The following is a 57,671-nucleotide window of genomic DNA, read 5'->3' as shown; positions in this document are numbered from 1 at the left end:
CACACCTAGCTGTTTAAAGAAGGCGTCGTAGACATTGTCTTCACCCGCAAGTGCGCCAGTATGGGAACTCGCCGCACGAGCTCCGGCTTCGGAACGGCCAATTTTAAAAGCAACAATAGGTTTACCAGCACGACTCGCCTTTAATGCTGCTTCGCGGAAACGGTCTGGATTACGAATGGTTTCAAGGTATAAAGCGATGACTTTAGTATGTTCATCGTCTACCAAGTATTCCACAAAGTCAGACACTTCTAGGTCCACTTCGTTACTGGTTGATACCAAAGAAGATAGGCCAATGCCCTTGCCTGCGGCACGAGACAATAAAGCCCCCAATACACCACCACTTTGAGAAACAACGGCTATGTTACCCACTGGCAAATCAGCCACTTCTAGTGCGCCACTGGCAGACAGAGGGATTTTGTTCGTTAGGTTAATAAGACCAATCGTGTTTGGCCCAAGAATGCGCATATCACCAGCAGCATCAAGCAACTCTTGTTGCATATTCAGGCCATCGTCACCTGCTTCGGCAAAACCACTCGCCAAAACAACCGCGGCTTTACAACCTAGTTTGCTTAAAGAGCGAACGGCATCAATGCTTCTTTTCGCACCCAACAATACCAAAGCAACATCCGGTGCCGCTGGAATATCATCTATGGATTGATAGCATTTCAGACCTTGAATTTCAGTGGCTTTTGGATTCACTGGGTAAATATCACCTGTAAAGCCATGTTTTAGTAAATAAGAAACTGGGCGACCAGAGGTTTTGCTTGGATCAGCAGAAGCACCAATTACCGCGACACTTTTTGGGTTTAACAAGGCGTCCATATGCATTATTTATCTCCTGCTGCGCGATCAAGAAAAGCTTGAACAGACTGACGGTGCTCAAAAGAGGTATAACAAATACCTTGAGCTTTACTACCTTCAGCGAACACTTGGTGTTCAGACATCTCGTAGCTTTTATTCAGAATGGATTTAGTTAACGCAATAGCCGTTCTTGAACCATTGCTCATTTCTTCGGCCATTTCGATTGCCTTATCAAGCAGCTCATCAGATTCACAAATTCGATCTGCAATACCTAATTCCAAAGCTTCTGCCTGCGCCACTTTACGGCCACTAAAAATCAAATCTTTGGCTTTACTTAAACCAACACGGCGCGGTAGGAAATACAAACCACCACCATCAGGCACCAAACCACGGGCGATATAAGCCCATGTGAAACTGGCGTAAGGTGCAGCAACAATAAAGTCACAAGACAAAGCAAAGTCAGCACCCAGACCTGCAGCTGCACCGTTTACCGCGGCAACAGTAGGAATAGGTAAATTAAGCAGTAAGCTGGCAGCATAATGAACGCCTTGCTGACGATCCCAACCATTAAAACCTACCGTCGATAAATCTGCTTCCATTCTGACTTTCATGCCAGCAATGTCACCGCCAGCACAAAAACCTTTACCTTCACCTGTTACCACTAAGGCTTTGATATTTTTATCTGACCGGATATTAAGAAGATGCTGCACAAGCTCCGCGCGCATCGCATCGCTCATGGCGTTGCGTTTTTCTGGACGGTTGAGTGTAAGTATTGCAATGTTATTCTTGGTTTCAAACTTAACCAGAGGTGACTGACTCATAATAGCCTCGTTTATTTTAAACTTATTTATTTTTGAGGAAGGCCAAAACATAGTCTGGCCAAGGAACCATTCAATTGTTGAATGAAACCCTTATAAGTCGCAATTGAGCATCCATTAACACAAACCTAACTAAATGTTAGTCAAAAAAAGTATTCGAAATGACTCTTTAAAATAAAAACAAATCCTCCTAAGATCCCTCCCAACAAAAGCTGTGCCCTAACCTAATAAATAGTTAGTTTTGTCCTTTAACCTCTTGAGTCATAGTAATTGAGTACTTATGGCAAGAACTAGAACAATGGAATGACCCTACTTCCATAGCCATTTGAAAAACAATAATAATTCGATTGTCTGTTACCCAAGTCGCCTTTTCAGATTACATTCTGAATAGACAAAGATGGGTTAGGAGATAAAGAGGACTAAAATGAAAAAAACAAATGACACACACACCTCAGACCATCAATTTAGGCTGCCTTTCAGTATATTAGAGGTCATTATCAGTGTATCTGTACTGATTATTGGCATCTTTTATTTAATTGAAACATTACCTTTAGCATCTATGGCATCTGGCTCTCAAGTAGGACCTGGAGGCTTCCCTTTAGGAATTGCTATCATCACGGTAACACTTACATCTCTACTGTTTATAAGCAGTGTGATTAAGCTTGTAAAACAAACAGATTCACATCATGTGACTTTCCACCGTTTTATCTATGTGCTGATTAGTACTGGCATCATTGTATTAATCGGAGGCAATTTAGAATCCCTCGGGGCATTTTTCGGCACATGGATAATGGCCACAGGCATCATGTTTTGCTGCGGAGAAAGAGGTCTACGACTGTTTATTCTCCCACCTTGCATTGGCGCGGCCATTTACGTCATTTTTGTCATCGCCCTTGGCGTTTACTTTCCATAGGATGTAATTATGTTTGATAATTTATTAATGGGTTTTCATGCGTTTGCTGATCCCTATGTTTTTCTAGGACTTTTAGTCGGTGCATTTTTAGGTTATCTAATTGGTGCTATTCCAGGCTTAGGACCAACTTTAGGTGTCTCACTTCTTATTCCGTTCACCTACAGCGTAGACCCTCTTGTCGCGGTGGTAACACTCGTATCACTTTACGCAGCAGCAGAATACGGCGGCGCAATCTCCGCCATACTAATTAACTCTCCTGGTACAGCGGCGGCGGTTGCTACCTCTTGGGATGGCTACCCTCTTACTCAAAAAGGGAAAGCTGGGGTTGCTCTTAACATTTCCATTATCTCGTCTGGTATTGGTATTTTAGTAAGCACCATTTTGCTTTTCTTCACTGCGGTACCATTGTCCGAGTTTGCCTTAAACTTTGGTCCCGAGGCTTACTTCTCTCTTGCATTAATGGGGCTTAGTTTAGTCTCTATTTTTGCTTCAGGTTCGCTTTTAAAAGGCGGCATTGCGATGATGATAGGTTTAGGCTTAGCAACCATTGGCCTTGATGCACAAACCGGTGTGCCGCGCTTTGCTTTTAATCCTGAATTCTTTGAAGGCTTACCTCTAGTACCTGCTTTGCTAGGTCTATTCGCCTTGTCTGAAGTATTGTTTATGATTGAACAATCTCGTCAGCAACCGCACAAAAGCAGTACCATGAGCGGTATTTTTGTTGTGCCATTCAGCGTCTACTACAAATTGAAATACACATTATTACGTAGCTCACTTATTGGTTATATTATTGGCATCATTCCTGGAGCGGGTGCTTCTATTGCTTCATTCTTGTCTTATGGTGTTGCAAAGCGCGTATCAAAAACACCTGACGAATTTGGCAAAGGTAGTCTGGAAGGTATTTCAGCGTCTGAGTCAGCAAATAATGCTGCCGTTTCTGGTGCGCTTGCCCCTCTACTCGCTTTAGGTATCCCAGGCTCACCAACCACAGCAATTATTATTGGTGCTTTGATGATTCATGGTATTCAACCAGGGCCGTTATTGTTCACAATGAACCCAGAAGTACCATTCACCATCTTTGCTTCACTGTGGATTAGTGTGCCAATCATGGTGCTAATTGGTCTTCTCGGGGCAAAATATTGGGCAAAAGTCGCAGATGTACCACGTTCCATTCTAGCGGCAATCGTGACTTGTATTTGTTTGATGGGCGCTTACTCTTCCGAAAACTCCATGTTCCCTGTCTACATTACGATTGCATTTGGCTTGCTTGGTTATATTTTCCGCAAAGCGGATATTCCACTAGCACCTATCGTATTGGCATTGGTATTGGGTGAAATGCTTGAAACAAACTTCCGTCGTGCTGTGGTTATCTCTGGTGGAGACTATTGGGTCTTCTTCCAAAAACCACTGTCACTAATCTTACTTTCTGTGGCTATTATTTCTTTCCTAATACCTTTTGTTAAATGGATTAGAAGCAAAATTTAACCCTTTAATTCAGGTCATCTTTTACCAAAGATGACCTGAATTTTTCCTTCTTGTGCCCTTTCCGTCTCATCCAATCTATTATTTTTCTTTCCCTAAATCTCACACTGATTTAAATCCACAACAAAAATCTACCAAACCTTTTTTAAAAAGATTCGGTTGATCATTGCGAAATACTTGAAATGATAGGAAATTAACAGATTGGAGTTAATCCATGAGCGCGTAAAATAGACGAACTTAATACAGAACAAATTTCATCTGCGAGCGAATTTAAAGAGATTGAAGTTTGAGAATGCGGAACAGCAACCAGTGTGAGCCATGTGTCATTGCGTGCTAAATCGGTCAGCTTGTCAATAATCTTGATTCCCTGCACATCTAACAATTCGGCTTTTTGCTGAAAACCAATATCAACAAGCCCTTCAGCCACAGCAGCTCCAACCGAACGATCCGAGAACTCCACCACCTTGTCTACTGAACCACCTTTCCGTAGAAGCTTAGGCAGCAATTCATCACGAAAAAAACGTCCACTACCAGCCGCGGAAATACCAATGGAAGAAGCCTTTAACAAGGCCTGCCATAAATTCTCATCCGATGATAAATCTGGCGATTGAGATGCTTCAGAAACGCAAAAAGCAACTGTAGAGGCAAAAATTGGAACAGCCACCCCCTTCAAGTGACCTGCTACAATTGCCTTGTGCGCCAAAGCCATAGGGAGAATAACAAAGTCAGCAGAATCACCTTGCTCGATTCGACTGGTGATACTGGTAGATGATACGCCCGTAGCCGGCCCATACTCGAACACGTACTGTCCTTCCATTCTCTTGGCAAATTCATCTAACGCAGAAGAGAATGCCGCAGGCGCTAAAATACGCGCAGGGCTATTCATCACAACATTCGCTCAAGTAAGGCAACAACAGCATCTGGATCATCAATCATAGGATCATGGCCGCAATTTTCCATTACCAGCGTTTCCCAAGTTGGATCTTTTTGGCAACGCTCAAGTGCCGCATCAAAACGTGGCTGCGGAAACAAGGGTGCACGAACATAAAGTTTTTTCGCGACTCTTTCACGCGCACCAGTCAGCTCAAGTGCTTGAAAAGACACACCTATCGGTTGTTGTGTAATTTTAGAATCAACCCATTCGGCATCTTCTGGCGACTGAATTTTAAGCGCGGCAGAGGTTGGACCAGGACGGGAAACGTCACCACGTTTCTGAGCTTCTTCAAATGCTGCCGTTTGTTGCTCGTTCAAAAAGTCCATACCACGCTGACCATTATCAGGAAGGAATGCATCCAAATAAACAATAGCTGACACACGCTCCTCAAGTTTTTCAATAGCACCACTCACCACCCAGCCAGAGTAAGAATGACCAACAAGAACTACGTCCGTTAAATCTTCCCACTTCACCACGTTGACTACATCGTCTATGTGAGTTTGTAGGCTGATATCAGCACTCATTAAATGTGAACGCTCGCCTAATCCTGTTAGCGTCGGTGTAAAAACTCGGTGGCCCTTAGCATGAAGCTGATCTCTCACTTTCTTCCACATCCATCCGCCATGACCCGCACCATGAACCAAAACAAAATCACGACCATTATTTGCAGTTACCATTTCGACTCCTTGTTGTTTTTATATTGGTGCCAACCCTAATTAATAAAGACCGACACAAGGCACGACGGTATTCAAGTAAGCAATTAAACACCGTCAAGGTTGATAAATCAGTTTAAAATGATGATTTGCAGGTAACAACAAATGATAGAGTGGCTAACCCATCAATTTGTTTGCCTGAACCTAACAATTGATCAGGTCATAAAGCAAAGAAAGATTGTTACCCTTGAAGAAGTATTTTTAAGACAGTCAACAATTAGGATAATCATATGACGACACTTATTACCGTACCCGGCATCATGTCAGACTCACGCACATGGGCTCCTGTAGCTGACGCTCTTAAAGGTTATGTAGAGAAAGTTCATACGGCAGATACCAGTAAAGACGACACCCTTGAAGCCATGGCTGCCCGAGCACTAAGTGACACTCAAGGTGACTTAATCGTTATCGCTCATTCCATGGGCGGTCGTGTTGCAATGGAAATGGGCAAACAAGTACCAGAACGAATTAAAGCCATGGTGTTGTCTAGCACAGGCGCTGAAGGTCCTGGCACAAATGAAAAAGCCCACCGTGAAACTCGTATTGCCGAAGCCAATGCAGACATGAAAGCTTACGCACGTAACTGGGCACCAAAAGTTTTGTCTAGCGACAACGCAAAAAATGAAGAACTGATTGCCAGTGTACGAGCCATGGTGGAAGACTGTTCGGCTGAGGTTCACGAACGCCAAAACCTTGCACTACTTCATCGTCCAGATGCGACCCAATACATCGGCAAATTTTCGTTTCCTGTGCTTTTAATCACCGGCGCAGAAGATCACCTTTCTACTGAAGCCGTTCACAGTGCTATTGCCGCACAAATCCCAGGTGCTAAATCCTTGGTATTGGCGAACTCTGGTCACCTACTTCCATTCGAGCAACCTGTTGTTGTTTCTCAAACAATCCAAGAATGGCTAAAAGAAAAAGCCGTTATATAAAATACTTGGCGACCTTTACGCTAACAAAAAAATACCGCATCTATCGCGGTATTTTTTTGTTATAAAAAAGCCAGCACCACAAACATGGCGCAGGCTTTATTGTGTTACGCGATCACTTACACTCGCAACTCTTCAACTTTATCGAACAACGAAGCTCGGGCCGGATCAAAACCAATACGGATTACGTCATTACTAACAACGGGAACCTGTCCCTCAACACGGAAGCGAATCGGAGTGCCATCCAATGAAGACCAAACCAGTGTTTCAGACCCCATTGGCTCAACCAATTCGGCACGAACTTCAAAACTAACAAGAGACGCATCAGCCGCTTCACCAATAACGATATGTTCTGGTCGAATCCCAAACCAAACCTCACCGCTAAAGTCAGAGCGCGCAAACTCATATTCCGCCAGTGAAATGGACTTCCCTGCGATAGTAACCGAAGGGCTAGCAGTATTCTCCAACTTAGTATCAAAAAAGTTCATCGAAGGCGAGCCGATAAAGTCCGCGACATATTTGTTAGCTGGCTTATTGTATATCACGCTTGGTGTATCCAATTGCATCACCACGCCACCTTTCATAATGGCAATCCTATCAGCAAGAGTCATTGCTTCAACCTGATCATGCGTCACATAAATCATTGTGTTCTGCAGTGTCTGATGAAGACGCTTAATCTCAACACGCAAATCAGCACGTAATTTTGCATCAAGATTTGAAAGCGGCTCATCGAATAGAAACACATCAACATCACGAACCAAAGCACGCCCAATCGCTACACGTTGGCGCTGACCACCAGAAAGCGCAGCAGGTTTACGTTTTAACAAAGGCTCTAACTGCAGAACTTCCGCCGCTCTTGCCACACGCTTTTTGATTTCGTCCTTTGGCATTTTGGCATTTTTCAGGCCAAAGGTAAGATTCCCTTCAACGGTCATTTGTGGATAAAGGGCATACGACTGAAACACCATGCCAATACCACGATCAGAAGGTTCAGCCCATGTCACATTGTGACCATTAATATGAATGCTGCCTTCTGTTGGCTCTAAAAGACCAGCAATACAATTTAGTAAAGTCGACTTACCACAACCCGACGACCCGAGAAGTACAAGAAATTCGCCTTGGCCGATGTCTAAATTAAGTTCACGTAACACAGACACATTGCCGAAATCTAACTTAAGATTCTGAATAGATACACTTGGTTGCATAATATTATCCTTTCACCGCGCCAGCAGCGATGCCGCGCACAAAGAGCTTACCAGAGAGAAAATAAATGGTGAGTGGAACAATGCCTGACAAAAGTGTTGCTGCCATGTTTACATTGTACTCTTTCACACCTGTCACGGAGTTAACGATGTTATTGAGTTGGACTGTCATTGGGTAATTATCCGGTCTAGTAAAAATCACCCCAAAGAGGAAGTCATTCCAGATTGCCGTTGTTTGAAGGATCACTGCCACAACAAAAATAGGCATGGACATTGGCACCATGATTTTAAAGAAAATCGTCCAAAATTTTGCGCCATCAACACGAGCCGCTTTAAACAGTTCTTCTGGAACAGAAGAAAAATAGTTGCGAAATAACAGTGTTAAAATAGGCATACCAAAAATAGTATGAACAAGAATCAAGCCACCAAGCTCACCGTAAAGACCCACTTCACGCAATAAAACTACGATTGGATAAATCATCACTTGATAAGGAATAAACGCACCAATCACCAAAATAGTGAAGAATACGTTTGCACCTTTAAAACGCCACATAGAAAGGGCATAACCATTAACAGACGCCACAGCAATCGAAAGCAGAACAGACGGCACAGTGATCATCACCGAGTTCCAAAAGCCACGAGACATCCCTTCACAGTTCAAGCCCGTACACACCGTTGACCAAGCTTTCACCCAAGGCTCGAACGTAATGTCCATCGGCGGTGCAAAAATGCTGCCCATTTGAATTTCTGGCAAGCCTTTTAATGACGTCATCAACATCACGTAAACCGGCAACAAATAATAAATAGCAAGCACAACTAATACGCTATAAATCATAATGTTACGATTAGAAAATATCGGGCGAGGTTTCGCGCCTGAAGCATGTGCTGGACTTGGGCGTTGCATATTTTTCGTTGCATCAAGCATTTTTCTTTCCTCCAAATTCAAGGTAGGCCCAAGGGATAATGACAAAAACGACCGCGACGAGCATCATGGTTGATGCGGCGAAACCTTGAGCAAGGTTTTGCGATACAAACATAGCGTCAAAGACAAATTTTGCGGGCACTTCAGAAGCCAAGCCTGGACCACCACCCGTTTGGGCAATAACCAAGTCATACAATTTAATAATGGCAGAGGTCACAAGAACCAATGTCGTGACAAAAACTGGGCGCATCATCGGAATAACAACCACAAGATAGGTTTTCCAAGCTGGAATACCATCAACCTTTGTCGCTTTCCAAATATCTTCGTCAATGCCACGAAGTCCGGCTAACATGAGACACATTACCAACCCGCTGGTATGCCACAGACCAGCAATCAGAACGCCATACAACACCGTATTCGGGTTATACAAAGGGTCAAAAGTGAAATTTTCAAAGCCTAAGCCGCGCACCGCATTCTGTATCCCATACTCAGGGTTCAGAATCCATTGCCAAACCAAACCGGTCACAATAAAACTCAGTGCGTAGGGGTAAAGAAAAATGGTACGAAAACCATCTTCGAATCGAATCTTTTGGTCAATCAAGGCGGCAAGCAAAAAGCCTATAACTAACGCAAGAATCAACATAAGAATCCCGTAAACCGCTAGGTTTTCGATGGATATTATCCAGCGACGAGATTCCCAAAGCCGTTCATATTGCGCAAGGCCAACCCACTTACTAGAAGGCAAAAGACGCGAATTAGTAAAAGAATATACAACTGTCCAGACAGAGCATCCTAAAAAAATCACCAGTGCAGTGAGTACCATCGGAATGGCTGCTATTTTTGCACTAAGATTCTTAAATAACCCTGACGGTTTTCCGCTTTGCAGCATTGGAAACCCTCCAAATTAAATAATGGGAATAAGCGCGATGCCATACAAAGCCTTCGCGCTGTCAGGACCTAGTCAGCCGAGCTAATAATGCTGGCAAACTCTTTTTGAGCTTGTTCTGGGGTAAAGCTAGGATCCGCAAAAAATTCAACCATCAGATCGGTGACTCGACCCACAGTGTCTGGAGAAACCATGGTATTAATGGATTCGACAATATGGCCTTGTTTGAGGATTTCTATGCCTTTTTTCATGCAAGGAGTAGCGTCAGATAAATCGACATCTCGGCGTATAGGGAGTGCGCCTTTAGCCTTAGTAAATGCGGCTTGTGTTTCTGGATTAACAATGACGCTCGCGAGAGCATTTTGTGCCTTAATCGTTTCAGCATCATCGACTTTAGGGAAGTAGAATGCATCGCCAGCAGCGGTAATATACTCATTCACACCAAGACCCGCGACACAGGTAAAATCATCGCCTGCTTTTAAGCCGGCTTGAGTAAATTCACCTTGCACCCAATCGCCCATAATTTGACCACCAGCTCGACCATCAATAACAAGACGTGTGGCTTCGTTCCAAGCTTGCACATTGGAACCTTTCATCAAATCACGTGCTTCGTCAGCCGCTTTAAACACTTTAGCGACGTCTTTACCAGCAGCATAGTCGGCATCAAGCTTGCCATACACACGCTCAAACAACTCAGGCCCACCAATAGAAACCATCAGCACATTGAACATAAGTTGCTTCTGCCAAGACTGCTGGCCTTGAGCCAAAGGAATGATGCCTTTCTCACGCAGCTTAGGTGCAGAGGCGACAAACTCACTCCAGTTTTGTGGAATAGCAAGACCGTTATTGGTATAAACCGAATTATTCAGCCAAAGCCATTGTTGAGAATGAATATTGGAGGGCACACAATACAACTTACCTTCGAAAGTACAGCTTTCTAACAAAGACTGAGGATAGATTTTCGTTTTCCATCCTTCTGCATCTGCGACCTCAGTAATGTCGCGCATTAAGCCCGCTTCAATAAGTTCTCGCATCGCCTGACTATGTGTAAATTGCGTAGCACCCATTGGGTCACCACCAATGATACGACTGGTAATAAGCGGACGAGCAATGCCTCCAGCTCCGGCGATGGCACCGTCTGTCCATGTATTACCTGTTTTTTTATAGGCATCTGCAATGACGCGAATGGCTGCTGCTTCTGATCCAGATGTCCACCAATGAGTGACCTCTAAATTTGCAGCAGAAGAGAATTGGGAAAACGCGGCCGTCAACACCCCTAGTGAAATTGCTTTTGAAACGTTCATTATAATCCTTAATTATTATTTTTCGGTAAATGTGGCTCTCTATATCTAAGCTATATCTAAGCTATATCTAAGCTATATCTAAGCTATATCTAAGCTATATCTAAGCTATATCTAAGCTATATCTAAGCTATATCTAAGCTAATCAGCGTCAATATTCATTCTTGAGAACCTCACTAACTTTTCGTTTTCAATGAAGATCACCGATTATACTAACGAGGTGCAAAAACTTTACTAGCAACCAAAAATCAGGCCAGACCAAACAATTTGTAACCTTAAACATCTCTTTCTTCACATTACGTACACAAAAGCTTAAAAACTTAACCATTAGCCGCAACAAAACAGCTGTCATCTTTATATATCAAAACGATATGTACTTATGCGCAATTAAAAGAATGAACCAATCAAAAGGTTGTCCTTATAAAATGTTTGGTCAGATCTAACTTATCAGTTGCCCGCAAGCGGATTTGTTACGTTATCCTCACAATAAATAAGAATTCTGACGAGCCCTAACAATATGAATAAAAACAGCCTTCCGTTAACAGATACGCAACTTAGCTCTGCTCCCTTTTATCTTGATACTGCTGCAATAAAATGGGTAAAAGAGAATTTCAACCAGCTTGAAATAGATGAAAAGATCGCTCAAATCATTCTTCCTATGTGTCGTGATTTATCCGAGGAAGGCCTTAGTGCCATGATTGCTTTAGGGACTGGCGGCGTGCACCGCTTTCCTAGCTATAGCGAAGAAGACTTACGTCGTTCAGCGCAGCAACTTATAGAACACAGTCCTATTCCACCACTGTTAACTGCCGATATAGAAATGTCTGAAAAAGCCAGTATCAAAGTCGGCACTTCTTTCCCAAATCAGATGACAGTTGCGGCAACAGGAGACCCACAAAATGCTTATAGAATGGGTGCCATAGCGGCTCGTGAAGCTCGATATATGGGCTTTGGAATCAGCTGGACGCCAGTGGCTGATCTTGCACTAAACTTTCGCTCTAACGCAGTTAACACTAGAAGTTTTTCTGACAAGATTGAAATGACCAACGCCTTTGTGTCTGCTTATATAGACGGCATGCACGACAATAACCTTGTAGCTTGCGTTAAACATTTTCCCGGCGATGGCTTAGATGAGCGTGATCAACACTACGTCACTACTCACAACACCATGTCTATGAAAGATTGGCGCGCTAGCTTTGGAAAAATCTACAGCACCGCCATTTTTAAAGATGTCCGCATTATTATGGCGGGCCACGTCACTCTTCCTGATTATTACTCTGAATTAGGTGAAGCCACCCTTAGTAAAGCTCATATTCCAGCGTCATTAAATGGCGATCTTCTTCATAACTTGCTCCGCAAAGAACTTGGCTACAACGGGGTTGTCGTTTCAGATGCGACGGGAATGGCTGGCTTTACTTCTTGCGGTGATAGAAAAGACATTGTGCCGCTTTGCATCGAAAATGGCTGTGACATCTTATTATTTCCTCGTGATATCAAAGAAGACATGGGATTTCTAAAAGCGGGACTTGCCAACGGCACTTTATCTGAAGAGCGCTTAAATACTGCCGTACTCAGAATATTGACATTAAAAGCGTCCATGGGACTGCATTTAAATGCACCTGCCGTACCTGATATTAGCCGTCGCAATGAACTTTTAGGTACAGAAGAACATAAAGAATGGGCAACTGAGATCGCACAAAGTGCTGTTACCTTGGTTAAAGACACCCAAAACCTGCTGCCTATTTCGCCAAAAACACATAAACGGATTCTACTGGCCGAAAGCCGTGACAGACGCAGCCCTTCTGCGGCCATGCCAGATTTAGAAATTCCCGCCATGCTGGAAGCGCTTGGATTTGAAATTACACGAGTGACTCTAGGAGAACCTTTCGACACGACAAATCAAGACATTGGTCTTTATCTCATGGCGGAAGAAGGCTTATCCGGCAAAGAGGTTCTTGGTCCACAATGGGAACGAATGCACGGGGCATTCCCTTTGACCATGCAAAGAATGTGGCAACACATTCCGACACTTTATGTCTCCCTTGGTTCGCCTTTTCTCACTTTCCATATGCCAGATTGCCCCACTTACATAAACGCTTACAGCGCCGTACTGCCCATGCAAAAGGCCGTGGTTGATGCGTTAACAGGTGTCATTCCTTTTCGGGGTGTCAGTCCAGTGGACGTGAGCTGCCAACTGCCTTTCTTCAAAATCTGTTAGAAAAAAATGAATTAGTCACCAATTAAAACGGCCGATTTATTATTAGGTAAAACTGCCGCTGCCTAATAATAAATCGGAAGAAAGTTGAGGCGAAATGAAAATGATGGCGTTCCAAAGCTCTTTTAGGACTTTTATCAAGCTAAAAATTAGGTCCCCTAACCTTTGGTAACCCAAGCCATTACTTATGGTCAGTAGCTCCATCTCTTACCTTCTGCGACTCTTTCTATGGGGAACACACCCTTCTCTTCCAACAAAAATAAACAATAAGGGAGATCATCGAATGATGGTTCATAATATATTTAAAAATACCGGTAAATTACTAAGTATTGCGACTATTGCGCTCTCCGCTACCGTTGCGACAAGCTCAGCTTACGCAGAAAGTGATTGGCCCACGGGCCCTGTAAAAATGATTATGCACACCAAAGCAGGCGGTTCGGCTGATGTGTTTATTCGCACTCTAGCGAAAAGCCTAGAACCACAAATTGGGCAAGAAATTATTGTCATCAACTCCCCGGGCGGCGGTGGTGCCAGCCAAATGGGACGAATTCGTCCAGCAGATCCAGATGGCCTGACTCTGGGCATCAACACTCTTACTCACTTCACTGGCATGTTAACCAATCTAAAAGGCACATTTGCTTTAGATGATTTTTCATGGATCGCTTCCACTCAGGAAGACGCTATCATTTTCTTTGTTAAAGAAAATTCTGACATCAAGAACATTGATGATTTGATTGCTAAAGCACGCAGCAATAATGGCAGCATCAGCATAGGTGGTTTTGGCCCAATTGGGTCCATGCAAAATATTGGCATGTCTATGTTGGCAAAATCAGCTGGTGTCGATCTTAAATGGGTCGGTTTCAATGCCACACCAGATATTATCTCTGCATTGTTGGGGGGACATGTAGATGTCGGTATTTCCAACTTGGGCGCCCTAAAATCATTTTTTGATGCCGACCGAATCAAAGGCTTAGGCGTGCTTGGCGAAAAACGTTTATCCAGCTTACCTGACGTAGCGACCATTACCGAACAAGGATATGACGTTGATAATAGTTGGTTGCAGGTTCGAGGCGTCTTTGGTCCCGCTAACATTCCGATGGAAACACAGCAAAAAATCTCCGATGCCTTCCATAAAGCCATGCAATCAGATTACTACCAACAATACGCTCGCGCGGCTGGCGTAGAAGATTCATTAATGGGACCCGAAGCTTACACCGCCTTTGTAAAAAATATCTCAAAGGTTGCGAAAGTTCAGCTAGAAGAAGCTGGTGTCTTAAAATAAATGCTACAGGTTAGCTGGATCGCTCACCATCCTAAACACCGAAAACACAGACAAGGATGTCTTTGGACAATAACAACATCAGGCTTATCTGAGACCTGATTACTAAGAGGTCAACATCCCCATGCCAAAAGCATTTGATAAAATCCGCGTAATAGACACAACCCATGTTCTTGCTGGTCCGTTTGCCAGCTATCAGCTTGCTGTTCTTGGCGCTGAAGTCATTAAAGTAGAATCGCCTGATGATCCAGACCAAGCTCGCCTACAAGGCTCAGACAGAGCATTAAACGATATCGGCATGGGGACGGCATTTATGTCACAAGCGTCCAATAAAAAAACGCTTGCTCTGGACCTAAAAACCGAAGCCGGAAAAGAAGCCATGAAGCGCCTTATTAGTACCGCCGATGTCTTTGTTGAAAACTATCGTCCAGGTGCTTTTGAAGCCCTTGGTTTAGGCTATGAAGAAATGTCTAAACTAAATCCAAAACTCATTTACTGCTCTATCTCAGCGTTTGGATCCACAGGGCCACGCCGTGAGCTAACCGCTTATGACAATATCATTCAAGGTTTTTCTGGCATGATGGCAATGACAGGCCATGGCGACGGCAGACCACTAAAAAGCGGCGCGCCTGTGGTAGATTATGCCACTGGCACCACCGCTGCGTTTGCTATTTCAACTGCTCTTTTTCAAAGAGAAAGAGAGGGTGGCAAAGGCCAATTTATCGACGTATCTATGCTGGATGTCGCCATGGTTCTCTACAGTTCTCACATAACCAGCTATATGTGGAATGGCAAACACCCTGAGGCAAAGGGCAACGTCTATCCTTTCGCTACTATTGGTTGTTATGAAGCATCGGACGTTCCTATGATGATTGCAGCATCGAACTTGGCTCAACAAAAAGCCTTATGGACCGCGCTCGAACGTGAAGACATGATCAAAACCAACAATAACCAGCGCTTAGACGGCCATGCCGAAGAAGCCGCCGTGTTAGCCAGTATTATCAAAACGCAAACGGCCGATTACTGGGAAGCATTTCTAAATGAAAGACGTATTCCTGCTGCTCGTATTCGCCGTATGGAAGAAGTCATGGCCGATCCGCAAATCGCCGCTCGTAATGCAATACAAACACTGAATGATCCAGACAGCCAAGTAAATGGCTTAAAGGTGCCAGTGTCTGCGTTTAATTTATCCAGCAGCCCAGCACAAGTGAACAAAGCCCCTCAGCCAGTCGGAGCGCAAAGCGCAGAACTGCTCAACGAGCTTGGCTACTCAGAACAAGACATCGCCAGGATGCGAGAACAAGGCGCCACAAACTAGGTATCTAGCGAAATACCATCGTATTTTTCCAAAGGGCGAACTCATTCCTGATGATTCGCCCTTTTTACCGTATAAAATACATTCAAGATAAGCATAAATTTTATCGTGACGAGGAACTTAACTCAGCGCTAGAATTCCATTTGACAGTACTTTTTCTTTTCTATCAAAGGCCATAACAATGATCTACACAGTGGAATGCTCATTCAATGATCCAGCTAAAGAAGCAGAATGGAATAAGTTTTATAGTAACGACAAACTGCCCGCACTTATTTCTGTCAACGGTTTCTTCACCTCTCAACGCTTCATTGCATTAACCAAAGACTGCCCGCGTTATCTCGCCATACACAGCATAGACGAAGCAGACGTACTAACCAGTCAACATTACAAACAAGCTGGCGGCGGTAACTTTGCTAAATGGCAAGAACACATCACAGATTGGCACCGCAATATTTACGATATGCCCAAACGAGCGCAGGCAGTGAATGACGATGAATACTTACTTTGTAGTGAGGAATCACCACAAGCTCTAATAGACCTTGGACTAGAACCCATTAGGTTAAACGCCATCGCATTAGATAAACATCCTACGCAGCGTTGGCTGGCGGTTTCAAACCAGCTCCCAATAGATGAAATCCAAGCTGGCTCGGCAAACATCCATATCTACCAAGCCATGGGAAAACAACTTAAAAGTCTTTAATAGCACAGTGATACCAAATTGATGAAGCCCTTATCATGAATTCACAAACGAAAATAAAGACGCCTATTTCTAGTGTCTTTTCGTATATCAGCTAACAAGACAATCGTTAATTCGCTGTTTTCCTATTACCTAATTCTTCTAAAATAGTAGGAAAAATTTTATCTGATTTATAGAAGAACAACACAATGAAGGTCAGTAACGTCACCACAAGCGGATACCAAATAGATACAGCTAAAATAGCAGTGATCGCGCTATCACCTTGAACAGCATCAGCGCCAACATAACCACCAGCACCTAAACCCCATCCAACCATAGCTGTTCCTAAACCAATACCGACTTTGCTTCCAAAGCTACCAGCTGAATAAACTACCCCTTCTGTACGTAACCCTGTCTTCCATTCTCCGTATTCCACAGTATCTGCCAAAATAGCAAAGAAATAGCCAATTAAAGGTGCTAAGCCAATACCTTTAATAATGGTAGAAGCGAACACCAAATCCGAGCGATAAGGGTCGATTTGAATCAATAGATAACTGACCCCCAAACATATCAAACCAAATTGGCAGGTCAAACGCTTTCCCCAACGTTTTACAATCTTAGGCATTAAGAACAAAGTCGGGAACTGTGGAACAATAAGACACAGTATTAAGGTTCCGATCGTGCTTGGATCGTTCAAAATATATTTTCCATAGTACACTGGCGTATTAAATGTTAATCCAATCACGACAAAAAATAAGGTGCCAAATAACAGTGCTAACCACCAATATTTATTGTGTACTAATGCCCCTAAGGCCGGTTTTAAGTCATGCTGCTTATGGTTCTGAGCGGTTACGTTTTCCTGTGAAGATAGAAAAGTAATCAGAAATAGTACGGCACTTATAATACTCAAAACAATAAATGCATATTGCCAACCTTGTTTGCCACCACCGAAAAACGCCACCAATGGCATCACCAATTGGCCAACTACAATCACACCAGCGTTAGCCATAAAAGCGCGAGCAATATTCAATAAAGACCGTTGGAGTGATCAAAGAATTAAGCACGCCATAAGGAATGTTGATCGCGGTATAAAACAGGCTCACCAAGTTGTAGGTTATAAAAATATACGCAACTTGTAGTGTTAAACTATCCGACTCGGGGACGAAAAAAACCAAAGCGGCCGAAATACCAAAAGGAATAGCCATCCAAAGCAGCCAAGGTCGGGCTTTACCAAATCGGCTTTTAGTGCGATCAACGATGACTCCCATGACAATATCACTCACCCCATCAAAAAGGCGTGATACCAACATAACGGTACCGACAATCGATGCGGGAATGTTGACAATATCCGTATAGAAATACACCAAGAAAAACGCAAAACCAGTAAAGATAAGATTGCTAGCAAAATCCCCAAAACCATAGCCAATACGGTTTTTAAAAGAAATATTATTCACATCCAGTGATGGGGTTCCCATTCATATACCCTTCTCCTAATGATCGTTACTGGCCTCTTCATGTAAGAGGCAAGTAACTCATTCCAATATTAAGCGTTTGCTACCTGGTTTATCGTACCGAACTTAGGAGAGGTTTCCTTAAGCATATACGAGCCAATAAACGCCAAGCCAGCCAGTCCAGCAGCAAAATAAAATGGCGCATTCAATCCATATATATCAGCCAATACCCCACTAATAGAAGGCCCCATAAAACCTCCAACCAGCTCAGTTACCCCCATCACAAAGCCAAGGGTTCCTACCACATATTTACGTGGAACACTTTCTGAAGGCACCGTGGCCATCACAATTGGAATAGCACCAAGGCCAAAGTAAAAAAGGAAGAGACTGATCATCATGTACGCTTGACTTCCAGCCATGAACAAAACACTCAACGGACAAAAAATCGCAATCAAAGTGAAAAGACGAAACACACGAGCACGACCGAACATATCAGATAACATTGGAACTAATAGACCAGAGATCACGGCAGATACACCCAAGATACTCATGACACTGCCCATTTGATAACCGCTGTAACCTTGGATTTTGGTCAAATACACGGGAATGAAAGTTAACTGAGAAAACATCCAAGCCACCATGAGGCAAGATAAACCAATACTCACCATCACGTTCTTATTGCGAACTAACATGCCCAAACCATAAGATTTCGCTTCTGAAGTAACCGATTTATCGACTTGAGTATGTGGTGCTAATTTGATGTATTTATAAATCAAAAACGCAACAATCAAACCTGGTACACCAGCAACGATAAAGGCATGTCGCCAACCATAATTTTCAGCCACATAAATAAGTATAATGGGCGCTAACACAGACCCTAATAGATTACTTGCTGCATTTTGCACAAAGCCCATGTTGAAGCCACGACGCTTTTCAGATGACTCTTCTATTAGTATTGACTGAGCAATTGGCAATACAGGACCTTCGGCAATCCCCATTAATACTCGAATAATCAGAAGCGCCATAAAACTTGCGGCTATAGACGAGAGCAATGTAAAAAGTGAAAACAAAATAACGGAAATCACTAATACTCCGACCCGATGGCCGTAACGCGTACAATAGTTACTTAGGAAGTAACCGGAAATTGCCCAAGACATGGCTAATGCAGAGGCCAACAGCCCTATCTGCGCATTCGTAATATCCAATTCTTGAGTAATAAACGGCATTAGAAAGTTGATCGAAAGGCGATCAACAAATACAAAGCCGAACGTTAGCCCCATAATGGCTAATATGGAATTTTCTCTGTTTAATAGTTTCATTTTTGTTCCTCATATACAGGCCCATTTAATAGGTCACTGTTTTTATTATTTTTTACATATGTCTTATTCGACTTTACTGTCCTCAGCAGCGCCCTCTTCCGCGTTCTTTTTAACGACTTCATTTGTCTCGGCTTTGTTAGGACTCGAAACAATTCGTTTACGACGATCATCAAACAAAACTTCATAGACATCTGGTCGAGAATAATGGCCTGCGCAATCTAAAAAGTGCTTACACACATCAACCGCATCCAGCTCAACATCAGCATACAAAATGCCTTCTTCATTCGGATCCAGCTTTTCACACAGAGGCTCACCACCCGGTCCAAAGATCACCGAATGCCCGCCACCAACTGAAATCAATTCATGTTTTTCTGGTTTGTCGCACAATTCATCGATCATGGCTTGCGATACCAGAGCTGACGGAGCAACAACGAAACATGCTCCCTCCACAGCATAAGAACGGGTAACCGTATTATTGATTTCCCACGTCATGCCGCTGGCAAACTCATAGGTTGTAAAGCTTGGCCAGGAAGCCACATGGATTTGTTCGTTCTGGGAAAACATAATGAACTTATTGAGCGGCAAAACGTGTTCCCAACAGTTCAGTGCTCCCATACGCCCTAATTCGGTGTCATGCACTAACATGTCACTGCCATCACCTTCACCAAATATGGTTCGCTCTACATGGGTGGGTTTTAATTTACGGCGTTTTGCAATGGTCTCGCCCTTGCTATCAATTAACCATTGGGCAATATATAAGGAGCCGTTTTCACGTTCGGAGAACCCCAATACAACGTTGATGTTATATTGACGAGCAGCATTACTGATTAGCTCAGCTCTAGGATCGTCATAGGATAGGGAGTATTTGTAGTAACGAGATACAAAGCCTGACGCTACAGCAGCGGCCGGTGTATCAAGCCAAATCCACCATGGATAGCCGGTTAACCATAGTTCTGGAAAAGCGACGAGTTTGGCCCCCGATTCAGCAGCTTCTTTGATAAATCGAATGGTTTTTTCAATACCAGCGTCTAGGTTTAAGAATTCTGGGGCAGCTTGCACTGCCGCCACTTTATATTGAGTTAGCATGATCAACCTCTCTTATTTCAATCAAGTTAGAGGTTAATCTTTTTTAATTTTAAAGCGTGGTAAAATCAGGAATAAAAGATTGGACTTTTTTACACTTTGAAACCTATTAGTGACAATCAATCCAGACTAATGGGCTACATAGATTTAATAAGCATCATCATAGCAATTTAATAACATTAATCTCTAGAACTACAATATTTTTTTAAAAACGCCCCCCCTTGATAGCCTAACTATGTCTGCATTATTTCTTTGATAAATAACTCATCCAACAAACTTATTAGTGTGTTTTGAGGTACGAGTATAAATAAAAATATGTCTACCTTAGATGTTCGCAAGCAACCTGAATGATTGGCTCAGACCTTCACTCAACCTAAAAATAAATACAATCTATTTTTATTAGAGATACTATTGATTTGTTTAATTTAAATGCAGGGAATATCGTTATCTAGAGCTGAATTTACTCATAAATTTCGATTTTAGAGCATTCAAATTAACTAATAAAAATAATAGTAAGTATGAGGCATAAGAATGAAAAACATAGTTAAACAATGTCTAATAGCCACATCTATTTCTCTCACATCTGCTTCTGTTTTAGCAGAAACAACCATTCGTTTTGCACACATATGGCCCGCAACCTCCGATGTTCAAACCAAACTGTTTGATGAATGGGCAAAAACGGTCATGGAAGAGTCCAATGGCGAGCTTAAAGTAGAGATGTATCCTTCTCAAACACTGGTGAAAGCAAATAAAGCATACGATGGCGCTGTAAATGGATTAGCAGATATCAGTGCTGTCGTTCAAGGTTATAGCGCTGGGCGATTCCCATTATCCGAAATCGTTCAATTACCTGGCATCTCCTCGTCAGCACTTCAAGGCGCGTGTATTTTTCAAACCCTTTACGATGAAGGGGACATTCGCCAAGAATACGATGATAGCCATATCCTTTTCTTATTTACCACTGGGCCAGCCTATCTTCACACGAGAGATAAAGATATTCAGAAACCAAGTGATTTTGAAGGCTTGAAAATTCGTCGCCCTAATGCAGTAGGTGGAGAGATGTTAGTTCAAATGGGGGCATCACCAGTGGGTATGTCCGCGCCAGACATTTACCCATCGCTTGAGAGAGGCGTCATTGACGGCTTAAGCTTCCCATTTGAAGCTATGAAAGTCTTTCGTGTGAATGAATTAGTTAATTACCATTTGCAGATTCCCTATGCCAGTGGACTTTTTGCAGTCACTATGAATAAGCGCGCCTACGCTCGTTTATCACCAGAAATGAAAAAAGTCATTGACCAAAATAGCGGCATGAAATGGTCCATGAAAGCCGCAAATATATTTCATCAGTTAGATAAAGAAGGTCTGCAAGAAGCAAAAGATCAAGGTGATGTAATTCATACCATTCAGAAACCATTTAAAGATCCAGAATGGAGACCTGTGCTGCAAAAAGGAACTGAATCTTATCTCAATCGTATTGAGGGACAAGGACACTCAACGGCACGTGATATTTATAAAAAAGCAATGGCGCTTACTAGTACATGTAAAGCATAGCTTTTTACCTTAGGTTCAAGTGAAAGATAAAGACCAGCAATATAGATCGAAGATTTATATTGCTGGTCAATTTACCTCTGTGTAGATCCATTTAATTTCCTAGCAGTCGTAGGAGGTATGTAATGAAATTAATTGTCCGAATAATAGAGCGAATCACTCACGTTATGCACACATTAGGCGGTGTATTCCTAATAGCAATGATGATGGTCACTCTGGCAGATGTCATCACTAGAGGAGTATTTACATTGACTGGTGGCACTGTAGATTTAACCTTCATTGGTGGTATTGAAATGGTTCAATACAGTTTGCTTTTTACAGTACTTTTCATTTTACCTCATTCAGTTAGCCGCTCTCAGGTCATTGTTGACTTGTTCACTGAGCGACTAGACCCAAGAACCAAACAAGCATTAGAAGGAATGTATCTCTTTTGTTTTGGTTTAATAGGCATGGGGATGAGTTATAGCTTTTACCATCACTTTGGAGAAGCCGCAGCGACTTACGAAACCACTTTGGATTTGATGATTCCATTAACCTACTTTTATGCCGTTGCTTGCTTCGCAACGATTATTCTAGCTATTTCCGCAGCTATGCACTCCTTTCAACTAATAATTTGCGGGAAAGCTAAGTCATGAGCACTTCAATAATTGGTCTTATTTGTATCGTCGTTATGTTGCTGCTAATAGTGCTACGTGCACCGATTGCATTAACCATGGCGTTAATTGGGTTCGTTGGCTTTGGGTGGATCGTCGCGTTTGATCCCGCTATTTCTATACTTGCAAGCGGCCCGTTCGAAACTTTGTCTAACTACAGTTTTAGCCCCATTCCGATGTTTATTTTAATGGGCGTATTTGCATCAAAAGCAGGTATGTCTCAAGAATTATTCCAAGGCGCAAGGAGCATGTTTGGTAGCTGGCGCGGAGGCATGGCCTTAGCTGCAGTCACCTCTTGCGGCATTTTTTCCGCCATATCAGGGTCTTCTTTGGCAACTGCGGCCAGTATGTCACGGGTAGCCTTGCCAGAAATGGAGAAAAACGGCTATGCCCCAACTTTAGCTACTGGCGTGCTTGCTGCGGGCGGCACTCTAGGGATAATGATTCCGCCTTCCATCGCCTTGTTGTTGTATGCGCTAATTACTGAACAATCTGTTGGTGATATGTTTATTGCGGGTGTTGTACCGGGTTTGCTTGGGTTAGTGATGTACGGATTAACGGTGGTAGTGCTGGTAACGGTATTTCCACACATTGCTCAGCCGGGTAAGACAACAACTCTAAAAGAGAAATTACTTGGTTTAAAAGGATTAGTGCCTTTTACCGGTGTCTTCTTACTTATTATTAGTGGTATTTATACAGGCTGGTTCACACCAACTGAGGCGTCTGCCGTAGGGGCTGGAGCAACCTTACTCATTGCTTTATCAAGAGGCATGACCGCACTTCAGTTTAAAGAAGCGGTAGGTGAAACATTGGTAATGTCAGCAATGATTTTCTTTATGGTCATCGGTGCTGAAATATTTGGTTATTTCTTGTCCGTCTCACGCATTTCTTTTTCCATAGTAGATTTCGTAGAAAGCTTACAGCTAAGTCCTTACATGGTGCTATTGTGCGTGCTTATCTTGTTTATGTTACTAGGGTGTGTCATGGACAGTATTGCAATGCTATTGTTGGTAGTGCCAGTAGTCTACCCTTTAATCAACTCTGCGGGGTTCGATCCGATATGGTTTGGTATTGTTGCTGTAATCACCGTAGAACTGGGATTGATTACGCCACCTGTTGGGATGAACGTATTTGTAATAAAATCAGTAGCGCCCCATATATCAATTGGCGATATGTATAAAGGGGTAATGCCGTTTGTTATTTCGGACTTATTGCGTCTCGCCCTGATAGTTGCCTTTCCTGTTTTGGCTACCGGATTATTGTAGCAATATGAATTCGGGGTACAGTGCGTTTTGTACCCCAAAATCGTAAATTCCAATCACTTACTTAAAAAATATAAGCTTAGATAAAGTTTTAGGCCCAAAAATCGAGTCAAAGACATTGCTAAGCATTAAAGTCGCTTACCATAGAGTATATTACTGGAGTGAATTGAGCTTTGGCTGATTAAAACCGCTAAATGCGTACGATTTTTACAGCCTATTTTCTTGCATTATATTATTAATGTGAGTACGAACCATTGTAGAGCTGATAGATGTGTCAAGAGCAATTTTTTTATCAGAAAATCCTAATAGCAGAAAACCTGACAAAGTAAGGTTTAAGTTGATTTGAAATATCAATATCTCTTTCTGTAAATGGCAATTTATCTTTAGACCTCCATATTCTATAGCCTCCTAGCATACCATTACCTAATAAAAAAAAGACATTAACTCCATGATGCATACCATTTGGTTTTAAAAACTCATTGTAAAGATCACTTCTTTCTAGAATCTTTCGCTCTAATACTTCATCAATAATATCTGGCATTTAGCATTTCTGGCTATAACCCAAACTATCAATCAGCGCTTTTAAACGGAGTTTTTAATAAATCTATATTCTTTTGGCGATAATCCTGTGTACGCCTTAAATTGTCTAGAAAAATAAGCGTTATCATAAAAACAATAGTCACTGGCAATAAAGCATATCGTTTTTTTCGACTTCTCAGGTGATACAAGATCCGCCATTATATGGTCCATGCGCATTTGAAAAATGAGCTTAAGTAGCGATAATCCTTTAGTACTCAGTATTTTATTTAAGTACCTTGATGAATAACCCATTTTTTTGGCTACAAATTCAGGAGAAAGGTATTCTTGTTTCAAATGACTTTCCACAAGTACAATCATTTCCTTCAGGAGATAAGAAACATGATCACTACTTTGTACAATATCACTGTCATCGTTCGCACTTAACACTCCAGATATGAGACTTAAAAAACTGCTTTCAACATAATTTGATAGTGAATTATCTGGGGGAGAAACAAGCTCTAAATATGGATTAATCAGAGCAAAAAAGGCAGGATCAATATAAGGTTTTAATTGAGAATCTTTCTTGGATAAAAAAATACTCTCGGAAACAGATAACTTGCTCTGCGGAATATACAGAGTTTTTAAATCCACTCTGTCGGATGTTTCTATTGAGTAAAATTCACTGGCTCGACAAAAAAACGCCGATCCCTCATGAAAATCAAATTGGTCGTACTCGCGTTCTAAATAACATTCTCCCGATTTTACTGAGGTAACGACAATACCTTCTTGCGCAGAATTCATAGGTCGCCTCACCACGCGGTGACGTGGTGCATTGATCTCACAAATCGTCAACTGGCCTAAGCGTTTCTCAGCAAATCCGCCTTCAAAATAGTGGTCATTTTCAGCAATACACTCAAGGTTCAAAATTGAGCTGGATACGCGCTTCTCAAACTCGCTTAACTTCATAGAATGCCTCCTAAAACACTTTTAAAATAAGCAAATCTTGCGCCAAGAGCTCCCTGCATAAAAAATCATAAAACATTGAAAAGACCTACGAATTATTGAATATTTTTATTCATAATCATCGTATGCAATATATCGTACTACTCAGTCTGACAAGCACAAAACCACCTTATTAAATTTCCAATAAGGTGGTAAAAAATCGATATCAGCCACTGATTTACTAAGATTTTTTGTTCTTAGCTACTTGCTCAGAGAGTCGAACCAATTGCGCCAAAGTTTGATTTACTGGGGCTTGCAAGCCGGCTAAACTAGCGGCTTCAACTATGGCACCATTAATTGCGTCAACTTCTGTCGCCCGCGCAGCTTCAATATCTTGCAACATGGAAGGCTTATGGTTGGGGTGCTCACGCATGGCCATTTCTACATTATTCCAAATATAGCTCTCATCCAAAATCACCCCATTAGCTTGCCCCACTAGCACAGTTTCATGAACAACCTGCTTGGCAAGCTCCTTGAACGCGGGCGATGGCGTTAGTCCTCCAGGCGACGAACCAGTAATGGAGCAAATAGCATTAAGTGCAGCATTAAAAGCAACTTTGGACCAAATCACCGTCATAATTTCTGGGTCAACGCTGGTCGTAAGTTCTGCTTGATTAAACATTGCAGACAAATTTGCTAACCACTCAGGATTTTTTAAGGTCGAGTCCATAATGTGTGAACTAGACGGTCCGTGCGATGCTACATGACCAGGCCCTTTCAAATCTGCAGGCACCAAGGTTGTCCCCACCACAATTCGATCAGGGTTCACAAATTGACCTATACGTTCAGCATTACCTAAACCATTTTGCAACGATAAAACTACCGTTTCATTCGTCAATATGTGACGAATAGATTCCATCGCCCCCTCTGTGTGCATAGTCTTGGTGAACAAAATTACCAAATCAGCAGGCTGAATAACGTCTTTTGCTAACGCCGCATTCGCAGGCATTTCAAATGCACCATCATCGGTTTCTAAAACCATACCGCGTTGATTAATGGTCGCAATTTGCTCAGGATTTACATCCACAAATGACACTGTATGACCTGCTTTTATGAGCATGCCACCAAAATAGCACCCCATGGCACCGGCTCCAACAACGACAATATGTGGTTGTGCACCGAGCGCGCCATGGTTACTGACTGACTGAGACAACATTCTGTATTACTCCTAAATCAATTTCATCGCCATTAAAAAGCAACCAAACCGGACAAGGCGTTCACCCCTAACCTTGTACCAAATATTTTTCGAACTCTGCTGACAAACTAACATTTTCGTCGGCAGCCCAAGAACACTTTTTACGGCTCAATCGTAGTCGTAGGCACTTCAATCAACATTGGTTTATTAGACTTCAATGCAACTTGCAAGGCGGTCCTGAACTCTTCACGGGTATGGGTTTCAATTGCATCCACTCCGTAACCTTTGGCAATCGCACAAAAATCTAAGCCAGGTACATCCAGACCAGGAGACGTTTCCGCATCCAATAAACGAGAGAACCAACGCAATGCGCCATAAGTACCATTCTTTAAAATGATAAATACGACAGGAACATTATATTGTGCAGCGGTCCACAAAGCGGTAATACCATAGTTGGCGGAACCGTCGCCAATGACGCCTATCACTTGACGGTCACTAGCTAATTGCGCTCCAACGGCCGCAGGCAAGCCAAAACCTAAGCCACCCGATGCAGGAAAAAAATAGCTTCCAGGGTGACGCATTTCGACCCGCTGCCAAAAAGCCGTAACGGTCGATGTGGACTCTTTGACATAAATAGCATCTTTTGGCGCTAACTCATTCAGGTCATCAAACACTTCCTCTGGCGCCAACGCTCCTTCAGTGGTGACAGGATACGGAGCAGGTACAGGAAGACCTTGCGGCATTGGACGTGATGTTTGCTTAGTGTGCTCCAAAATCCCCTTTAACATAGCCGTGATATCTGCAACATACGCATTACCCATTGGTGCTCGTGCTGCTTCTTGCAAATCACAAGTGATATGCACTAATTCAGCGCCTTCTGGTAAATATCGACCTGGCGCGTGTTGATGGTAACGAAATACTGGCGCGCCAATCACAATAATCAAATCGTGCCCTGCCAGTTTTTCGGAGATACCAGCAATCGCTGCCGGTAACGCCCCTCTAAAACTAGGGTGGCGAGTTGGAAACGGGCAACGAGGAGCAGAAGGGGCAACCCAAACTGGCGCGGCAATTCTTTCAGCCAATTCAACGGCAAGCTCATTCGCTAAGTAGGCATCCACATCTGGACCTAATACAAGAACAGGGTTATTCGCTTGATTAATACGTTGGGTTAACAAAGATAACTGCTCCGAAGAAGGTGAACCCGCCGTGGTGACATCGCGCTCGGCTAACAACATAGCGTCATCTTCAATTTCTTGATCCCAATCGTCATGAGGGATGGAGACGTACACAGGCCCTTTTGCTGGCTGGTTTGCCATATGGATGGCTTGACTAATGGCTCTTGGCACGTCACCAGACCAAGATGGTTCATAACTCCATTTAACTAAAGGTTTGGGCAGTTGAGCCGCATCCACATTAGACAACATAGCTTCAACTCCAATGAGGGAGCGAGCTTGCTGGCCCGCAGTAATAACCAGCGGAGAATGGGAGTACCAAGCGTTTGTTAGTGCCCCCATGGCGTTGCCAGAGCCTGATGCCGCATGCAGATTTACCAAAGAAGGTTGGCGGCTCACTAAAGAGTAACCATCTGCAATTCCAACAACCACCCCTTCATGGAGCGCAAGTATGTATTCAAAGTCTTCAGGAAAGTTTTTTAGAAAAGGCAGTTCGTTTGAACCTGGATTACCGAAGACTTTAAACATGCCATTTTTGCGCAACAAAGCATAAGTTGTTGAGTGTACTGTGCTCATAACCCTTCTCTCTAATCAAATTCACGATTGAATAACCTTATCTCTCCTGCTTTAATTGAACAAATCGATATTTTTTCTAACAAAAATAGATAGTATTTATTATGTCAAATATAGACCTTAATCTTATTCGTACTTTTGTGATCTTGTATGAAACTCGGAGTGTTACTAAGACAGCTGATCTATTGTTTGTCACACAACCTTCCGTTAGCTATGCCCTGTCACGATTGCGTGATCTATTCAAAGACAAGCTCTTCATTCGCAATAAAAATGGCATGGAACCTACGGCTATTTCTCAACAGCTTTATGAAGAATTCAGCCACTCTTTGAGCATGATAGAAAACACGGTGGCGAATGTGCAGACATTTGATCCAGCGGTATCTCACAAACGCTTTAGAGTAGCCATGACGGATCTAGGTGAAATGGCACTATTGCCAGCAATCGTCGCTCGTCTACAAATAGAGGCACCTAATATTGAAATGAAAGTCATTCCACTGGAAATAGACAAAGTCGATGAGTGGATGTCATCAGGAAAAATTGACGCGGTTATTTGCAGTCGCCCCATAGAAGGACAACATATACAACGTCATGTCATGATCGAAGAACACTATGTCTGCGTACGGCACAAACAATTTGCCTCAGATAAGCCATTAACCATGGAAGCCTTTATTGCACACAAACACGCCCTTGTTACAAATAATTTAGGTCACGGTGCGACAGAGGATGTATTGGCTCAAATGGGCGTTAAACGTAAGATTAGTCTAGAAGTATCTCACTTTTTGATTCTGCCTTCTGTATTAGCAAAAGCCGATTTATTGGCGATACTCCCCTATCGCATCGCCCTCTTTTTTGCTCAGAATAATCAATTGACCCTTTACGATTTACCCTTCGACGTCCCCGCATTTAGTGTTGCCCTCCATTGGCAATCGCGCCACAACGAATCAGCTTCCCATCGTTGGTTTCGTGAACTCATCATCAGCGCGCTCTCAACCCACTAAGATAGACGTCATCACTCTTTTTTTAGCGCATTACAATTAATGCGCGTATTACCCTTATGGCCAATCTGAAAAATCAGGCGTATTTTCATCACGGTCTTTCAAGCCCTTTTCGGTGTGGATACGCTTAAATTGACTAGGTGACATGCCGGTTTCTTTTTTAAAAAAATGACTAAATTGGCTGCCATCGCAGTAGCCCAGATCATTTGCTATCACTTGGATTGATCCTGCTGATTTTTTTAATCTGGTTGTTGCTTCAATGAGCACTCTGTTATTAATCAGCTGTAAAGGTGTTTTTTTCAGATTACGCTGGCAAATAGCATGCAATCTGTCATAGGTCATATTCAGCTCCTGACAATAATAAGAAACCGCTCTTCTATTACGATACTCAACCTCTACAAGTTGGCGAAACTGCTGCAGCACTAGCTCATCCGGAGAGTGTGTTAATCGTATAGACTCGATGTCACTAAGACGATAAATACAGATAAGTAATATACGTATGATGGAGCATATAACTGTGCGAGAACGCTTATTGTTTATAGAAATCTCGGCTCTTAAGAGCCCGAGAAGCGGTAAAAACTCTTCATCTATACCGTTTTTTGTACTAGATGTAATAGTGAATTGTCGCATTAAGGTTTCTAACTTAGCACTATCTAAGTCAGTTCCAGTCACTAACGAAATCAGTTCATTTCGATAACCTAACAACCAAACTTGGCTTCCTGCTGGAACCAATACCTTAGCCTGCTTCTTGTGAGGTATACAGAAAACAGATGACTCGGTGACCTGATGCATTTCTTCCATCAATACGGTCACATCACCACGTTGAACAATGCCAATTAAATTGAAATCAGAAAAGTTGTCCTTCCCTGTACTGAATACTCTAGATTGCAAACCTGGTTGGATAGACTCAAACCTAACCATGGAGCCTATGATATTTGTTAACATCCACTTCCCTCCAGAAACGCCAAATAAACCAGAATTTAACAAGAATAAGCCATTAATTGATATTTTTACACAGAGTATAGCTGCTATTCTTCTTAATGCACTCATCGACCGACAAACAAATCTAATAACGGCAAGGTGACATTTTGAGCTTAATGCACAACAAAACAGACGTATCCATACCCACTGAAGTGAACATGTTCATTGGTGGAAGACTTACTCCAGCGATGTCTGGCGGGTATTTTGAAAGACTAGATCCAAGCACTGACTTAGTGGCTACTCGTGCTGCATCCGGTCGCGCAGAAGATGCTGAACATATGGCTGCAATCGCCGCAGCAAGTTTTTCAAAATGGTCAAATACAGATGTTTCAGAACGAGCTAAAATCCTTCGCCGAGCTAAACAGCTCATGCCCAAATACAAGAATCGCTTTGCCCAATTAATGTTAAAAGAAATTGGAGCGGTAACCGACTGGGTTGATTTCAATATCAAAGTAGCTGAAGAAGCCATCGAGGCAGCGGTTGTACTCGCACTTAAGCACCCTTGTTCGAATATCAATAACGAAATTTCAGATTCCTATACCATACGCCAACCCGTAGGCGTATGTCTTGCCATTGCACCTTGGAACGCTCCCATTGCATTAGCTATGCGCGCTGTTGTTTTCCCTTTGGCATTCGGAAACAGTGTTATCCTAAAAGCCTCAGAACTTTCACCGGCAACACATTCCCTAATAGCGGAAGTACTTGATGAGGCTGGCGTACCTAAAGGCGTTATTTCAGTAATGACCAATGCGACTGAGCACTCGGAAGAAGTCATCACCAGCCTTATTGCTAATCCCTCAATTCGACGAATCAATTTTACTGGTTCCACACGCATCGGAAAAATCATTGCGAGCATTGCAGCACAGCATCTCAAACGATGTCTTTTAGAATTGGGCGGCAAATCTCCATTGATCGTTTTAAAAGACGCTGATTTGCAATTAGCCGCCAAAGAAGCCGTTTACGGCGCCTTTTTAAATCAAGGTCAGATATGCATAGCAACGGATCGAATCATTTTAGAACAAACGATTGCCGATGAGTTTATCCATATTATAAAAACAATGCTGACTGACTTAGTCGCTGGAGACCCTCGCCAAGAAGGGACCAAATTAGGCCCAGTGGCAAGCCCTACTATTGCATCTCGCTTATCTGCACTGATTGAAGACGCTCTTGATAAAGGGGCATCGCTTATATCAGGCGGGCATCGCAGGGGACAGTTTATTGATGCCACCTTGCTAGACCATATCACCCCTATGATGCGGATTTATTCCGAAGAATGCTTCGGCCCTATTGCAGGAATTTATCGTGTTGACTCACCTGAAGAAGCAATTACTGTCGCAAATAATTGCGAATATGGTCTTGCTTCAGCGATTTTTACTCGCGACTTAACGCTCGCAAGGAGTTTGGCCAATAAGTTGGAATCGGGTATGTGCCATATCAACTCAACAACAGCAAAGGATGATCCAGCCATGCCTTTTGGTGGACTAAAGTCCAGTGGCTATGGCCGCTTTGGCAGCGATGCTTGCGTGGACGAATTTACTGAAATTCGCTGGATCACAGTCGCCCCATAAAACAATAATTAAAACCATTTAAAACAACAAAAATGAAAGAGATTCCCATGAAAGTACGCCTACCAGCACCAATCAAGCCAAAATTGACTAATCGAGACAATGAAGAAGCTGCGGGCTCTATTGGGATAGATGCTGAAAGTGTTGTTAATTATTTTTACTAAAAGATATTTGGCGAGCTATTGAAACTCGTTTCGGTATTACCTTGATCCCTGTTGGCTATCAAGTCACTGGAACGATATCTGATAAAAATTCTAAAAATAATCAAGGAGAATAATATGCTATTCGGTAAAACGATTGTTGTAACGGGTGTTTCTAGTGGTATCGGCCAACGTACGGCTGAACTAGCAGCACACATGGGTGCCGATATGATAGGAATTGATGTTGTTCAACCTAAACACAACATTGGTACTTTTTTAGAAGGCGACCTATCTACTCAAGCAGGAGTAGATGCCATTATTCAATCCCTTCCTAATGACATAGATGGTCTATGTAACGTGGCAGGAGTATCTGGAACCGGTGGTGCAGCCATAACGTTAGCGATTAACTTTTTTGGGCTTAAAGCCCTATCAGAAGGATTAGCAAATAAAATTCGAACTGGCGGAAGCATCGTGAATGTGGCCTCAATGGCAGGTTATGAATGGCGTGAAAATACTCAGCGCGCTTCTGCGATTGCCAAAATAAATGGCTTTCCTGACCTAGAAAAAGTCATGAAAGAACATAGCATCCCCAATGAACTTGGCTACCCAATTTCTAAAGAAATATTACTCGTTTGGACAATGCTAGCCGCTCATCAAGATACATTTAAATCACGTCACATTCGTGTAAATGCGGTATCGCCAGGTCCAGTTGAAACACCAATTCTAAAGCAATTCCGTAACGTCTTGGGTGACGAACGGGTGAATTCTGATGTCGATCGTGTTGGCCGAGCCGGAAACCCATCGGACATAGCTCCGGTTATTTTGTTTTTATGCTCCGATGCCGCACGCTGGGTAAATGGAAACAACATCGCAACGGATGGCGGCCTAGAAGCCTCTGTCACTATTGATAAATTAGACTTATAAAAAAGGAAAATACAATGACAGTTTTACTTAGTATCGCAGGTAAAGACCAATCCGCTAGCAATAAAAAAACATTTTCTCGTTTAGACCCAGTCACTCGTGAGGTAGCGTCAGAATGTGCGGCTGCAACACTTGATGACATAGCTAGCGTCACTAAAGCCGCTCACGCTGCGTTTCCTAACTGGGCTAAAGTTGGCCCCTCTGAGCGCCGTGCGTTGCTTAATAAAGCAGCAGATATCATGGACTCAAAAAGCGAAGAGTTCATCAACGCTATGATTACTGAGACGGGGGCAACAGGGCCATGGGCTGGCTTTAATGTTATGTTAGCTGCCGGTCACATACGTGAAGCTGCAGCACTAACTTCACAAGTTGGTGGGGAAGTTATCCCTGCCAATAAGCCTGGTACCTTAGCTATGGGTATCCATAAACCTAAAGGTGTTTGTCTAGCCATTGCACCATGGAATGCTCCAGTTATATTAGGCGCTCGTGCGATTGCTACTCCCCTAGCCTGTGGTAATACCGTAATACTTAAAAGCTCCGAGTTTTGCCCTCTGACTCATCGCCTTATTATTGACTGCTTTATTGAAGCTGGCATACCTGAAGGAGTTGTTAACTTCATCACAAATGCGCCTGAAGATGCTCCAGAGATCGTCAAAGCTCTGATCGAGGCACCACAGGTTCGCCATGTTAATTTCACCGGCTCTAGTCCTGTAGGACGTATCATTGGTCGTCTTGCTGGAGAAAATTTAAAACCTGCTCTATTGGAACTGGGCGGTAAAGCACCACTTTTGGTACTTTCTGATGCCGATATTGACGGTGCAGTGAATGCGGCCATTTTTGGTGCTTTTATGAATCAGGGACAAATTTGTATGTCTACTGAACGCTTAATTGTTGATAACGCTATTGCCGATGAATTCGTAGAAAAACTCGTTGCTCGTGCTTCTAAGCTTCCTTGGGGTAATCCACGAGAGCATGTAGTACTTGGTTCATTAGTGAATCCTGAAGTGTCTGATAAGATGCATGTTCTAATCGAAGACGCAGTGAGCAAAGGTGCTAGTTTGGTGTGCGGTGGAGAAAATGACGGAGCGATCTTCTCTGCTACATTACTCGACAATGTCACTTCTAGTATGCGTATTTTTAATGAAGAAAGTTTCGGTCCAGTTAAATCCATCATTCGTGTAAATGGTGATGAGGAAGCTATTGCCGTAGCAAACGATACAGAATACGGCTTGTCTGCTGCAGTATTCTCGCAAGATATAAATCGTGCCCTAGCCTGCGCCAACGCCATCGAAAGTGGTATTTGCCATATTAATGGCCCCACTGTTGCAGATGAACCACAAATGCCATTTGGTGGAGTCGGTGATTCTGGCTACGGTCGTTTCGGTGGTAAAGCGGGTATTGCTGAATTTACCGATTTACGCTGGATAACAATTGAAGATCCAAATCAACACTACCCATTCTAATGGTCTTCAAAAGATAAAATAGAGTTAAATAACACAAAAACCAGCCTATTTAATTAGGCTGGTTTTGTACCTATTAATACCATTTAATTCACTCATTAAAATCCACTTAGAATCATTACTTCTCTATTATAATTCTCGGGATTCATTATTAGATAACAGAGAAAAAATAACGAAAGACAAATAAAATTTGGAATCGAAATGGCCACAGAACTCGCATAATTTTCAAATGACAATTTAAAAATATCAAAGATAAAAACAACCTTAAGCACGAAATATATTCAGCCAAAAATATTATAACTTTAATAAAAATGGGTTATCTCGATCCGTTTTACCTTATTCTATAAGCCATGAATATTTTGAAAATGAAAATATAAGCTTTAAAAAAATTGATAACGTAAGGTTAGTCAGATATTTTATCTGGTCAAAAAAAACCAAAAACAAAAAAGATATTTATTCTATTATTACCCTAATTTCCAATGCCATTGATTCCGTTATCAATCGAAAAACGACAATGAAATTAGAAAATTAATTTAATTAATATTCTCTCTACATATCCCTTATGATTTCTGTAAAAGCTTATTAATAAAGACGGTTGCTCTATCTCTTAACACCTTAGATTGATTGTTAAGAGATTTAACCAATTGACTCATCTGTAAGGCCTCATCATTGATATTTTTAGCCTGATGAAATATTTCAATAGAAGACTGCTGAGCATCTTCTGCTTGATGCACAAGTATATCTAAACTATCTCGTATACCATTCGTTGACGCTCTTTGCGCTTGTACATCTTCGGCGACCTCTTGAGATAGATTATTAATCTGATTAATAATCACTGAAGTACTTTCTAACCCCTTGATCGTTTGCTCTATTGTGGTGCGAACCAATTCAATTTGATCCGAAATACTGTCCGTGGCTTGGGAGGTTTGTGAAGCCAAATTTTTAACTTCCGACGCCACCACTGCAAATCCGCGCCCAGCCTCACCTGCTCTAGCCGCTTCTATCGCCGCATTCAATGCCAATAAGTTCGTTTGATCTGCAATAGATTTAATTAAGCCAATCACTTCACCGATATTAACCGCCGCAGAAGACATCTTCTGAATCAAAGCATCCGAACGCTCTGCTTCCTCAACCCCTTTTAATGACGCTTCCGTCGCTTGGGATATTTTACCTGAGATCACTTGCGAGCCTTCCCATAGCTCACTAACGGAAGTAAAAAGCGTTTGCATGTTTTTCGCTGAAGTGTCGGTTGTTATTGATGTGCGCTGCGCTTCTTTTAGTGTTGTTTGAATCGCGGCGACCAAATGCTCAGATGAAGAATTAAGACGGGTAGCAGAATCATTAATGTCGTGAGCTACACTTTCCACATCTCCCTTAAATTGATTAGTAACACCTTCTAGCAGCTCTTTATTTTCCAAAATTGAAATAGTGTAAGGTGTCTTGCCAACCATACTTACCGTTACAATGGCAGATGTGGTGAAAGTGCCACCATTGGCCTTTTTATAAGTCAGTCCACCACGCCAATATTGATACTTTTTAAGCTGAACCTTACCCTCTTCCATCATTTCATCACGGGTTCTACCACCTGTTCAAAATTGTATTAAGGTGCTTCCCCTTTAACTGAGAAGCAGATTCGTAACCCAATGCTTTCAACATGGCACTGTTTACAAATGCTAAGCCTTTATTGCGTCCCGAGCCTAAGCAATTAATAAAAGCAGGAGAGGATAAGTTTTCAATTACTTGATGGCCGAGCCCTTGATTAAAAAAAGTGTTTACTTTCATATCTATCATCCTCTAACACTACGTTGCGAACTGGAGCAACAGACATTAATATTTGACGAATCAACAAGAATCGTTAACAGCTTCGCAGCAATATCATTCAGACTCTGCTTCGCCGTAAAAACAGCTTCAACGCCGATCCTCTCTAATGTATTTATGTCTGAGACAGGAATCACGCCACCTATGAAAATGGGGCAATCAGCACGGATTTTTTGAGTAAGTTGTGTAACAAAAGGAATGTGCGAGCCTGATAAAATCGATAAGCCAATTCCATCGTATTGATACATCGCATCTTGCTGGATGATGTCGTTAAGGCTAGAAAAAATGGGCAAGTAATCCACTTCTATACCAAGGTCTCGAAGTAAAGAAACAATCACTTTCGCACCTCGGTCGTGGCCGTCCAAGCCTACCTTAGCGACCAAAAAGCGCAGCGGGCGACCTAACTGACTCGACAAGGCTTGATAGCGCTTAACCATGTTCGCATCAAGATGTGCCCAAAATGGCGCCGATTCTATGTAATCTGGTTTCAGGTAACGCGAGGCTTCATCAGTCAGCGCCTTGATGCATTCTCCAACGGTGGCTCTAGCTCGGATCGCACCAATGGTAAAAGGCATGAGGTTTTGCTTACTTCTCGCTGCGGCTTGTAACGCCTGCAAAGCACGTTTAACGGCACCATCATCACGCTTTAATTTTAACAGGGCGAGCTTTTTTGATTGTTGCAACAGCGTTTTGTCGGAGGCGATTACGCGCTCATTTTGAGGGCTCAATGACGAACTTTGATAGCAATTTTTGCCCACGATCTTTTTGTTTAGTGCTTCTTCATCCATGGCGGTTTGTAACGCCTGCCGATGAATAAAAGCCGTTAATTGGCCCGATGCCACCAGCGCCAACACGCCGCCTTCTGTCTCTATGTTATTTTGCATGGTTCGCACATACTCGATCATGCTTTGGGTCGCGCTTTCCATCATGTAAGAACCGCCCCAAGGGTCAACCACGTCGCCAATGCCTGTTTCATGTTGCAAAATGAATTGTGTTTCTAGCGCCACTTTGCTGGCTTGATCCGAAGGCAAAGAGATCGCTTCATCATAAGAGTTGGTATGCAGGGATTGCGTACCACCGAAAACGCCAGCCATGGCTTCGATAGTTGTTCGCACAATGTTATTGAGCGGTGAGCTTTCGGTTAACGACACGCCTGAGGTTTGGCAATGCATTTTCAGCCGTTTTGCGCTCTCGGAACGAATACCAAATTCGTCTAATAATTCACTCCATAAAAAACGCGCGGCTCTTAGTTTTGCCACCTCTTTATAAAAACTCATGCCAAGCCCAAAGAAAAAGCTCAAGCGTTTAGCAACGAATTCAAGGTCGATACCTTGCTGCTGAAAGTGAGTTAAATACGCTCGTGCATTGGCCATGGTTAGAGCGAGCTCAAGCTCTGGGGATGCTCCGGCTTCTTGGAAGTGATAACCCGAAATCGACATGCTATTAAAGCGTGGCATGTGTTCCGAACAATAAGCCACCACATCAGACACCACATCCATGGAAAAATCCGGTGAGTGAATATAGGTATTACGAGCGATGTACTCTTTGAGAATATCGTTTTGAATGGTGCCGCTAAGCTTATCAGGCGCTACGCCCTGCTCTTCGGCAGCGACAATAAAACACGCCATAATAGGCAACACTGCGCCATTCATCGTCATGGACACACTGACATTGCCAAGATCAATGCCATCAAACAACACCGCCATGTCTTCAATAGAATCAATGGCAACGCCCGTTCGCCCCACATCGGCGGCCGCCAGATCATGGTCTGAATCAAAGCCTAAATGCGTGGGCAAATCAAACGCCACCGATAAACCCGTTTGCCCTTGCGACAAGGCGCGCTTAAAAAACGCATTGGTTTCCAGTGCTCCTTCAAAACCGGCGTATTGACGAATCGTCCAAGACTTTTGCTGATACATTTTTTCATATGGGCCACGCACAAAAGGCGCCTTGCCATGGGCATCACGCCAAGAGTCAGCCGTTTCTGGCACCATCGAATACACGCCTTCGATCTTGGCTAAAGAAGGCGCTTTCATGATTCGGCTCCTACATCTGTTGAACTTTTTAAACTAGCTTGCTTCTCTTGAAATCGGACAAGCGAATGATCCAGATAGCGTTTTCGAGTGATGACATTGGCAATAAGAGCGTGATCCGATTGACGATGAAGGCGCCCACAATGGCTCAGCAATGATGAGTCTTGATCAGCAGATGGCATAGCGTACAGGTTGGCTTCTAATCCATCGTCTAGATTAATATTGCCATAGTAGCAAATAGTACGTTCAACCATTTGCCACAAGCCCATACTGTTTCGCTCAGAAGTGTGATTGAGCGCTTGTAAATCGGATTGAAAAAAGCGCTCGGCGCGATCCATCACGGTTTGAAATTGCGCGAAATATAAGAAATCCGCCCCATTAAAATCCGCATAAGGACAAGGCTGATACAAAAAAGGCCGCTCACTGACAGACAAGGCCGCATCGGACAAGGTTCGCCCTGCTTTGTGTTGTGCCATCATTTGGCTTGCCGCCTCGCAAGCGAACCAATCACCCTTCGCCATTTCACCACGAGCAACACTTTGGTTATTACCAAGCTCGGATCGGCTGACAAAGCTGGATAACAAGGCCACTTGAGCGATAGGCTGCCTAGCCATCCCAACGGTATCCATATAGCCTTCTTCGAGATAAAGATCATGACAGCTATATGAACGAGATGGTGAGACACGCGTCAGCTGCGTCTCTATCCATAATCGGCTGTTTTCAGTCACTTGATGCAATGCCGCGTGACTGATTTTCACCACAAGAAACGCGGCGTACATATGTCGACCTTGTTGGTCGACAAAGTTTGGAGCAGGTAAATCAAGGCGTTTTGCTAACGCAAGCCAATGTTGATGACCGCATTCCTTGAGTAGCCAGTTTTCACTCAAACCGCCCAAGGCTAACTGTGGCATTCCAATAAAATAGTCTTGCGAGACAGAAACGTAATCCATTGATTTTTCTGCCATATTAAGACGCCTCAGACAAAGATTCTGTCGATTCTATTTCGTCAACGGCTTGACGAATCACATTGCTAAGGTAGGCTGCATCAGCCGCCACACCAGAGAATCGACCAGACCCCCAAGTGTACAACCAAGGCAAACCAATAAAATACACACCTTTTTCGTTCGTCACACCACGACGATGAACTGGCGCGCCCATACCGTTGAAAACAGGCAAATCCAGCCACGAAAAGTCAGGCGTAAAACCAATACACCAAATGATGCTGGTAATGCCAGAAGCCGCTAAATCCAAGTTTTCACGTTCTTCTTTTGGCTCCCACACTGGCTGATAAGGCGGTTCAACGGGAACATCAATGCCGTTTTTTTCGATATAAGCATCGATGCGCGCATTGATGTTTTTGTAGGTATCGTCAGCGGCGTCTAAATTCGCGGCTAAGTTGGGTTTGAAGATCAATTGGCCATCTTGGTAATTTTCCATCAAACCAAACAGCTCCATGCCTTCCAAGGCAAATTTACGCAGATCAATTTCTCGACCGCCGTCGCGCCCTGTCACATAGTGGTTGGTGTTATCACGAACCCCTTCACGCAATGGATGTTCATCCACAGACTTTTGGTAATAGCCCATGTCATCCAGCCATTCCACCACATCTTTACCCCGATATAAGCGCGCAACACGTGGCGCATTACCGGTCGCCAAGAAGACTTTTTTACCATCAATATGCAGATCTTCGGCGATTTGCGCACCGGATTGACCGGACCCTACCACCAGTACCGCACCATCAGGCAACTGTTGAGAGTTTTTATATTGGTTAGAATGAATCTGTAATATGTTCTCTGGGATACGTTCTGCCATACGTGGAATGATCGGCTTCAAGTAACCACCCGAGGCAATAACTACTTGGTCGCCCGTAAATTCACCTTTTGTGGTAACTACATGGAATTGACCGTTATCCAGTTTGCTGACTTTTTCAACGCTCACGCCTTCTAAAATTGGCGGTTTAACTTTGGCGGCAAAACGGTCTAAGTAGCCAATGATCTCTTCTCGCTTCATAAAGCCTTTTGGATCATCGCCATCGTAAGGATGGTTTGGCAGTTCACATTGCCAGTTAGGCGTCACCAAGGTGAAAGAATCCCAGCGTTGGGTTTTCCAGCTGTGCATCATGGTGTTTTTTTCAAAAATAAGATGGTCAATGTTTTGCTCTTGCAAGCAAGCACTCATGGACAAACCGGCTTGACCACCGCCGACAATTAATACGGAATAATGAGTTGGTTGGCTGTTTTGTGCAGTTGGCATAATGGTTTCCTCTAATCGATAAATCGTGTGACTTTCACAGATGCATTAGGTGTTGTTTCATAGCTGGCGCAGCGTGTCTTGATGACACCCAGCTGATCCATGGCGCTGGAACAGGCATAGCCGAAACGCTCACGAACACGATTGCTCGCCGCGTTAAGTGCCGTTTCACTGGTCGCCAAAAATTCGTTTAAGGGATACTCTTTTCCCGCACTAAAGTGCTCTTTAATGACACTGGATGGGGAATAACAGGCTTCGGTTTTACCATCAGGCCAAACCACTTCAAATTGCACTACAGGCATAACATCCTCTCTTCTTCGCGCGAGTCTTGCTTATCTTGTCGAAAGCCTAAAAAGGCCGCTTGTTCAAAGTCCCAAAAGGTGACGTTTTGACCTTCGTCTATCACCTCAATGGAAGGTCGTTCTGTCACATGTCCCATCGCGGCGGCATGAATGTCTCGGCTTTGAAAAAGCGCCACCACATCATCCACCTTATCGACTGGACAAGTCATGACAAAACCAAAACTTGGGAAAGCGCACAGCCAATCTGACCAACTCACTTGATCGGGTTTTGGGATCTGCTGCAAAAACACATCCGCACCTTTTTGCGAGCAATCCATAAACATGGCTAAGGTGCCCAACAGCCCTGCTTGGCTGATGTCTTTACAGCCTGTCAGCCAGCCTTTTTCAGCCAATAACGGCAGCAACTCTAGGTCGCCTCGCAACCGTTCAGCGGGGGCGTTCGTCGTGGCATTCCAATTAAGATAAGGCGCGCGAAAAGCCCCTCGTTGATCCATGGCAACCACAATGGCGTCGCCAGTATTGGCATCGAAACTGGTTAACACTTCATTGGCATGACCCAAAATTGAAACAGCTAACTGTGTGGTTTTGCTGTTATGGCTGGTATGACCACCCACAACAGGCACGCCATAAGTCGTAGATGCGGCGTTCATACCCGCAAAAATTTGCGCACTGACGTCGTCCTGCGCACTCCACAAAGCATTCACCACCGCTTTTGCTCGACCGCCCATGGCGGCAATATCGCTGACGTTAACCATGACGCCACACCAACCTGAAAACCAAGGGTCCTGTGCGACAAAATCTGGCAGAAAGCCTTCTATCGCAAACAAGTCATAGCCGTTGGCGCTTTTCAGCACCGCTGTATCATCGCCATTTGAAAAACCCGACTCATTGCGCTTTTCAAATGAAGATATAACCGGCGCCAACGCCACCTTTGATGCCACTCCTGGGTAATGGCGAACGGTCTCAATGAGTTGTTGAAGCATAAGACGCCTCCCCAACACCGTGCGCGAAATCGGATTTGATCAGATTGGGTTCCAAACCCAACAAATATGGGCTGACTTCTGTCGCCTTAACTGGTCGACCAGAAACCCAAAAGCCTAAAGATGGCTGGCTCAATGGTGGATAATGCTCAAGATCGGCCTGCATTTTGGCGTGCTTCATGCCATGAATATCTTGATACCCTATCGTTGCCCAATGCAGCCGCTTAAACAGCACTTCGTTCTGCTCTTGCACCGTAGCTAAAAAGGTATGACAACCTAAGGTATTGGCGCTGGACACGGCGAGGCGAATCAAACTCGCGCCCAATACACCTTGGCGACGAAAGGCTTTTTTTACCGCCAAACGAGAGCCCCACCATAAACCAGGCACAGGTTGATGAATCCGCACTGTGCCCACCACTTCTTCTGGCATCCCTAAGATTGACGTGGTGACAATTAATGGCTGCGCGATCAGATCAATGTCGTCTCTATCATGTTCTTGGAACAAGCCTTGTTCTTCGCAGAACACTTCACGGCGAATGCAATTGGCTTGCTCAATTTCCCAATCATTCGTCGCCCATTTCACTTGGAATACACGACCTTGTTTAGACAGTGACATCGGCAGCCTCCTTTTCAAATCGAGAGAGAGACGAGCAAGCACCACAGCGTGCGCAACCAGCTTTCACTTTGTCGGAAGTCATATGGAGATTCACCAATTCTTGCGCCAAAGGACGCAATACCGCCTCCATAAAAGACGCCGTTGGCGCAGGACGATCTTCTAACGGGGTACCAGAAATCGGCACAAAAGGCACCACAAAGGGATAAACACCCATGGCAACCAGCTTGCGACAGGTGTCGATAATGGTTTCTTCTGTGTCACCAAGGCCTGCCAGAATATAAGTGCTCACTTGGCCTCGCCCAAACACCGCCACTGCGTCTTCAAAGGCTTGAAAATACTCATCCAAAGACACTTCCGATTTACCCGGTGTAATAGTTTTGCGTAATTCGGGCGTAATCACTTCTAAATGCATGCCTAAGGAATCAATACCCGCGTCTTTCATGCGTTGATACCAAATAGGATCTTTCGGTGGCTCGCACTGACCTTGAATGGGCACATCAACTACAGCTTTGATGCCTTTGGCACTTTCACACATGACTTTCGCCCCGCGATCAGCACCAGCAGGCGTGCCTGTGGTCATAACAATGTGCTTGATGCCATCTAATTCCACCGCGGCTTTTGCCACTTCCGCTAATTGTTCCGGTGTTTTATGAGCAATGGTGCGCCCTGCTCGTAGCGATTGCCCGATGGAGCAAAACTGACACGCTTTACGACGGCTTTCGTAACGAATACAGGTTTGTAATACCGTGGTAGCAAGCACATCGGTGCTGTGCAAGGTGGCAATATGTGAATAGGGAATGCCATCAGCAGTGGATAATTTGTAAAACTCAGGGTCTTTGGCAAAAGTCACATCGGCCAGCGGGATACTATTCGATAACAATTGAGAAACTGGCTTATTTTGTGCCGTATCGTCTGCATTATGAATACCTTCATCTGACATCTCTTCATTCGAAAGCGTAAACGGCGATGCCCATGCGGTTTGGGTATAAATCGGCACCATTAACGTGGTGCCATCCACTGTGATCGCTTGATGATCGGATGGACCCGCGCCACCACGGCGACTCACGTGCTCCTGATCCAACGAGGTCAGACGCAAGCCTTTGGTTTGTAACTCAGTTAGGAATTGAGATGCTTTCATTTTGAGTTGTGTCGTCATGTGACTCTCCTCCATTGAATGATTCAGGTAACACTGAGGTACGAAAAGTGTCTGGCTCAGACTCGGGTAAGCCTGCAACGTATTGCGATACTTGAGCATTCATTTGTAAGCTCAAAAGCTCAGGGCGTGCGTAATGCCCAACGGAATCCATCATGCGTTTGCGCTTATCGATCAAACGGAAATCCAAATCCGCGTAGATAAAACCTTCGCCTTCAGTCATAGGTGGAACAAGGTGTTTGCCCTCTGGCGAAATGATCGCGGTATTGCAGCCATTTCTTAGGGCTTTTTGCATGGCTGGATCGGGTGTGATGCTTTGAATTTGAGCCTCGGTGAGCCAACCGGTGGAATTAATCACGAAACAACCCGACTCTAAAGCATGATGACGAATAGTGACGTCCATTTGTTCACCAAAGATCGGTCCCACTAACGACCCAGGAAATTGCGCGCAATGAATTTGCTCGTGTTGCGCCATTAATGAATAACGAGCCAATGGGTTGTAATGCTCCCAACACGCCAACGCACCAATTCGCCCTACTGCAGAATCAACCACTTTTAGACCCGAGGCATCACCTTGCCCCCAAATCATGCGCTCATGATAAGTCGGTGTGATTTTGCGACGCTTCAGAATCAGCTCGCCGGTTTTATCGAACACCAATTGGGTGTTGTATAAGCTGCCGTTATCGCGCTCATTCACGCCGACCACGACGACCATTTGACGCTCTTTGGCTTTGTGACCAATAGCTTCTGTTGTCGCACTCGGCACAACAACGGCTTCTTGGTACAAACGTAGATGCTCAGGGCCTTGGCTAACAGGCGGCAGCACAAACGAAAAATAAGGGTAATAAGGCATGAAGGTTTCAGGAAAAACGATGAGCTCTACACCGCTCTCAGCCGCTTCATCAATCATGTTCAGTACTTTGCGCAGCGTACCGGCCAAACTCTCCAAATCAGGAGAAATCTGGACGGCCGCGGCGCGAACGATTGGGTAATCACTCATCGCCGCGGCTCCTATTACATTGTCCAGGTATCAATGATCAACGCATTATCACGACGATGTAGAAGTTTAAGATCCAATACATCCAATGGATTAATCGGTCTAATCCCTTCAATCAAAGAGCGTTCGCCGTGACCATAAAGCGCTTGAAGAGCAAAACGACACGCGTAAACTTTCCCGCCTTCTGCCATAAATTTTTTCAACTGATTGTTGAAGTTCATGTGACCCGGAAACGCTTCGTCACCCAAAGTAGGAAAACCACGTTGTACACCCAAGTTCACCCCTGGGCCGTAAAGTAGAATACTGGTTTCGTAGCCTTTACGAAGTAGACGAGTGGCTTGCAGCATGTTCACAAAGCCAATGGAACCTTCAAAGGCAACCGTGTGAAAAGTCACTAAGGCTTTCTCACCAGCTTCTGCTTTCACGTCTTCAAAGACTTTTTCTTCGTAATCAACTAGGAAATCACCATCTTTGTTCAGTGTGTGTGTTACTTCTGGCATGTTTTCTCTCCGATCAAGTTGTTGTGTAAGAAACCGATGTGTTCAATTTCAACTTGAGTATTGCAACCGGAGTGCCAATGATCGTAAGACAAAAAGCAATCAATGTGCGATAAAGCAAAACATGAGTGAAAAAATTCACAAGAATTTTTTTTAAAAATAGATAAAAATAGGTTTAAAGCTAGATCTAGCCTAACCTCTACTTCGCACTATAAAGTTTCATTATGCTCAGACAGTCACCAATTGAGTGCAAAAAACGAACATAAAACAACGCTCAATCCATAAAAGGAGAGGTAAATAATTAGAAAAACGTGGAAAAATCAGGAAGAGAAATAAAAAAGGCAGATTTATAGAACCTGCCTTGAAATGCGCCATTGTTGATTAAACTATTTTTGAAACACAACGCCGGACTTTGAGCGCTCGTCCACCGTAAGTTCAAAAATGTCTGGACGCGAATAATGACCACATACATCTAAGTCATAACGAGCTTTAGGAATATCCGCAAGATCAATCGACGCGCTAAGCAAACCTTCTCTATCTTGCAATGGTCCAGCGAGAACATTGCCCATAGGATCGATAATAATACTGCCTCCACGGATCAAACGGCGTTGATTATCCCAATTAGGAACATCAATACCAAGTACTTCTGGCGAAGGCTGAATTTGACACGCACTCACCACAAAACAGCGGCCTTCGTGACCAATATGACGCATGGTGCTTTGCCAAATATCCCGCTCATCGACCGTTGGTGCACACCAAATATCCACGCCTTTGGCATACATGGCTGCACGTAATAACGGCATATGGTTTTCCCAACAGATAGCGCCGCCCAATCGGCCTGCTTGACTTTCTACCACAGGTAAGGTCGAACCATCACCCAGCCCCCAAATAAGACGCTCCGTTCCGGTGGGCATGAGTTTACGATGTTTCGCTTCAAGGCCATTCTCTGGAGTAAAGTACAAAGACGTACAGTAGAGCGTGCTACCACTGCGTTCAATCACACCAATAACAATCGCCGCTTTGGTTCTTGCTGATAACTCAGCCAAAGTATCGGTTTCCTCACCTGGGACCGTCACAGCGTTATCGAAATAAGTGGCAAATGTCTCGCGGCCTTCATCGATTCGATAACCAAGGTAAGTACCAAAGGTTTCTCCTTTAGGATAACCACCCAGCAAGGCTTCCGGCATCACCACCAGCTTGGATTGAGAGGCAATGATTTGCTCTTCAAAAGATAAGATATGCTCTAAAGTGCGAGCTTTGCCCTCAGGATGAGAGCCAATTTGTAATGCACAGACGATAAACGCTGACATAAATACTACCTCGTTAACGATGTTTTCTTGATGAAAGTATTGGTCACAAAACCTCTATTCAGAGTAAAGTCTTTTGATAAACTCCAACATCCCAATCCATGACTAAGCATTATGAATGACATCAATATTTCATCGACTGACATGAACTTGTTAAAAGTATTTGAAGCCCTCTACATAGAAGGCAGCGCCAGTCGGGCAGCGCAGACACTTGGCCTCACTCAATCAACGGTGAGTGCCTCTTTGCGTCGACTAAGAACACTTTATAACGATCGTTTGTTTGTAAGAGAAGGCAAGGGATTAGCTCCAACGACCACAGCACATCAGCTAAAACCACTGATTTTTGATGCTCTCGATAAAATTCGTGAAACCCTACAATTGGTCAATCACAACACAACCAACTATCAAAACCGCACCATAGTAATCGGCTTATCCGATGATTTTGAAATTGCGCTAGCCGGTAAATTGATTGAAAAATTAGCCTTAGATGCGCCGCATTTACGTCCTATTTTTCGCCAAGCCTATAGCGTCATTGTGCCGGACTTATTACAAGACAACGTTATTGATGTTGCCATCACTTCTGGCACAGGAAATAGCCGCTTTATTCGCCGCCAATTATTGGGAAAAAGCCATTACAGTTGCATTATTAACCGTCGTTACACCCAAAAACTTCCATTACTGACCTTAGAAGAATTCATTAGCTTTGATCATGTTTTGGTGTCGTCCGCGGGTTATGTAGGCATTGTCGATAATGCCCTAGCAAGAAATCATTTGAAGCGTCATATCATTGCTTCAACCACACATTTCGCTGCTTTACCCTTTTTTTTGCAACAAGAAAATCGTATCGCAACTATTCCAGCCCACGCTGCAACCGCCCTAGCACAACTAGACGATCTTACAGTTCTGCCATGTCCTCTTGAGCTAGAAAGTTACCCCGTTGAAGCGGCTTGGCGAGCAAAAGACGACCAAAGTCCGCTCATTCAAACAGTTGTGGCTTCGATCAAAACTGTGCTTGAAAGCATTTTGTCTTAACAAAGAAAGTAGTAACTACTTGCGACATTTATAAAATTGATTGCATAATAAAATACAATCAATTTATCTAACTGAAAGAGCCAACTATGTCGACATCACTTCTGGCCACTTGGAAAAAAGAACTCGATAACAAAGGCAAATATCCTGCCTACAAACGTATTGCCGAACTGATTAACGAAAACATCGAATCAGGAAAACTGCAGCCGCAAGATAAGCTGCCGCCGATGCGTGATCTTGCGGAAGCCTTAGGGATTAATTACTCAACCGCTTCTCGTGCCTATAGCGAAGCGAAAAAGCGTGGACTCATCGACACCACCACAGGCGCGGGCAGTTTTATTAAAGGCAAAGTACCCGCGGTAAAACCGAGTCTAGCGCCCTATGAAATGACCATGAATTTGGTGATCGAACCATCGATTCCAACGCTATTAGAAGAGCTAAAAGACGGTGCGTTAAGTAGCATTGCCTCGGCAGACTTATTAAGCAGTATTCGCTACCAAGATTTTGGCGGTAGCCCAGAAACCAAACAATGCTTTTTAGGATTAATAAAACGACGCGTGATGAATGCCACCTTAGATAGAGTGGTTTCTTGCCCCGGCATCCACAGTGGCTTGGTCGCTTTGGTCACTCAGTTATGCAGTAATCAGCAAATTATCTGTGTCGATAGCCTTACTTATCCGGGCATTAAAACCATTGCCGCTCAACTTGGCAAAACCCTATTTTCCCTGGAAAGAGACAGTGACGGCCCATTGGTGAATGCCTTCGAAGACGCTTGCAAAACCCACGATGTCGCCGCGCTGTACATCAATCCAACCATGCAAAATCCTACCTCAGCCAGTATTTCAAAAAGTCGTCGAGAAGCGTTAGCAGACGTCGCATTGCGCTTTAGTATTCCAATAATCGAAGACGATGCCTATGGTTTAATCAGCCATGATTCGGCTCCCACCTTTGCTACGCTTGCACCAGAATTAACTTATTACATCAATGGCTTATCTAAGTGCTTTGGCCCCGGAATGCGCACCGGTTTTATATTGTGCCCAACGCATCGTAAAGCCGAATACACAGCTGGCGCATTACGCTCCTTGAATGTGATGGAAAACCCGATTATGCATACCATTGTCTGTCGCTGGATAAACGAAGGGACGTTAGATCACATGATCCAAGCAATTAAAAGAGAAGCCAATGCGCGGCAAGTAATGATCAAAGAAACATTAAAAATACACAGTGTATTGATGGAAGAAAACGCCTTTCATTTTTGGATAAAACTGCCTAAACACCTAGGTTGGAATCCATCAGATTTGGCTACAAAGCTTCGTTCATTAGGGGTTAATGCGGTTTCTAGCGCGGCATTTGCCACGGACAACAATCCGCCACAAGCATTAAGAATTTGCTTTGGTGGTCCATCTTCAAGACAACATTGCCAAGAACAAATGACTATTTTATCTGAACTACTCAACCAGCCTGCGCACCTAGCCAGAGTCATGTATTAAAAAGGGAGCGCGTTGAGCGCTCCCTTTTTAATATCTAAAGGCCTTTATTTGAAACAGAACGTTATTTAGATTCCATTCCAGCCAAAGTCATACCAAAGCGTATAATCGTCGCGACCACTAAAAGTGAGCCAACGCCAAGTGCCCAAAAAATCAGTAACCATTTAAATTGATGAAGACTTTTTTTCATCGTATTTTCCTCCAAACTAACTTCAGAAAAGGCTGGTTCGTTGTAAACACCAGCCCTTTTGTTATCTGCTTTCTAGTGATAACCGTCGGTATCTACCACTTTTCCACGAAACACTCGATAAGACCAAAAGGTATAAATCAAGATGACAGGCACAATAAACACCACGCCGACTAAGGTAAATTTAAGGCTAGACGTTGGTGCCGCAGCCTGATAAATGGTAATACTCGGTGGAATAATGTTTGGCCAAAGGCTGACACATAAACCCAAATAACCCAGAAACAACATGCATAAAGTACAGATGAAAGCGCGATATTCTTCTTTGGAATGCGCCGCCCCCATCAGCAAAAAAGCAAATGTAGCCGTGAAAATCGGCAAAGGTGCCAAATACATAATGTTCGACAAGTTAAACCATAAATCACGTACGCTTTCGTTAATCATTGGCGTATAAATACTGATAATAAACATACAAGCTGCGAGCAACAGAGTTAATGGCTTAATAAGTGCGCGCATTTTTTTCTGCAAGCCGTGCTCAGTTTTAATGATCAACCAGGTTACACCGAGCAATCCATAAGCAAACAACAAACTAAAACCGGTGAACAGGCTAAATGGGCTCAACCAATCCAATCCACCACCAGAAAACTCGCCATTTTCTACTTGAAAACCAAGGATCACCGCGCCCATTGCCACACCCTGAGCAAAGGTGGCCATTAAGGAACCAACAAAGAATAACTTGTCCCACATTGGGCGATGAGACTCCGTGGCTTTAAAACGAAACTCAAAGGCAACACCGCGTAAAATCAAACCAAATAACATCAGCAAAATCGGCCCATACAAGGCAGACAAAATCACCGAATACGCCATAGGAAACGCGGCCAATAAGCCTGCGCCACCCAATACAAGCCAAGTTTCGTTGCCATCCCAAACGGGCGCAACCGAGTTCACCATAATATCTCGTTCATGTTTGTCTTTAATAAAAGGAAACAGCAAGCCAATCCCTAAATCAAAGCCATCTAAGAACACATACATCATCAAGCCAAAGCCGATGACAAAGGCCCAAATAGTCGGTAAATCAAAATGCATGACACTGTCTCCTAAATTTCTACGCCATCAGCGGCGGATAGCGGACGGGCTGGGCGTTTATTCAAATGCTCATTGTCTTCAAGTGAATAATCGTCTGCTGGGCCTTTGGTAATCAGCGCCAACATGTAACGCACGCCTACACCAAAAACACAGAGATACACCAACACAAAAATCAGCAACGACAAACTCATGGCAGTAACGCTATTGGGCGAGCCGGCATCCACTGTACGTTGCAAACCATAAACCACCCAAGGCTGACGGCCTGTTTCTGTGACAAACCAGCCTGTAAGCATGGCAATTAGGCCAGATGGCCCCATGGCAACACAGAAGCGCAGAAACCATTTTTTCTCGTAGATTTTGCCTTTTTTACGCAGCATCAATGCCGTAACAGCCAACACAATCATCAAGATGCCAAGCGCCACCATGATGCGAAAACTAAAGAAGACCACTGGCACATAAGGACGATCTTCCGGTGCGACAGAAGTCAGCGGTGGAATATCCCCATCCAAAGAGTGAGTCAAAATCAAACTGGCAAGATTCGGAATTTCAATCGCAAAATCATTTCTTTCCTTTTCCATATTCGGCCAACCAAACAAAACCAACGGAACGCCTTCACCTTTTTCGGTTTGATGCCAATGTCCTTCCATGGCTGCGACTTTAATTGGCTGATGCTCTAAAGTATTTAAGCCATGTTGATCACCGACCATCACTTGCAATGGTGCCGAAATAAGCAGCATCCACATTGCCATGGACAACATTTTTTTCGCGACTGTTACATGAGAGCCTTTTAGCAAATGCCACGCGCCGGAAGCACCGACCAACAATGCGGTTGCCAAGAAAGCAGCCAAGCCCATGTGCACTAAACGATAAGGAAAAGAAGGGTTAAAAATGATCTCGAACCAATCAACAGGTACAACGCGACCATCAACGATATCGTAACCTTGGGGGGTCTGCATCCAACTGTTAGACGCCAAAATCCAAGTCATCGAGATCAAGGTTCCAATAGCAACCAAAATAGTGGAGGCAAAATGTAGCTTTTCGCCGACTTTTTTCCAGCCAAACAACATAACACCCAAAAAGCCAGCTTCAAGGAAGAAAGCGGTCATCACTTCATAACTCAGTAGTGGACCGGTAATCGCCCCTGCGAAGTTAGAAAACTGGCTCCAGTTGGTGCCAAATTGATACGCCATGACAATGCCGGAAACAACGCCCATGGCGAAGTTAACCGCGAATATTTTCATCCAAAATCGGCATAAGGTCATGTAAATCGGCTTTCTGGTGTACAACCACAAGCCTTCTAATACCGCCAAATAACTGGCAAGACCAATCGTAATAGCGGGAAAAATAATATGGAACGAGACGGTGAACGCGAATTGTACTCGCGCCAAATCAATAGCATTTAAATCAATCATTGTGCCCTGCCTACCCTCTACACTGTCAGAAAGCAAAAAATAATTACTTTGTTGAGTGTAAGGCTTAAAAAAATACAGAACAGGCACAATAAATTAATTTAGAATAGGCACAGATTCATTATTAAAGGTGCGATCATGAGTCAGTTTAAATACCTAGAACTGGAACACTTGTTACGCAAAGACATAAAAGCCAATCACTTTTTACCCAGCGGAAAGCTGCCTTCTGTCCGAGAAATGTGCCAGAGCTTGGGCTTTTCTAAAGCCACGGTGTTACATGCCTTGCATCGACTCGAAGCGGAAGGACTGATCTTTTCTAAACCAAAATCAGGTTACTTTGTAAAAGCAACGACACCAAATGACCGACTCTCGCCAAAGCGCATTAATCCACCCGTCGCTCCCAGAGACGTAACCGTTCCAGCCATCCTAAAAGACATCATGACGCGCAGTGCCGCCTTTGATATTTTGCCAACAGCGGGCACCTCTAATGATGCGAATCACCTCATCACTTTAAACCGACACATAAGCAAAGCGCTTCGCTCTAGACCCACGCAAAAAGCCCTTTACTACAACGACTCAAGCGGCGATATGCGTTTAAAAGACGCCATTGTGACTCACTATCGCTATCGTGGTTTGAACCAAGATCCATCACAAGTTTGCATTACCGGTGGTTGCCAACACGCTTTATTCATTTCTCTCATGGCGACGTGCTCACCTGGCGATACTGTAGCCGTGGAATCTCCTGCGTTTTATGGCGTGTTGCAAATCATGGAACAACTCAAACTGAAAATCATCGAGGTCGCTGCTGACCCTGAAGAGGGTTTGAGCGTTGAAGATTTGGCCGAAAAAATATCAGAGTGGCCAATCAAAGCCTGCATTGTGTCCCCAAATTACGCCACGCCCACCGGGGCATTTATGCCAGAAAAAGCCCGCCGAGCGCTCATCAATCTAGCGGTCGAAAAAGATTTTTGCATCATAGAGGACGATATCTATGGGGATTTGGCTTTTCCGCCTTTTACAGCAGAACCATTGAAGAAATTCGATCCTAACGGACAAGTTATTCTGTGCAGCTCTTTCTCGAAAAGTTTATCGCGAGACTTAAGAATTGGTTGGGTGTTTGGAGGCAAATGGCACGACAAGATTACTCAATTGAAACTGGTTACTCAGCTGTCTTCTAGTGAATCCACTCAGCAAGGGCTGGCGACATTTTTAGAAGAAGGTCATTATCGTCGCTACCTTGCTCAACAGGTCAATACGTTAAAGCAACAACAAAGGGAACTGATGACTTTATTAGATGCCCATTGGAGTGACAAAATTCGCTATACCCACGCCCAAGGCGGCATTTCTATGTGGGTAGAATTAAACGAATCCATCAATACACAACGTAGTTATAACAAAGTATTAGAGCAAGGAGTGATCATGACACCCGGCTCACTTTTCTCGGCGTCGGGTCAATATAAAAACTTTTTACGTTTAAGTTATATCCACCCGTTAACCGAACAAAGACAAGCCGCTGTCAAAAAGCTGTTTAGCGTACTACTTGGATAGGCTTTTGTTAAACATAAAACCTAGCGACGAACCCGTTTATAAAGCGGGTTCGGTTGCGATACACTACCACTATAAGTGACGGACAAGCCTTTGATGCCTTTCGCCGCATCATGGGGATCTTTGCCTTCTTTAATCGCAAAACTGTCGAAACCGCATTGGCGCATTAGGCTCAGTTGATCTCTTAGTACATCACCAAAGGCACGTAAATCACCTTGATAATTTAACCGCTTACGCAGTAAATACGCCGTCGAGTAGCCACGTCCATCTTTGAAATTAGCAAAGAAAACACAGATAAACGATAACTTATCGATATCGCCTTTTAATTCCATTGGATCATCATCAACATCAATCCAAACAGCAGTTGGCGCGTTGTCACCTCGCTCAACTCGCGCTAACCAAGCCCTCATCGGTAAGATTTGATGGGGCTCAAGTGAGTCACAATCCTCTTCTAAAATAATCCAATCATCGGCTTTGCTGATCGTCATATCATTAGACTGAATATGGATAATATTCTTCATACTAGACTCCTACCGACTCATAAGCAGCCAACTTGAATGGTTCCAAACCTATGCGTAAAAAGGTTTCATGAAACGTTTCGCTGTCATCTCGATTCGCTAGATACGCATTGGTAATGTTTTTAACCACTCTTGGTAGCGCGTCTTCACTCACCGCAGGGCCAATCACTTTGCCGATTTGACTGTCTTTGCCTTGAGCTCCGCCAATGGTAATTTGGTAATAATCTTCGCCTGATTTATTCAGCCCTAGAATACCGATATTGCCAATATGATGATGAGCACAAGCATTAATACAACCAGATAAGTTAATACTGATATCACCGACTTCTAGCTGCTCTTCAATGCTGTAAACCTCAGCCACTTTTTTAGCAACAGGAAAAGAATGTGCCGTCGCCAAATTGCAATAACTCGCCCCAGGACAAACAATCATATCGCTCACTAAACCCACATTAGGTAAAGCCAAACCCACTTCACATAAACTTGACCAGACACTAAAAAGATACTTTTTCGGGATATCCGGAAGCACTATATTTTGTTCGTGAGCAATGCGAATCACACCAAACCCATAAAGATCAGCAAGATCAGCTATACGCTGCATTTGCTCAGCATTCAAATCGCCCGGCGTGTTGGTAGGGAACTTGGTAGAAATCGCCACCGACGCATAACCGCTAACCTTATGAGGTTTCACACTGCGTGATGCCCAAGAAGAAAATTCGTCATTACTTGCTAAATGCTGGCCATATTTAAGATCAGTATCATCTAAAGCGTTATAAAGAGGCGATAAAAACTGAGAAGCTACACGGCTTAATTCATCATCCGTAAGTGTAGAAAAACCCTCACGTATCTGCTGCCATTCGGCTTCTACTTCTTCACGAAAAGCGTCTACACCTAATGAATTCACAAGAATTTTAATACGCGCTTTGTACTTATTGTCGCGTCGCCCATAGCGGTTAAAGACGCGAAGAACCGCCTCAATATAAGACAATACCTCCGACCAATGTAAATCGTCTTTTACAGCTTTATTCAAGAAAGGCGTACGACCTAATCCACCACCAACCATAACCTGAAAACGCAATGTTTCTTCTTCATCACGATACAAATACAAACCGATATCGTGCATACGCACTGCCGCTCGATCTTCTTTGCTAGAACTAACCGCAATTTTGAATTTACGAGGCAAGAACAAAAACTCAGGATTCACTGTTGCCCATTGACGAATAATCTCGGCAAAAATACGCGGATCATATTCTTCATCGGGAGCTACGCCCGCGTAAGCTTCGGTAGTAACATTACGCACACAGTTGCCTGATGTTTGAATAGCATGCATATCAATAGATGCCAAATGCGCCAAAATATCTGGCGTATCTGCCAATTCGATCCAGTTGAACTGGATATTTTGACGAGTGGTAAAATGCCCATAACCACGGTCAAATTCATTGGCAATGACCGCTAAACCACGCATTTGATCACTGGATAACGCACCATAGGGAATAGCGATGCGCATCATATAAGCGTGTTTTTGCAAATACAGTCCGTTTTGCAAACGCAGTGGCAAAAACTCGTCTTCCGTTAATTCGCCGCTCATCCGACGCGCCACTTGATCGCGAAACTCTTCTACGCGCTCGTTAACCAACGCCCTATCATATTCATCGTATCGATACATTTTTGTCATTCTCCCCTAAACCTAAAATATGCGGAGAAAATATCAATAAGACAGTGTCTCTAATAGGACAAGAAAAAATAAAATGCATAGGTACAGATAATGAAGGCGGTAACCGACCACTCCAAAAGGAAAAAGTAAACACTATTTAAAGATCCGACCTGTCTATCTACTTAATGTCGTCTGTGCTGTTGCCAGTATTTCCATAGACACGCATCACACGATGCTTATTTTTCCGAACCATCGAACCATCGAACCATCGAACCATCGAACCATCGAACCATCGAACCATCGAACCATCGAACCATCGAACCATCGAACCATCGAACCTAGACAATATTAGCGATCAAATGAAAAAACTGAAATAATACTTACCTATGCTAGCTTGAGAAAAACTCGAATACAAAATAGCACAGCACTGAATATTGCGACTATATACTGGTTATGATGCTAATTTCTTGTCTCGCTTACGAACCAATGCAAGCATCCAAGGAACATTTGGTAAAATAAGAAAAATTCTGACGAGGTGGAACGCGGTTATCAACGCGACATCTTCATTTAAAAATTGGGCTGTTAATGCCATTTCCGTCACGCTCCCAGGTGCTGAGCCCAGTACCAGCGCACGCCAATTAATATCGCTGAACTGCGACACTATAAGCGCTAGAAATGCACTAGTTAAAATCAGCAACGTGGCCGTTGCAAATATGCCCATGACTAACCGACCGGCTCGCTGAAATATCTCTTTTCTGAAAGTCGATCCTAACCATGTACCCAATAAGATCTGGCCACATGCCAATATTTCATGGGGATATGGTGAAATAGGAATAAATTCTGTGACGGAAGCTGTACATGAAAACGCCAAAGCACCTAGAAAAAACGCACTGTTTATTCTAAGTACATAAAACAGTGCACATGTAGCAATCGCACCTAAACTGACACATGTCATCCCCAAATAACTCCATTCTTCAATTAACAAAAACTGTGCATTTGGTTCGGTGTGGGATAAGTAATACAACGCCACGGGGATGATAATGACAATAGAAGAAATTCTGAGAGTTTGCGCAAAAATAACTGGACCGGGATCCCCCCCATAAGTTTTAGCTAAATTACCCATTTCTACTGGTCCACCAGGTAAACAAGACAAAAATGCAGTGACTGGGTCTGCTCCGGTTATTTTTTGTAATAGCAGTGACAGAACATAACCCATAAAAATGGTTGCTAATGCCAATCCGATAATAACGCCAGCATGACCTAACACCGCTGAAAACGCATCAGATGTGAAATGAAGTCCAACTTGCACAGCGATAATAATCTGACCAATAGGACGTGTCCGTACTGGAATATCGACAGTTTTAATGAACATGTTGATAAGTGCCATACCAACGAGCGGTCCGATCATCCAAGGCAAAGGAAGTTTGAGTTGAGCAGCCAAATACCCCATAAATGTAGCGAGCAAGTAACAGCAAAAAAGAGGTAAAATGCGCGTTTTTGTTATCATTATATATCCAATTGGAGTTATATATTTTTCAACTCAATCAGCTAATGTGCCTGCGAGGAGGAATTTAAATGTGCTAAGGCAAGATAACTGATAAAACTTCACATTAAAAATATTACACTCACAACGACCCCATCTACAACTAACAAAAAAGACGTTTTGACTAACCAAATATGTCTAGTAAAGTTCTGGTAAGTCCACTGTGACCTCTTAGTGATGCCTAGTCCTAAGCATACATTGTCTAAGGAACATGTGATCCTTTCCAATTAGCTATTTCATACCGCTCAGAGCGCATCGTCAGACCAACTTGCAGCAAGTCCCCAAGAACAAAAATACGTCATCTTTATCCAGAGCAAAGCCAAATTGAGCCATTAGTTCTGAATATTGCTCTTGGTTTAATGATATTGTCCGCTTACCCTTTCCTTTAATCGGATCAATAACAATGTTTCGATTTTTTTGTCAACCACGTTAATCTCATAGCCAACAAATGAGGCAAGCTCCTCGCTATGCTTTACCGATGGTTTAAGTGGACTAGATTTAGGAAGTAATTTAACTTCCCTTTCCTCTCCAGTAACAGCAATGATTATTTCTTCTCTACCACTAAGCCTATCAATAATTTTTGCAGCCTCGTATAACGAAGCAGAATTATTCTTTCCTGCGCTTTGATAGGCCTTATCTGGATCTTCAGCCATAAGATTAAAACAAGAAGTAATAGTTTGAAATTGAGAGCTGATAGCAGCACAAACAATTGAGATTTCTTTATCAAATAGATCTTGATGATTATCAGCATCAAAATCATACATGACATCAAATCTATCAGCAGTAATACCTAGCGCAAATTTACTTGCTTTTAACTTAAATCCTTTTACTTCTTTTTTGGCTAAATTTTGTTCTCCTCGACTATTTGACAAGCGAACAATCACAGAAATTAATTTTGAAATATCTTTTAATGTGTTATTCCCAGACCGACTAAGCTGTGTAAAAACTAAGGCCAGGCTTGTTACATCAAGCTCAATATCACTGCGTTTTAAACTTAACTCACAAACACTCTTTCTCATCTACACCTCAGCATTCGAAAAATACGACTGAAAGCACTGTCTAAATAAAAGGGCTATCCATTTAGAGCAACCAGACACT

At 43.4% G+C, this 57,671-nt stretch carries 52 protein-coding genes and 1 pseudogene (1 of these 53 running past the window's edge); 17 read left to right on the top strand and 36 right to left on the bottom strand.

Annotation, left to right across the window (positions count from 1 at the left end):
• On the bottom strand, positions 1 to 828 hold the beginning of the coding sequence (locus tag TY87_RS18875) for an acetate--CoA ligase family protein (protein WP_232617183.1). Its footprint begins 1,266 nt before the window's first position; only the first 828 of its 2,094 coding nucleotides appear in the window; it begins with the start codon at positions 826 to 828; its stop codon lies off the left edge, out of view.
• Positions 828 to 1,622 carry an enoyl-CoA hydratase/isomerase family protein gene (locus TY87_RS18870; RefSeq protein ID WP_100188244.1) on the bottom strand — a complete coding sequence of 265 codons (795 nt, stop codon included), beginning with the start codon at positions 1,620 to 1,622 and terminating at the stop codon, positions 828 to 830. Before TY87_RS18870 ends, TY87_RS18875 begins: the two co-directional genes overlap by 1 nt.
• Positions 1,623 to 2,043: 421 nt before the next feature.
• On the opposite strand from TY87_RS18870, the gene TY87_RS18865 reads away from it, so the two are divergent.
• Positions 2,044 to 2,532, top strand: a complete 489-nt coding sequence (locus tag TY87_RS18865) for a tripartite tricarboxylate transporter TctB family protein (protein WP_100188243.1) — start codon at positions 2,044 to 2,046, stop codon at positions 2,530 to 2,532.
• A 9-nt stretch (positions 2,533 to 2,541) separates the two neighbouring features.
• Positions 2,542 to 4,017 carry a tripartite tricarboxylate transporter permease gene (locus tag TY87_RS18860; RefSeq protein WP_100188242.1) on the top strand — a complete coding sequence of 492 codons (1,476 nt, stop codon included), beginning with the start codon at positions 2,542 to 2,544 and terminating at the stop codon, positions 4,015 to 4,017.
• Positions 4,018 to 4,207: 190 nt separating this feature from the next.
• On the opposite strand, the gene TY87_RS18855 is transcribed toward TY87_RS18860, so the two are convergent.
• Together TY87_RS18855 and TY87_RS18850 are read right to left on the bottom strand one after the other, a co-directional pair.
• The gene (locus tag TY87_RS18855) at positions 4,208 to 4,900 is read right to left on the bottom strand and encodes a substrate-binding domain-containing protein (RefSeq protein ID WP_100188241.1); all 693 of its coding nucleotides are present in this window, start codon (positions 4,898 to 4,900) and stop codon (positions 4,208 to 4,210) included.
• Positions 4,900 to 5,625, bottom strand: coding sequence for an alpha/beta fold hydrolase (locus tag TY87_RS18850; protein WP_100188240.1), 726 nt, complete (start codon positions 5,623 to 5,625; stop codon positions 4,900 to 4,902). Before TY87_RS18850 ends, TY87_RS18855 begins: the two co-directional genes overlap by 1 nt.
• A 266-nt stretch (positions 5,626 to 5,891) precedes the next feature.
• On the opposite strand from TY87_RS18850, the gene TY87_RS18845 reads away from it, so the two are divergent.
• A complete protein-coding gene (locus TY87_RS18845) occupies positions 5,892 to 6,596 on the top strand; it encodes an alpha/beta fold hydrolase (RefSeq protein WP_100188239.1) in 705 nt (234 codons plus the stop codon).
• A 116-nt stretch (positions 6,597 to 6,712) separates the two neighbouring features.
• Here the strand turns inward: TY87_RS18845 and TY87_RS18840 are convergent, their stop codons facing one another.
• The 4 genes from TY87_RS18840 to TY87_RS18825 all read right to left on the bottom strand — a co-directional run bounded on the left by TY87_RS18840 (position 6,713) and on the right by TY87_RS18825 (position 10,907).
• A complete protein-coding gene (locus TY87_RS18840; protein WP_100188238.1) occupies positions 6,713 to 7,798 on the bottom strand; it encodes an ABC transporter ATP-binding protein in 1,086 nt (361 codons plus the stop codon).
• 4 nt (positions 7,799 to 7,802) lie between these two features.
• Positions 7,803 to 8,720 (bottom strand): carbohydrate ABC transporter permease, encoded by a 918-nt coding sequence (locus TY87_RS18835; protein ID WP_100188237.1) that lies wholly within the window; start codon positions 8,718 to 8,720, stop codon positions 7,803 to 7,805.
• On the bottom strand, positions 8,713 to 9,606 hold the full coding sequence (locus TY87_RS18830) for a carbohydrate ABC transporter permease (protein ID WP_100188236.1): 894 nt from the start codon (positions 9,604 to 9,606) through the stop codon (positions 8,713 to 8,715). The genes TY87_RS18835 and TY87_RS18830 overlap by 8 nt, the downstream gene beginning before the upstream one ends.
• 68 nt (positions 9,607 to 9,674) lie before the next feature.
• Positions 9,675 to 10,907, bottom strand: a complete 1,233-nt coding sequence (locus TY87_RS18825; RefSeq protein WP_100188235.1) for an ABC transporter substrate-binding protein — start codon at positions 10,905 to 10,907, stop codon at positions 9,675 to 9,677.
• 514 nt (positions 10,908 to 11,421) lie between these two features.
• Here TY87_RS18825 and TY87_RS18820 point away from each other — a divergent pair.
• From TY87_RS18820 to TY87_RS18805, 4 genes are all read left to right on the top strand, one after another.
• Complete coding sequence (locus TY87_RS18820) at positions 11,422 to 13,122, top strand: glycoside hydrolase family 3 protein (protein WP_100188234.1); 1,701 nt, start codon at positions 11,422 to 11,424, stop codon at positions 13,120 to 13,122.
• Positions 13,123 to 13,402: 280 nt separating this feature from the next.
• The gene (locus TY87_RS18815; protein WP_198432135.1) at positions 13,403 to 14,401 is read left to right on the top strand and encodes a Bug family tripartite tricarboxylate transporter substrate binding protein; all 999 of its coding nucleotides are present in this window, start codon (positions 13,403 to 13,405) and stop codon (positions 14,399 to 14,401) included.
• Between the two features lie 121 nt (positions 14,402 to 14,522).
• Complete coding sequence (locus TY87_RS18810) at positions 14,523 to 15,716, top strand: CaiB/BaiF CoA transferase family protein (protein ID WP_100188233.1); 1,194 nt, start codon at positions 14,523 to 14,525, stop codon at positions 15,714 to 15,716.
• Between the two features lie 178 nt (positions 15,717 to 15,894).
• A complete protein-coding gene (locus TY87_RS18805) occupies positions 15,895 to 16,413 on the top strand; it encodes a sugar ABC transporter (RefSeq protein ID WP_100188232.1) in 519 nt (172 codons plus the stop codon).
• Positions 16,414 to 16,519: 106 nt separating this feature from the next.
• Here the strand turns inward: TY87_RS18805 and TY87_RS18800 are convergent.
• The 3 genes and pseudogenes from TY87_RS18800 to TY87_RS18785 form a co-directional block, all read right to left on the bottom strand.
• Positions 16,520 to 17,864, bottom strand: a pseudogene (locus TY87_RS18800) (MFS transporter).
• 68 nt (positions 17,865 to 17,932) lie between these two features.
• Complete coding sequence (locus tag TY87_RS18790) at positions 17,933 to 19,159, bottom strand: MFS transporter (protein WP_100188229.1); 1,227 nt, start codon at positions 19,157 to 19,159, stop codon at positions 17,933 to 17,935.
• Positions 19,160 to 19,222: 63 nt separating this feature from the next.
• The gene (locus TY87_RS18785) at positions 19,223 to 20,245 is read right to left on the bottom strand and encodes a carbon-nitrogen hydrolase family protein (RefSeq protein WP_100188228.1); all 1,023 of its coding nucleotides are present in this window, start codon (positions 20,243 to 20,245) and stop codon (positions 19,223 to 19,225) included.
• Positions 20,246 to 20,773: 528 nt separating this feature from the next.
• Here TY87_RS18785 and TY87_RS18780 point away from each other — a divergent pair.
• The 3 genes from TY87_RS18780 to TY87_RS18770 all read left to right on the top strand — a co-directional run bounded on the left by TY87_RS18780 (position 20,774) and on the right by TY87_RS18770 (position 23,708).
• Positions 20,774 to 21,793: a TRAP transporter substrate-binding protein gene (locus TY87_RS18780; RefSeq protein WP_100188227.1), complete on the top strand. Its 1,020-nt coding sequence runs from the start codon at positions 20,774 to 20,776 to the stop codon at positions 21,791 to 21,793.
• 122 nt (positions 21,794 to 21,915) lie between these two features.
• Positions 21,916 to 22,425, top strand: a complete 510-nt coding sequence (locus TY87_RS18775) for a TRAP transporter small permease (RefSeq protein ID WP_100188226.1) — start codon at positions 21,916 to 21,918, stop codon at positions 22,423 to 22,425.
• Positions 22,422 to 23,708: a TRAP transporter large permease gene (locus tag TY87_RS18770; protein ID WP_100188225.1), complete on the top strand. Its 1,287-nt coding sequence runs from the start codon at positions 22,422 to 22,424 to the stop codon at positions 23,706 to 23,708. The genes TY87_RS18775 and TY87_RS18770 overlap by 4 nt, the downstream gene beginning before the upstream one ends.
• Before the next feature lie 289 nt (positions 23,709 to 23,997).
• Here the strand turns inward: TY87_RS18770 and TY87_RS18765 are convergent, their stop codons facing one another.
• The 4 genes from TY87_RS18765 to mdlC all read right to left on the bottom strand — a co-directional run bounded on the left by TY87_RS18765 (position 23,998) and on the right by mdlC (position 28,109).
• The gene (locus tag TY87_RS18765; protein ID WP_100188224.1) at positions 23,998 to 24,246 is read right to left on the bottom strand and encodes a hypothetical protein; all 249 of its coding nucleotides are present in this window, start codon (positions 24,244 to 24,246) and stop codon (positions 23,998 to 24,000) included.
• A gap of 41 nt (positions 24,247 to 24,287) precedes the next feature.
• On the bottom strand, positions 24,288 to 25,190 hold the full coding sequence (locus tag TY87_RS18760) for a helix-turn-helix domain-containing protein (RefSeq protein WP_100188223.1): 903 nt from the start codon (positions 25,188 to 25,190) through the stop codon (positions 24,288 to 24,290).
• A gap of 217 nt (positions 25,191 to 25,407) precedes the next feature.
• Positions 25,408 to 26,382: a ketopantoate reductase family protein gene (locus tag TY87_RS18755; RefSeq protein WP_100188222.1), complete on the bottom strand. Its 975-nt coding sequence runs from the start codon at positions 26,380 to 26,382 to the stop codon at positions 25,408 to 25,410.
• Positions 26,383 to 26,522: 140 nt separating this feature from the next.
• Positions 26,523 to 28,109, bottom strand: a complete 1,587-nt coding sequence (gene mdlC, locus TY87_RS18750; RefSeq protein ID WP_100188221.1) for a benzoylformate decarboxylase — start codon at positions 28,107 to 28,109, stop codon at positions 26,523 to 26,525.
• A 101-nt stretch (positions 28,110 to 28,210) separates the two neighbouring features.
• Here mdlC and TY87_RS18745 point away from each other — a divergent pair, with 101 nt between their 5' ends.
• On the top strand, positions 28,211 to 29,104 hold the full coding sequence (locus TY87_RS18745) for a LysR family transcriptional regulator (RefSeq protein ID WP_100188220.1): 894 nt from the start codon (positions 28,211 to 28,213) through the stop codon (positions 29,102 to 29,104).
• A 54-nt stretch (positions 29,105 to 29,158) separates the two neighbouring features.
• Here TY87_RS18745 and TY87_RS18740 read toward each other — a convergent pair whose 3' ends face one another.
• Positions 29,159 to 30,046 (bottom strand): AraC family transcriptional regulator, encoded by an 888-nt coding sequence (locus TY87_RS18740; RefSeq protein ID WP_157789923.1) that lies wholly within the window; start codon positions 30,044 to 30,046, stop codon positions 29,159 to 29,161.
• A gap of 152 nt (positions 30,047 to 30,198) precedes the next feature.
• Here TY87_RS18740 and TY87_RS18735 point away from each other — a divergent pair, with 152 nt between their 5' ends.
• From TY87_RS18735 to TY87_RS18725, 3 genes are all read left to right on the top strand, one after another.
• On the top strand, positions 30,199 to 31,650 hold the full coding sequence (locus TY87_RS18735; protein ID WP_100188218.1) for an aldehyde dehydrogenase family protein: 1,452 nt from the start codon (positions 30,199 to 30,201) through the stop codon (positions 31,648 to 31,650).
• Between the two features lie 275 nt (positions 31,651 to 31,925).
• Complete coding sequence (locus TY87_RS18730; RefSeq protein WP_100188217.1) at positions 31,926 to 32,711, top strand: coniferyl-alcohol dehydrogenase; 786 nt, start codon at positions 31,926 to 31,928, stop codon at positions 32,709 to 32,711.
• Positions 32,712 to 32,725: 14 nt separating this feature from the next.
• Positions 32,726 to 34,171 (top strand): aldehyde dehydrogenase, encoded by a 1,446-nt coding sequence (locus tag TY87_RS18725; RefSeq protein ID WP_100188216.1) that lies wholly within the window; start codon positions 32,726 to 32,728, stop codon positions 34,169 to 34,171.
• A 557-nt stretch (positions 34,172 to 34,728) separates the two neighbouring features.
• Here TY87_RS18725 and TY87_RS22940 read toward each other — a convergent pair.
• The 12 genes from TY87_RS22940 to TY87_RS18665 form a co-directional block, all read right to left on the bottom strand.
• Complete coding sequence (locus TY87_RS22940) at positions 34,729 to 35,733, bottom strand: methyl-accepting chemotaxis protein (protein WP_100188215.1); 1,005 nt, start codon at positions 35,731 to 35,733, stop codon at positions 34,729 to 34,731.
• Between the two features lie 13 nt (positions 35,734 to 35,746).
• Positions 35,747 to 35,950: a hypothetical protein gene (locus TY87_RS18715; protein ID WP_100188214.1), complete on the bottom strand. Its 204-nt coding sequence runs from the start codon at positions 35,948 to 35,950 to the stop codon at positions 35,747 to 35,749.
• A 5-nt stretch (positions 35,951 to 35,955) separates the two neighbouring features.
• Positions 35,956 to 38,022, bottom strand: coding sequence for a methylmalonyl-CoA mutase family protein (locus TY87_RS18710; RefSeq protein ID WP_100188213.1), 2,067 nt, complete (start codon positions 38,020 to 38,022; stop codon positions 35,956 to 35,958).
• Positions 38,019 to 38,984, bottom strand: coding sequence for a Pnap_2097 family protein (locus TY87_RS18705; RefSeq protein WP_100188212.1), 966 nt, complete (start codon positions 38,982 to 38,984; stop codon positions 38,019 to 38,021). Before TY87_RS18705 ends, TY87_RS18710 begins: the two co-directional genes overlap by 4 nt.
• A gap of 1 nt (position 38,985) precedes the next feature.
• Positions 38,986 to 40,272, bottom strand: coding sequence for an MSMEG_0569 family flavin-dependent oxidoreductase (locus TY87_RS18700; RefSeq protein ID WP_100188211.1), 1,287 nt, complete (start codon positions 40,270 to 40,272; stop codon positions 38,986 to 38,988).
• A gap of 11 nt (positions 40,273 to 40,283) precedes the next feature.
• On the bottom strand, positions 40,284 to 40,571 hold the full coding sequence (locus TY87_RS18695) for an MSMEG_0570 family nitrogen starvation response protein (RefSeq protein ID WP_100188210.1): 288 nt from the start codon (positions 40,569 to 40,571) through the stop codon (positions 40,284 to 40,286).
• Positions 40,562 to 41,554: a sll0787 family AIR synthase-like protein gene (locus tag TY87_RS18690; protein ID WP_100188209.1), complete on the bottom strand. Its 993-nt coding sequence runs from the start codon at positions 41,552 to 41,554 to the stop codon at positions 40,562 to 40,564. The genes TY87_RS18695 and TY87_RS18690 overlap by 10 nt, the downstream gene beginning before the upstream one ends.
• A complete protein-coding gene (locus TY87_RS18685; protein ID WP_100188208.1) occupies positions 41,535 to 42,167 on the bottom strand; it encodes an MSMEG_0567/Sll0786 family nitrogen starvation N-acetyltransferase in 633 nt (210 codons plus the stop codon). The genes TY87_RS18690 and TY87_RS18685 overlap by 20 nt, the downstream gene beginning before the upstream one ends.
• Positions 42,154 to 43,323: an MSMEG_0568 family radical SAM protein gene (locus tag TY87_RS18680; protein WP_100188207.1), complete on the bottom strand. Its 1,170-nt coding sequence runs from the start codon at positions 43,321 to 43,323 to the stop codon at positions 42,154 to 42,156. Before TY87_RS18680 ends, TY87_RS18685 begins: the two co-directional genes overlap by 14 nt.
• Positions 43,280 to 44,320: a Nit6803 family nitrilase gene (locus tag TY87_RS18675; RefSeq protein WP_100188206.1), complete on the bottom strand. Its 1,041-nt coding sequence runs from the start codon at positions 44,318 to 44,320 to the stop codon at positions 43,280 to 43,282. Before TY87_RS18675 ends, TY87_RS18680 begins: the two co-directional genes overlap by 44 nt.
• 14 nt (positions 44,321 to 44,334) lie before the next feature.
• Complete coding sequence (locus tag TY87_RS18670) at positions 44,335 to 44,817, bottom strand: MSMEG_0572/Sll0783 family nitrogen starvation response protein (protein WP_100188205.1); 483 nt, start codon at positions 44,815 to 44,817, stop codon at positions 44,335 to 44,337.
• 383 nt (positions 44,818 to 45,200) lie between these two features.
• Positions 45,201 to 46,124: a carbon-nitrogen hydrolase family protein gene (locus TY87_RS18665; RefSeq protein ID WP_100188204.1), complete on the bottom strand. Its 924-nt coding sequence runs from the start codon at positions 46,122 to 46,124 to the stop codon at positions 45,201 to 45,203.
• A gap of 111 nt (positions 46,125 to 46,235) precedes the next feature.
• On the opposite strand from TY87_RS18665, the gene TY87_RS18660 reads away from it, so the two are divergent.
• Complete coding sequence (locus TY87_RS18660; RefSeq protein ID WP_100188203.1) at positions 46,236 to 47,153, top strand: LysR substrate-binding domain-containing protein; 918 nt, start codon at positions 46,236 to 46,238, stop codon at positions 47,151 to 47,153.
• An 86-nt stretch (positions 47,154 to 47,239) separates the two neighbouring features.
• The gene (locus tag TY87_RS18655) at positions 47,240 to 48,640 is read left to right on the top strand and encodes an aminotransferase-like domain-containing protein (RefSeq protein ID WP_100188202.1); all 1,401 of its coding nucleotides are present in this window, start codon (positions 47,240 to 47,242) and stop codon (positions 48,638 to 48,640) included.
• A gap of 61 nt (positions 48,641 to 48,701) precedes the next feature.
• Here TY87_RS18655 and TY87_RS18650 read toward each other — a convergent pair whose 3' ends face one another.
• The 3 genes from TY87_RS18650 to TY87_RS18640 all read right to left on the bottom strand — a co-directional run bounded on the left by TY87_RS18650 (position 48,702) and on the right by TY87_RS18640 (position 51,319).
• Positions 48,702 to 48,827, bottom strand: a complete 126-nt coding sequence (locus TY87_RS18650) for a DUF2474 family protein (RefSeq protein ID WP_083766349.1) — start codon at positions 48,825 to 48,827, stop codon at positions 48,702 to 48,704.
• A 72-nt stretch (positions 48,828 to 48,899) separates the two neighbouring features.
• The gene (gene cydB / locus TY87_RS18645; protein ID WP_100188201.1) at positions 48,900 to 49,907 is read right to left on the bottom strand and encodes a cytochrome d ubiquinol oxidase subunit II; all 1,008 of its coding nucleotides are present in this window, start codon (positions 49,905 to 49,907) and stop codon (positions 48,900 to 48,902) included.
• Positions 49,908 to 49,918: 11 nt separating this feature from the next.
• Entirely contained in the window at positions 49,919 to 51,319 is a 1,401-nt protein-coding gene (locus TY87_RS18640; RefSeq protein ID WP_100188200.1) for a cytochrome ubiquinol oxidase subunit I, read from the bottom strand.
• A gap of 135 nt (positions 51,320 to 51,454) precedes the next feature.
• Between TY87_RS18640 and TY87_RS18635 the strand changes: the two genes are divergently transcribed.
• Positions 51,455 to 52,864 carry an aminotransferase-like domain-containing protein gene (locus tag TY87_RS18635; RefSeq protein ID WP_100188199.1) on the top strand — a complete coding sequence of 470 codons (1,410 nt, stop codon included), beginning with the start codon at positions 51,455 to 51,457 and terminating at the stop codon, positions 52,862 to 52,864.
• 20 nt (positions 52,865 to 52,884) lie between these two features.
• On the opposite strand, the gene TY87_RS18630 is transcribed toward TY87_RS18635, so the two are convergent.
• From TY87_RS18630 to TY87_RS18610, 5 genes are all read right to left on the bottom strand, one after another.
• A complete protein-coding gene (locus TY87_RS18630; protein ID WP_100188198.1) occupies positions 52,885 to 53,382 on the bottom strand; it encodes a DUF934 domain-containing protein in 498 nt (165 codons plus the stop codon).
• A gap of 1 nt (position 53,383) precedes the next feature.
• A complete protein-coding gene (locus TY87_RS18625; RefSeq protein WP_100188257.1) occupies positions 53,384 to 55,042 on the bottom strand; it encodes a nitrite/sulfite reductase in 1,659 nt (552 codons plus the stop codon).
• Between the two features lie 166 nt (positions 55,043 to 55,208).
• Positions 55,209 to 55,355 (bottom strand): hypothetical protein, encoded by a 147-nt coding sequence (locus tag TY87_RS22520; RefSeq protein WP_157789921.1) that lies wholly within the window; start codon positions 55,353 to 55,355, stop codon positions 55,209 to 55,211.
• A 126-nt stretch (positions 55,356 to 55,481) separates the two neighbouring features.
• Complete coding sequence (locus TY87_RS18615; protein ID WP_100188196.1) at positions 55,482 to 56,537, bottom strand: AbrB family transcriptional regulator; 1,056 nt, start codon at positions 56,535 to 56,537, stop codon at positions 55,482 to 55,484.
• A 392-nt stretch (positions 56,538 to 56,929) separates the two neighbouring features.
• A complete protein-coding gene (locus tag TY87_RS18610; protein ID WP_100188195.1) occupies positions 56,930 to 57,592 on the bottom strand; it encodes a hypothetical protein in 663 nt (220 codons plus the stop codon).
• Positions 57,593 to 57,671 lie beyond the last annotated feature (79 nt).

It is taken from the genome of Marinomonas sp. BSi20584 (assembly GCF_002792415.1).
Taxonomy (GTDB): Bacteria; Pseudomonadota; Gammaproteobacteria; order Pseudomonadales; family Marinomonadaceae; genus Marinomonas; species Marinomonas polaris.
The sequence above is the reverse complement of the archived record's forward strand: the minus strand, read 5'-3'. Positions and strand labels throughout refer to the sequence as shown.

Coding starts and splice junctions, on each gene's coding strand:
- TY87_RS18870 (WP_100188244.1), bottom strand. CDS start 1,622: ATGAGTCAGTCACCTCTGGTTAAGTTTGAAACCAAGAATAACATTGCA.
- TY87_RS18865 (WP_100188243.1), top strand. CDS start 2,044: ATGAAAAAAACAAATGACACACACACCTCAGACCATCAATTTAGGCTG.
- TY87_RS18860 (WP_100188242.1), top strand. CDS start 2,542: ATGTTTGATAATTTATTAATGGGTTTTCATGCGTTTGCTGATCCCTAT.
- TY87_RS18855 (WP_100188241.1), bottom strand. CDS start 4,900: ATGAATAGCCCTGCGCGTATTTTAGCGCCTGCGGCATTCTCTTCTGCG.
- TY87_RS18850 (WP_100188240.1), bottom strand. CDS start 5,625: ATGGTAACTGCAAATAATGGTCGTGATTTTGTTTTGGTTCATGGTGCG.
- TY87_RS18845 (WP_100188239.1), top strand. CDS start 5,892: ATGACGACACTTATTACCGTACCCGGCATCATGTCAGACTCACGCACA.
- TY87_RS18840 (WP_100188238.1), bottom strand. CDS start 7,798: ATGCAACCAAGTGTATCTATTCAGAATCTTAAGTTAGATTTCGGCAAT.
- TY87_RS18835 (WP_100188237.1), bottom strand. CDS start 8,720: ATGCTTGATGCAACGAAAAATATGCAACGCCCAAGTCCAGCACATGCT.
- TY87_RS18830 (WP_100188236.1), bottom strand. CDS start 9,606: ATGCTGCAAAGCGGAAAACCGTCAGGGTTATTTAAGAATCTTAGTGCA.
- TY87_RS18825 (WP_100188235.1), bottom strand. CDS start 10,907: ATGAACGTTTCAAAAGCAATTTCACTAGGGGTGTTGACGGCCGCGTTT.
- TY87_RS18820 (WP_100188234.1), top strand. CDS start 11,422: ATGAATAAAAACAGCCTTCCGTTAACAGATACGCAACTTAGCTCTGCT.
- TY87_RS18815 (WP_198432135.1), top strand. CDS start 13,403: ATGATGGTTCATAATATATTTAAAAATACCGGTAAATTACTAAGTATT.
- TY87_RS18810 (WP_100188233.1), top strand. CDS start 14,523: ATGCCAAAAGCATTTGATAAAATCCGCGTAATAGACACAACCCATGTT.
- TY87_RS18805 (WP_100188232.1), top strand. CDS start 15,895: ATGATCTACACAGTGGAATGCTCATTCAATGATCCAGCTAAAGAAGCA.
- TY87_RS18790 (WP_100188229.1), bottom strand. CDS start 19,159: ATGAAACTATTAAACAGAGAAAATTCCATATTAGCCATTATGGGGCTA.
- TY87_RS18785 (WP_100188228.1), bottom strand. CDS start 20,245: ATGCTAACTCAATATAAAGTGGCGGCAGTGCAAGCTGCCCCAGAATTC.
- TY87_RS18780 (WP_100188227.1), top strand. CDS start 20,774: ATGAAAAACATAGTTAAACAATGTCTAATAGCCACATCTATTTCTCTC.
- TY87_RS18775 (WP_100188226.1), top strand. CDS start 21,916: ATGAAATTAATTGTCCGAATAATAGAGCGAATCACTCACGTTATGCAC.
- TY87_RS18770 (WP_100188225.1), top strand. CDS start 22,422: ATGAGCACTTCAATAATTGGTCTTATTTGTATCGTCGTTATGTTGCTG.
- TY87_RS18765 (WP_100188224.1), bottom strand. CDS start 24,246: ATGCCAGATATTATTGATGAAGTATTAGAGCGAAAGATTCTAGAAAGA.
- TY87_RS18760 (WP_100188223.1), bottom strand. CDS start 25,190: ATGAAGTTAAGCGAGTTTGAGAAGCGCGTATCCAGCTCAATTTTGAAC.
- TY87_RS18755 (WP_100188222.1), bottom strand. CDS start 26,382: ATGTTGTCTCAGTCAGTCAGTAACCATGGCGCGCTCGGTGCACAACCA.
- mdlC (WP_100188221.1), bottom strand. CDS start 28,109: ATGAGCACAGTACACTCAACAACTTATGCTTTGTTGCGCAAAAATGGC.
- TY87_RS18745 (WP_100188220.1), top strand. CDS start 28,211: ATGTCAAATATAGACCTTAATCTTATTCGTACTTTTGTGATCTTGTAT.
- TY87_RS18740 (WP_157789923.1), bottom strand. CDS start 30,046: ATGTTAACAAATATCATAGGCTCCATGGTTAGGTTTGAGTCTATCCAA.
- TY87_RS18735 (WP_100188218.1), top strand. CDS start 30,199: ATGCACAACAAAACAGACGTATCCATACCCACTGAAGTGAACATGTTC.
- TY87_RS18730 (WP_100188217.1), top strand. CDS start 31,926: ATGCTATTCGGTAAAACGATTGTTGTAACGGGTGTTTCTAGTGGTATC.
- TY87_RS18725 (WP_100188216.1), top strand. CDS start 32,726: ATGACAGTTTTACTTAGTATCGCAGGTAAAGACCAATCCGCTAGCAAT.
- TY87_RS22940 (WP_100188215.1), bottom strand. CDS start 35,733: ATGATGGAAGAGGGTAAGGTTCAGCTTAAAAAGTATCAATATTGGCGT.
- TY87_RS18715 (WP_100188214.1), bottom strand. CDS start 35,950: ATGAAAGTAAACACTTTTTTTAATCAAGGGCTCGGCCATCAAGTAATT.
- TY87_RS18710 (WP_100188213.1), bottom strand. CDS start 38,022: ATGAAAGCGCCTTCTTTAGCCAAGATCGAAGGCGTGTATTCGATGGTG.
- TY87_RS18705 (WP_100188212.1), bottom strand. CDS start 38,984: ATGGCAGAAAAATCAATGGATTACGTTTCTGTCTCGCAAGACTATTTT.
- TY87_RS18700 (WP_100188211.1), bottom strand. CDS start 40,272: ATGCCAACTGCACAAAACAGCCAACCAACTCATTATTCCGTATTAATT.
- TY87_RS18695 (WP_100188210.1), bottom strand. CDS start 40,571: ATGCCTGTAGTGCAATTTGAAGTGGTTTGGCCTGATGGTAAAACCGAA.
- TY87_RS18690 (WP_100188209.1), bottom strand. CDS start 41,554: ATGCTTCAACAACTCATTGAGACCGTTCGCCATTACCCAGGAGTGGCA.
- TY87_RS18685 (WP_100188208.1), bottom strand. CDS start 42,167: ATGTCACTGTCTAAACAAGGTCGTGTATTCCAAGTGAAATGGGCGACG.
- TY87_RS18680 (WP_100188207.1), bottom strand. CDS start 43,323: ATGACGACACAACTCAAAATGAAAGCATCTCAATTCCTAACTGAGTTA.
- TY87_RS18675 (WP_100188206.1), bottom strand. CDS start 44,320: ATGAGTGATTACCCAATCGTTCGCGCCGCGGCCGTCCAGATTTCTCCT.
- TY87_RS18670 (WP_100188205.1), bottom strand. CDS start 44,817: ATGCCAGAAGTAACACACACACTGAACAAAGATGGTGATTTCCTAGTT.
- TY87_RS18665 (WP_100188204.1), bottom strand. CDS start 46,124: ATGTCAGCGTTTATCGTCTGTGCATTACAAATTGGCTCTCATCCTGAG.
- TY87_RS18660 (WP_100188203.1), top strand. CDS start 46,236: ATGAATGACATCAATATTTCATCGACTGACATGAACTTGTTAAAAGTA.
- TY87_RS18655 (WP_100188202.1), top strand. CDS start 47,240: ATGTCGACATCACTTCTGGCCACTTGGAAAAAAGAACTCGATAACAAA.
- TY87_RS18650 (WP_083766349.1), bottom strand. CDS start 48,827: ATGAAAAAAAGTCTTCATCAATTTAAATGGTTACTGATTTTTTGGGCA.
- cydB (WP_100188201.1), bottom strand. CDS start 49,907: ATGCATTTTGATTTACCGACTATTTGGGCCTTTGTCATCGGCTTTGGC.
- TY87_RS18640 (WP_100188200.1), bottom strand. CDS start 51,319: ATGATTGATTTAAATGCTATTGATTTGGCGCGAGTACAATTCGCGTTC.
- TY87_RS18635 (WP_100188199.1), top strand. CDS start 51,455: ATGAGTCAGTTTAAATACCTAGAACTGGAACACTTGTTACGCAAAGAC.
- TY87_RS18630 (WP_100188198.1), bottom strand. CDS start 53,382: ATGAAGAATATTATCCATATTCAGTCTAATGATATGACGATCAGCAAA.
- TY87_RS18625 (WP_100188257.1), bottom strand. CDS start 55,042: ATGTATCGATACGATGAATATGATAGGGCGTTGGTTAACGAGCGCGTA.
- TY87_RS22520 (WP_157789921.1), bottom strand. CDS start 55,355: ATGGTTCGATGGTTCGATGGTTCGATGGTTCGATGGTTCGATGGTTCG.
- TY87_RS18615 (WP_100188196.1), bottom strand. CDS start 56,537: ATGATAACAAAAACGCGCATTTTACCTCTTTTTTGCTGTTACTTGCTC.
- TY87_RS18610 (WP_100188195.1), bottom strand. CDS start 57,592: ATGAGAAAGAGTGTTTGTGAGTTAAGTTTAAAACGCAGTGATATTGAG.